Origin of the sequence: Amycolatopsis bullii, from assembly GCF_014654205.1 — a bacterium.
GTDB lineage: Bacteria > Actinomycetota > Actinomycetes > Mycobacteriales > Pseudonocardiaceae > Amycolatopsis > Amycolatopsis plumensis.
This window is the reverse complement of record NZ_BNAW01000019.1, coordinates 57,672-114,875: the sequence shown is the minus strand read 5'-3', so window position 1 is coordinate 114,875 and position 57,204 is coordinate 57,672. Positions and strand designations below refer to the sequence as shown.

Sequence of the window (57,204 nt, the reverse complement as noted above, 5' to 3'; positions counted from 1 at the left end):
CGTAGACGCCGGTCCGGCTGCCGCGCAACGACTCGGGCGGCAGGCCGGCGCGTTCCATGGCCTCCCAGGTGAGTTCGAGCAGCAGCCGTTGCTGGGGGTCGGTCGCCAGCGCTTCCCGCGGGGACATGCCGAAGAACTCCGCGTCGAAGTCGCCGCTGTCGTGCAGGAACCCGCCGGTCCGGGTGTAGCTGGTGCCGGGCCGGTCCGGGTCCGGGTCGTAGACGCCCGCGTTCCAGCCGCGGTCGGCGGGCAGGCCGGACATCACGTCCCCGCCGCGGGCGAGCAGTTCCCAGAGCTGTTCGGGCGAGCCGATCCCGCCGGGCAGCCGGCAGCTCGCCGCGACGATCGCGATCTCGTCCCCGGCCACCGGGGCGGCCGTGGTGCCCGCGCGCGGCCCGGCGCCGGGCTCGGCGCCGCGCGCCAGCGCGAGCAGGTGGTCCGCCAGCGAGGACGGCGTGGGGTGGTCGAAGACCAGCGTGGCGGGCAGCGGGAGGCCGGTCGCCGCACCGAGCCGGTTGCGCAGCTCGACCGACGTCAGCGAGTCGAAGCCGAGGTCCTTGAACGCCTTGCCGAGTTCCAACGCGGACGGGTCGTCGTGGCCGAGTGCCCGTGCGGTGTGGGCCCGCACCAGCTCGGTGACCACCCGCTCCGCTTCCTCCGGGCGCAGGTGCGCCAGCCGGCGCACCAGCGAGGGCTCCTCGGCACCGGACGGCTCGGCCTGCGCCGCCTCGTCGTCCGCACCGCCCAGCCGGGCCAGCAACGGGCTCGGGCGCACCGAGGCGAACGTCGACACGAACCGCGCGCGGTCGAGCTCCGCGATCGCGACCACGGTGTCCCGCCGGTCCAGCGCCTGCCGCAGGCCGGCCAGCGCGGGCTCCGGGTCGAGGACCGGCACCCCGCGGCGCCGCAGCACGTCCTGCTGGTGCTCGGCGATCATGCCGCCGCCCGCCCACGGTCCCCACGCGACGGAAAGCACCGGCAGGCCTTCGGCACGGCGCTGCTCGGCGAACGCGTCGAGGAAAGCGTTGGCCGCGGCGTACGCGGCGTGCTCACCGACGCCCCACGTCGCGGAGATCGACGAGAACAGCACGAGGGTGTCGAGCTCGCGGTCGCCGAGCAGCGCGTCGAGATTCCGCACGCCCGCGACCTTGGCTTCGGCGACTTCGGCGACCTCGGCGACGGTGAGCTCGCCGATCGGCGTCAGCGGCGCGATTCCCGCGGCATGCACGACCGTGCGCACGGGTTCGCCGTCGGCGGCAAGGCCGTCCAGCAACGCCTCGAGCGCTCCGGCGTCGGTCACGTCGCAGGCCGCGATGGTGATCCGCGCGCCCTGGGCGGTGAGCTCGTCGCGCAGTTCGGCCGCGCCGGGGGTGTCGAGGCCGCGACGGCCGGTGAGCACGACGTGGTCCGCGCCCGCGGCGGCGAACCAGCGGGCGAGGTGCCCGCCGAGCCCGCCCGTGCCGCCCGTCACCAGCACCGTCCCGCCGGGACGCCACGGCGTGGCCGGCGCGGTGTCGCCGACCGGGGCGGGCACCAGCCGCCGGGCGAACAACCCGGAGGAACGCAGGGCCAGCTGGTCCTCGCCGTCGAAGCCGGCCAGCGCGGCGCGCAGCCGGGCCGCGGCCCGGCCGTCCAGCACCGGCGGCAGGTCCAGCAGGCCACCCCACCGGCGCGGGAACTCCAACGCCGCGGTCCGGCCGAACCCCCACACCGCCGCCTGGTCCGGGCTGCCGAGCCGGTCGTTCCGGCCGGTGGTCACGGCCGCGCGGGTCAGCACCCACAGCGGCCCGGCCGCCGGGAGGTCGCGCAACGCGGCGGTCAGCTCCACCGTCGCCGCCAGGCCGGCCGTGAGCACGCCGAACCGGGCGTGCGGCCGCTCGTCCATCGCGAGCAACGAAACCAAGCCCGCCGCGGAAGCGCTGTCACACAGGGATTCCGCGAACCACGAGCGGTCGGCCGTGTCCGGCACGCGCACGACGGGCGCCCGCGCGCCCCCTGCTTCGAGCGCGGCCACGACGTCGTCGAGCACGTCGGCACCCTCGGCGGGAGCGAGGACGACCCAGTCGCCGGACAGCCCGGCGCCGCCGGGCCGGACCGGTTCCCATTCGATCCGGTAGCGCAGCGCATCGGCGACGGTCTCGGCGTTGCGGCGGCTGCGCCACGCCGACAGCGCGGGCACCAGCGGACGCACTTCGTCCTCGCCCACCGCCAGGGTCTTCGCCAGCTCCCCGACGTCGGAGCGTTCGACGGCGGTCCAGAACCGCCGCTCCACCGGGTCGGCGCCGGCCGTCGAAGGCTGCTCCGGCGAAAGCCAGAAACGCCGGCGCTGGAACGCGTACGTCGGCAGGTCCACCCGGCGCGGCCGGTGCCCGCCGAACACCGCGGACCAGTCCGGCGTCACACCGCGCACGTACAGCTCGGCCAGCGACGTGTAGAACCGGCGGAGCCCGCCCTCGTTGCGCCGCAACGTTCCCACGACGACCGTGGGACCCGCGCCGAGCTCGTCGACCGTCTCCTGCACCGCCATGCCGAGCACCGGGTGCGGGCTGCTCTCGACGAAGACGCGGAAACCCTGCGCCGCGAGAGCTTTGGTCGCGGCCTCGAACCGCACCGGACGCCGCAGGTTTTCGTACCAGTACCCCGCGTCCAGCGTGGCCGTGTCCGTCCACTCCCCGGTCACCGTCGACAGGAACGGCACCCGCGCCGCGACCGGCTCGATGAACGCGAGCTCGTCGAGCAGCCGCTGCCGGAGACTTTCGACGTACCCGCTGTGCGAGGCGTAGTCCACCGGAACCCGGCGGGCCCTGATCCCGTCGGCCGCGCAGCGGGCCAGCAGCTCGTCCAGCGCGGCGGGCTCCCCGGCCACGACCGTGGCCGTCGGACCGTTGAACACCGCGATGCCGATCCGGCCCGCCCAGACTTCGATCAGCCGCTCGGTGTCGGACGCGGACAGCGAAACCGACACCATGCCACCGTGTCCGGCCAGCTCGTCGTGGATCGCCTTGCTCCGCAGGACGACCACCGCCGCGGCGTCACGCAGCGACAGCGCTCCCGATACGCACGCGGCCGCGATCTCACCCTGCGAGTGGCCGACCACCGCGTCCGGCTCGATCCCGGTGGCCTGCCACAGCGCCGCCAGCGAGACCATCACCGCGAACGAGACCGGCTGGACGACGTCGACCCGCGCCAGCATCGTCTCGTCGCGGAGCGCGTCGGGCAGCGCCCAGTCGGTGAACTCGCTCAGCGCGGCCGCGCATTCGGCCATCCGCGCGGCGAAGACCGGAGCGGTGTCCAGCAGTTCGAGCGCCATCCCGGCCCACTGCGCGCCCTGGCCGGGGAACACGAAGACCGTGCGGCCGGTCACGTTCGCGGTTCCTTCGACGAGCCCGGCCGGCACCACGCCCTCGGCGAACTCCCGCAGCGCGGCCAGGGGTTCCGCACACCCGGCGCCGATCGCGACGGCCCGGTGTTCGGCCGCGAATCGCGTGGTCGCCAGCGAGTGGGCCAGATCGGCCGCCCGCGGCTCGCGCATCGAGGCCACCCGCGAGACCAGGCGTCCGGCCTGGGCGCGCAGCGCGTCCGCGCCGCGTCCGGAAAGGACCCACGGCAGCACCGGTTCGCTCCCGGTGTCCCGAGGCGGCTCCTCGGCCGGCTCCTCGGCGTGTTCGAGCACGACGTGCGCGTTGGTCCCGCTGATCCCGAACGAGGACACCGCCGCGCGCCGGGGCCGGTCGGCGGCCGGCCACGCGCGCGCTTCGCTGAGCAGCCGGACCGTTCCCGCGCTCCAGTCGATCCGGCTCGACGGCTCGTCGGCGTGCAGGGTGCGCGGAAGCGTCGCGTTGCGCATGGCCTGCACCATCTTGATCACGCCGCCGACACCGGCCGCGGCCTGCGCGTGCCCGATGTTCGACTTCAGCGACCCGAGCCACAGCGGCCGGTCGGCGGGCCGGTGCCTGCCGTACGTGGCCAGGAGGGCCTCCGCCTCGATCGGGTCGCCGAGCGTCGTCCCGGTGCCGTGTGCCTCCACGGTGTCGACGTCCTCGGGTTCGAGGCCCGCGTCCGCGAGCGCGGCGCGGATGACGCTCTGCTGCGCCGGGCCGCTCGGCGCGGTGAGCCCGTTGGAGGCGCCGTCGGAGTTGACCGCGGAGCCCCGCACGACGGCGAGCACCGGGTGCCCGGCCCGCCGCGCGTCGGCGAGCCGTTCCAGCAGCAGCACGCCGGCCCCCTCGGCCCAGCCGGTGCCGCCGGCGCCTTCGGCGAAGGCCCGGCACCGGCCGTCCGCCGCCAGGCCCTGCTGCCTGCTGAACTCGACGAAGATGCCGGGCGAAGAAAGCACGGTGGCCCCGCCGGCGAGCGCGAGCCCGCACTCGCCCGCGCGCAGGGAACGCACGGCCGAGTGCAGCGCCACCAGCGACGACGAGCACGCGGTGTCCACGGTGAGGGCCGGACCGTGCAGCCCGAGGGTGTAGGCCAGTCTGCCGGACGCGACGCTCGCGGTGTTGCCGGTGAGCAGGTGGCCCTCGTACCCCTCGGCGCCTTCGGCCAGCCGCGGGCCGTATTCCTGGGACATGATCCCGACGAACACCCCGGTGTCACTGCCGCGCAGCGCCGACGGATCGATGCCCGCGCGCTCGACCGCCTCCCACGAGGTTTCCAGCAGCAGGCGCTGCTGCGGGTCCATGGCCGTGGCCTCGCGCGGCGAGATGCCGAAGAAGTCCGCGTCGAACTCGGCCGCGTCGTAGAGGAAACCACCCTGGTCGGTGGCCGAGCTGCCCCGGCGGCCGTCCGCGGCGCGCAGCGTGCGCAGGTCCCAGCCGCGGTCCTCGGGGAACGCGCCGATCGCGTCCACCTCGTCCGCCACCAGGCGCCACAGCTGCTCGGGCGAGCGCACGTCGCCGGGGAACCGGCAGGCCATGCCGACGATGGCGATCGGCTCGTCCGGCGCCGGCTTCGTCCGCGTGCCGTTCCCGGCCCCGCGTGCCCCGGCCGGCTCGCCCGCGAGCCGCTCGGCCAGGTGCTCGGCCACGGCGTGCGGCGTCGGCCGGTCGAAGAGCAGACCCGCGGGCAGCGCGAGCCCGGTGGCCGCGCTGAGGCGGTTGCGCAGCTCCACCGACATCACGGAGTCGAACCCGGCTTCCTTGAACGTCATCGTCCGGCCGATCGCGTCCGGATCGCCGTGTCCCAGCACCGCGGCGGCGTGCGCGCGGACGACGTCGAGCGGGTCGAGCGACGGCGTGACCGGGACGTCGTCCTCGACGGCGTCGCCGGGCCAGTACCGCTTGCGCTGGAAGGCATACGTCGGCAGGTCGACCCGCCGGGGTGCGCTTCCGGAGAAGACCGCGGCCCAGTCGGGTTCGACCCCGCGCACGTGCAGCTCCGCCAGCGAAGTGAGGAAGCGCGCGATACCGCCCTCGTCGCGTCGCAGCGTGCCGGCGACCACCGACGGGCCCGCGCCGACGTCGTCGAGCGTCTCCTGCATGCCCGCCAGCAGCACCGGGTGCGAGCTCACCTCGACGAACGCCGCGTGCCCGGCGGCGGCGAGCGTGCGGATGGCCGCCTCGAACCGCACCGGCTGCCGCAGGTTCGTGTACCAGTACCGAGCGTCCACAGTGGCCGTTTCGATCCACTCGCCGGTCACCGTCGACAGCCACGGCACCCGCGGGACCCGCGGTTCGAGCGCGCCCAGCTCGCTCGTGAGGCTTTCCTCGATCTTCGCCACGTGCACCGAATGCGAGGCGTAGTCCACCGGAACCCGCTTCGCGCGCACGCCGTCGGCCTCGAAGCTCGCGACCAGTTCGTCCAGCGCCGCCGGTTCGCCCGCGACGACGACCGACGACGGGCCGTTGACCGCCGCCACCGTGACCGGCGACCCGGCGATCCGCGCCGTCACCTCGCGTTCGGACAGGCCGATCGAAGCCATGCCGCCGCTGCCGGCCAGCTGTTCGCGGATCACCCGGCTGCGCAGCACCACGACCCTCGCCGCGTCCCGCAGCGACAACGCGCCCGCCACGCAGGCCGCGGCGATCTCGCCCTGCGAGTGCCCGACCACCGCGGCCGGGTGGATCCCGTACGACTCCCACAGCGCGGCCAGCGACACCATCACCGCGAACGACACCGGCTGCACCACGTCGACCCGCTCCAGCAACGCGGGATCGGCGAGCGCGTCCGTCAGCGACCAGTCGACGAGCTCGGCGAACGCGTCCGCGCACTCCGCCATCCGGGCCGCGAACACCGGCGCGGAGCCGAGCAGGCCGACGGCCATCCCGGCCCACTGCGCGCCCTGGCCGGGGAACACGAACACCGTCGGGCCCGACACGTCCGCGACGCCGCGGATCCCGGCCGCACCGCCCTGCCCGACGGCGCGCACGGCGGCGGCCAGCTCGGCGCGGCCGGCTCCCACGACGGCGGCGCGGTGCTCGAACGCCGAGCGGGTGACCGCGAGCGAGAAGCCGATGTCGGCCGCACTGACCTCAGTGGATTCCGCGTATTCGCCCAGCCGGGCCGCCTGCTCCCGCAGCGCGGCCGCGGAGCGGCCCGACACCACCCACGGCACGACCGCGGAGGAGTCGTCCCCGGTGGCGGTGGCGGGGGCCGGCTCGCCGGATTCGGCCAGCACGACGTGGCAGTTCGCCCCGCCGACGCCGAACGAACTGACGCCGGCGACGAGCGGGCGCCGCTCGCGCGGCCACGGCTCGGTACCGCGCTGCACCTCGATGTTCGCGGTGTCCCACGGGATTTCCGGGTTGGGCGTCTCGAAGTGCAGGCTCGGCACCAGCTTCCGGTGGTGCACGCACAGCACGGTCTTGAGCAGCCCGGCGATCCCGGCCGCCCCCTCCAGGTGCCCGATGTTCGTCTTCACCGAACCGACCCGTACCGGGGCGTCCCCGTGCTCGCCGAGCGCGGCGCCCAGCGCGGCCGCTTCGATCGGGTCGCCGGTCCGCGTGCCGGTCCCGTGCAGCTCGACGTACTGCAGGGCAGCGGGTTCGACGGCCGCGCGGCGGACGGCGGCCCGGATCACCCGTTCCTGCGCCGCCGCGCTCGGGACCACGAGGTCCGCGTCGTCGCCGTCGTGGTTCATCGCGCTGCCGCGCAGCACGCAGTAGATCCGGTCGCCGTCCCGGCGCGCCCGGCGCAGCGTCTTCAGCACGACAAAGCCGCCGCCTTCGCCGCGGACGAAACCGTTCGCGCGCGCGTCGAACGTGTGGCACCGGCCGTCCGGCGACAGCCCGCCGAACCGTTCGAGCGTCAGCGCGCTCTCCCAGGTCAGGTTCAGGTGCACGCCCCCGGCAAGAGCCACTTCCGACTCGCCGCGGCGCAGGCTCTCCGCGGCGAGGTGCACCGCCACCAGCGACGACGACTGTGCCGTGTCGACGGTCAAGCTGGGCCCGGTCGCGCCGAGCGCGTGGGAGAGCCGGTTGGCGATCAGCCCGCGGTGCAGCCCGGCCAGGCTGTGGTGGGTGAGCGCGTCCGGGCCGTGCTGCCGGGTCACGGCCGCGTAGTCGTCGGCGATGGCACCGACGAACACGCCCGCGGCGGTGCCGCGCACGGCGGCGGGCACGATGTGCGCGTCCTCCAGCGCTTCCCAGCCCAGTTCGAGCGTGAGCCGCTGCCGCGGGTCCATCGCGACGGCCTCGCGCGCGGAGATGCCGAAGAACCCGGCGTCGAACCGGTCGGCGTCCTCGATGAACCCACCGGCCCGCAGCGGGGCGCCGGCAACGTCGTCCGGCGGCGCATCGGGGCCCCACCGCCACGGCGGCACCGTGCCCACCGCATCGACCCCGCCGGTGAGCAGCCGCCAGAACGCCGCGGGGCCGTCCGCACCGGGGAGGCGGCAGGACAAGCCGACCACGGCGAGGAAATCCTCGTCCCGGCCGTCACCGGGAAAGCCGTCAGACACGGTGGTACCCATGGCGGCGAGTATCCGGCAGCCGCACCGGCCGCCCGGGCCCTCGGGAACGAGGACTAAGTGAACTCCTACAGCGCTTGCGGCGTGCGCGCCGGCCCGGCCACCCGCGCGCAGAGCACGTCGAGGTACTTGTCCAGCAGCCGCGGCAGGTAGTCCTCGCCGAAGCCCAGCCCGGCCCACTCCGGGACCAGCCGGCGCAGCCGGTCGGTGTTCGTGGGCATGCTCACCACCGGCACGTCCACAGTGGTCCGTTCCGCCACCACGCCGAGCCGGTCCTCGATGCTGTCGACGATCCGCTCGATCGGCTCCAGCACCCCGGAGGCCACGTTGATCACCTCTTGCCGGACGCCGCTCGCGAGCACCCGGTCCAGCGCCAGCAGCAGGTGTTCCACGTCGAGCAGGTCGCGGTGGGCGTTGCGGTGCACGGTCACCGAACCGCCGAGGATCTGCCGCCCGAGCGACGGGATCAGCTGGTGGGGCCGCTGTCCCTCGCCGACGATGTGGCTGAGCCGGAACGCGAGGTAGTCCACGCCGGACCGGGCGAGGATCTCCTCCAGCCCGAGTTTGTGCCTGCCGTAGGCGGAAACCGGGTAGACCGGACCTTCCACCAGCCCCGGGCAGTCGTGCGTGCCGTACATCGAGTCCGATGCGGTGGAAAAGAACACGACCGTGCGGCCGGCCCGCCGTGCGCGGCGCACGACGTCGTAGACCAGCGCCGCTTCCCGGTCGAAGTCCGCCAGCGTCGCGGACGTGGTCTTGGTGACGCCCGCCGCGATGGCCGTGACGTCCGCATGGCGGTCGGCGAACGAGCGGGCGAGGTGCCGCGAGAGGAAGCCGTCTCCGATGATCTCCACAGGCCATTCCGTTTCGTCGGTGGCCCCGACGCGGTGGCGGGGCGGGCGGGTGACTCCGCCGACACCCGGGTTCTCGCGGAAGCGGCACGAAACCGCTTCGCGGCAACGTGGTCCCGACATCGGCGGCAGGCGTCACGACCGGCGGCGACGAGCCCGTGCCGGACCGGCATCCGCGATGCCCGCGCCACGCCACGGCCGCATCGTTCGATCGGTGACCCGACCGAGTCTCACGGGGCTTCGCGCTGCGTGTCAAAGAGACCTACGAGAATGACTAGACGATCGGAATCCGCGCGGCCGCCCGGAAACGGGCGGGCGACCGGCGAGGCGGCGCAGCACGAGGAGGGACCACCGGATCGGCGGTCCCTCCTCGTGTTCCACGCCGGGCAACCACCGGCGAAGTGGCCCGCCGGCGGCATGGCGGAAGGTGCCCGGCACGTCCTTGGCGGTTACCGGCCGGTTTGGGGCGAGTTCGCGGCGCTGAGCCAGTCGGTCAGCAACCGGAACCACCGCTGGTTGTCGGTGCGCTCGCTGAACCAGCGGTGGTTGAGCAGCAGGTACGCCTCCTCGCCGCTGGTGCGGCGGATGATCACCGGAGCGCCGGCCTTCTTCAGGCCACCGCCGAGGAACCGGCCGTACAGTTCGGTGAACTCGTTCGTGATCGCACTGACCTCGCGTGGATACAGCGTGACGTCGCCGTTGTCGTCCCAGCTGCCGAGGACGAGCCGGTCGGAGTAGAGCATCGCCGTACCCCGGTGGGGGAAGATCGCACGCTGGTTGATCGCGGCCTTGGCCTTGTCCGCCAAGCCCATGGCTTGCAGGTCGGCCGCGGTCGCGCCGTAGTACTCATCCTTCGCGAGCAGGCTGTTCGGGTTGCCTTCGGTCATGGCCCCAGTCTTGATCGGCTACGTCCGCTCGTACAGGCCACGATCGGCTAGCACCACCTGCCGAAGGTCTAGGGGTGCGCGGGCCGGTTACGACTTTGGTCGGTGTTGCCCGGCGTCGTGCGCGAGCAACGCGATCTGCACCCGGTTGTTCAGCCCGAGTTTGCCGAGCAGCCGCGTGACGTGCGCCTTCACCGTCGGCAGGCTCATGTAGAGCTCCTTGGCGATCTCCGCGTTGGTTTTCCCTTCGCCGATGGCGTTCGCGACCTGCCGTTCGCGGTGGGACAGTCCGGCCAGTGCCGTCGCCGCGGCCCGCTGCCGGGCGGATTCCGCCGACTCGGTGTCGTCGGTGACGTGGTTGATGAGCTGCCGGATGACGCTCGGCGAGAGGATCGGGTCGCCGGCCGCGACCCGCCGGATGGCGTCCACGATCTCCGCCGGCGGGGTGCGCTTGAGCAGGAAGCCGCCGGCCCCCGCCCGCAACGCGCGCAGCACGTGGTCGTCGCTGTCGAGGGTGGTCAGCACGATGACCTCGATCCCGGGATCCTCCTTGCGGAGGCGCTCGGTGGCGACGAGACCGTTCGTCCCGGGCATGCGGATGTCCATCAGGACCACGTGGGGCGCGGTTTTCTCGACGGCGGTGGGCACTTCGCCGCCGTCGGCGGCCTCGCCGACGATCTCCAGGTCGGCGACGCCGCCGAGCATCGTCCGCAACCCGCTGCGGACCAACGGGTCGTCGTCGACGATCAGCACCCGGACCGGTGGGCTCTGCGGCTGGCTCATGACGGCCAGGGTAGCCAAGCCCGGATGCGGAACTCCCCGGCCATGGTGCGGCCGTGCTCGAAGCGCCCGCCGGCGAGGCTGGTCCGTTCGCGCAGCCCGGTCAGCCCCACCCCGGAGCCCGGCAGCGGCGCCGCGCCCTTCGGACGGGCGCCGGACCCGGCCAGCGCGTTGCGCATGGAGATCTCCACCCCGTCCTCCGGCGACCCGTGGATCGCCAGGTGCACGACGGCCTCCGGCGCGTGCTTGCGCGCGTTCGTCAGGCCCTCCTGCACGATCCGGTAGGTGGTCCGGCCCAGCAGCGCCGGAACGCCCTCGAGGCCGGTGATCGCGTCGTCGAACTCGATCTCGGTGCCGACCGCGCGCGCCTCCTCGACCAGCGACGGCACGTCGGCCATGGTCGGCTGCGGGCCCTCCTCTTCCGGTTCCGTCTCCCGCAGCACGTGGATGACGCCCTGGAGGTCGACCAGCGCCTGGTACGCGCTGGCCCGGATGACCCCGGCCGCCTGGCTGATCTCCTCCGGCGGGGCGTCCGGCCGGAACTCCAGCGCGCCCGCGTGCATGCTCAGCAGCGAGAGCCGGTGCGCCAGCACGTCGTGCATCTCCCGGGCGATGCGCTCCCGCTCGCGCAGCCTGCCCTGGCTGACGCGCAGTTCCTGCTCGGCCTCGGCCCGCTCGGCCCGTTCCGCCAGCGACACCACGAGCTGCCGCCGCGCCCGCACGCCCATCCCCCACACCACGGCGAGCACGCTGAGCGCCGCGGCGATGCCGACCGCCATCCAGTACACCAGCGGCGTGTCCGGCTCCAGGCGGTAGATCCGGAACTGCACGAGCGGCGAGAGCACGCCCAGCACGAGCAACGGGACCACGGTGGCCGTCTTGCGGTGTACGGCGACGGTGAACAGCGCGATCGCGCTCGCCCCCGACGCGTGCGGGAACCAGACCGACAGCACCATGAGCACGAACGCCAGCTGCACCGGCCACCGCCGCCGGAACCACAGCGAGAGGCAGGCGGCGGCCGAGACCGTCAGGCTGAGCGTCACCGAGATCGAGGGGGCCGCGTCCGGGTCCCGCACCCACAGCGACACCACGCCCATCACGAAGGCGAACAGCACGCACAGGCCGTCGGTCAGCCAGTCGCGCAGCGAGCGGCGCGCACGGCCGCCGCCGGGATGGGCGGTGGCCTCGAGGGTCGCCGGCAGCATCGCCGGGTACTCGGGTCCGCGCGTGGCGGGCCGGTCCGCGCTCATCGGGCCTCCGGCTCGGGTTCGGGGGCCTGCTCACCGACCACAAAGGGCGCCAGCAGCCCGGGGACGGCCTCGCCGGCGAACGCCAGGCCGTCCGGGAACCCGACGTCACGCACGTGGTACGCGCCGCCCTTGCCCGCCGCGGTCACGGCGCTGACGGTGACCAGCCCGGCCAGGCGCTGGCCCGGCGAGCGGGAGATCCGCCACCCGATCACGCCGTCCCGGCGCAGTGCCACGGTGTGCCGCCGCAGCGTCCCGTACCGGGTGACCAGGTAGTCGCCGGAGACTTCGTGGCCGAGGGCCCGGTAGGCGTCGACGCCGAGCAGCACCGCGATCAGCACGCCGGCCACCGCGACGATCCCGGCGGCGGGCAGCACGTCGGGTGCGACGGTCCAGCCGAGCACCGCCAGCGCGACCGCGGGCACGAGCGCGGCCGCCACCGAGCGGAGCAGCCGACATCGCAGCGCGGCACGCGGGTGCGAACGCAGCGGCGTGGTCGCCGTCGGCGACGGCGACTGTTCGGCGATCGCCCCCGCGATCCGGTCGGCTTCCCCGCGCGGCACGGCCGGGGTGACCACCTGCATGCCCGTGTAGTCGTCGTCCGAGCTGCCGAGGCCGGTCGCGATCACCTCCACCCGGCCGGCCCCGAACAGCCGCAGCGGCAACGGTTGCGTCACCTCGACCCCGCGGATGCGCCGCCGGTCGATCGCGATCCGGCGGGTCGTGACCAGACCGCGGCGGACCCGGTAGGTGTAGCGCCCCTCGACCTCGAACCGGTAGCGCCACCACTGCTCGCAGAACAGCAGCAGGCTGCTCAGCGCGCTGAGGACGGCGAAGACGCCGCCGAACGAAAGGATCACCTGCGCGGGTGAAGCCTCCCGGAAGAACCGGGCCAGCCAATCGAAAACACCGTCGAGGGTCAGGCCGAACCAGTCCGCCACCCGGGTCGCGAGCGCGACGATCCCGACGATCGCCAGCCCGCCCCACATGGTGAGCGGCGCGTAGCGGATCCACGACCACCGCAGTGCGGCGATCGTGCCGTCCTCGGCCGTGCCGCGCGCGGAGTTCTCCGCCGACGCGTCGGCGCCCGCGAGCAGCTCCGCCTGCAGGGCGAGCGCGTCTCGCTTCGCCAGCGCGGAGAGCTTCACTTCGTGGTCTTTGCCGTGCGACCCGCTGCCCGTACCGACGCGCACGACGACGAGCGCGAACAGCTGCTGCGCCGGCCCGGCGGTCAGGTCGACCCGGCGCACGCGTTCGCGCCGGATCGACCGGTGCCTGCGCAGCACCAGCCCCTTGCGCAGCTCGAACACCTCGCCGGTCAGCCGGAAGCGGGTGGTGAGCAGCTGGACCATCTCGTACCCGGTGACCGCGACGAAGGCGACGCTGACCATCGCGAGCTTGTACAGCGACGCGACCTGGAGGTCACCGCCGGTCCACAACGCGTACGCCCCCAGCGAGGCGGCGGGCGGCACGAGCCATTTCAGGTGCACGCCGAGCATCCGGAGGTTCAGCCGCCGCCAGCCGTCGCCCGGCCCGGCATCGGCCGGACCGGAGTTTCCGGCCGGCTCCACCGCGGTTTCCCCGGCCCGGGTCCCGGTTTGTCCCTGCCCTTCCGGCATGCCGCCCACCCCCCAGTGATCACTGGGCACGACGATAGCAAACCGGACGATCTCGCTGTAACCGCCGGAACACGCGCCGGAGTCGCCCGCTGAGCAGATCTCCCGCCGAGCGCAAAAGACTAGGGTTTTCGCCCGCGGTCCGGGCCCGGGGTTGCCGGTGCGCCCGGCCGCGCAGGAAGGTCGGGACATTCCCCCGTACCCCAACGCAGGAGAGTGACTTCCGTGGCGGACAACGCGGAGGCGCAGCCGTGGATCCGGCGCTACCACCCGATCCCCGACGTGCCGGTCAACCTGGTCTGCCTGCCCCACGCCGGCGGCTCGGCGAGCTACTTCTTCCCGGTTTCCCGTGCGCTCGCGCCGCGGGTCGGCGTGCTCGCCGTGCAGTACCCCGGGCGCCAGGACCGCAGGCACGAGCCCGGCGTGCCGAGCATCGGTGCGCTCGCCGACGCGGTGACCGAAGCCCTGCGGCCCCACACCGGAACCCCGCTGGCGATCTTCGGCCACAGCATGGGCGCGACGCTGGGGTTCGAGGTCGCGCTCCGGCTGGAGAGCGCGGGCGTCACCCCGCTGGCCCTGTTCGCCTCGGGACGCCGGGCGCCGTCCTGCCACCGGGACGAGCGGTACCACCTGCTCGGCGACCGCGAGTTCGTCGCCGAGATCAAGTCGCTCAGCGGCGCGAACACGCACCTGCTCGACGACGAGGAACTGCTGGCGACGGCGCTGCCCGCGCTGCGCAGCGACTACCGGGCCGCCGAAACCTACCGCTACGAGCCGGGTCCCCCGCTGCACTGCCCGATCCACGCGCTGGTCGGCGAATCGGACCGGAAGGCGACCGTGGCGGAGGCCCAGGCGTGGGCCGGCCACACGACGGCGGAATTCACCCTGCACACCTACCCCGGCGGCCACTTCTACCTCGACGAGCAGGCCCCGCGCGTCCTGGACGTGATCACGCAGGCGCTGACCGCACGCCACCTTTCGAACACCGGGAAATAGCCACAAGTCGCATTGACGGCGAGAACGCGGAACCATCGGCGGCCTCGTTCGAGACCGTTGCCCCTAGGCACGGACCGGGTACCGGGGCTTCAATGAACGGGACGCACCGAGCACGGGAGTACGGCCCGGAATTCGGAGCGCTGTGCCATCCCTTAGGGATACCAGCGCTGGCGCGGCAAAACAGGAGACCCCCAGCTGTATTGTCGCGTCAGCGCGCCCGGCCCCCACGCGCCCCCAGCCCTCGCGCGCTCTGAAAGCGTTTTCAGTACAGACGACCCGCTTGGCCCACTCGGGCCGCCGCCACCCGGTGCTACCGTCGCCTCACCGAAGGCCCGCTCCGACTGGGAGCGCTCTCAGGCCTTCGGTGTCCGGCACTTTCCCGCCCGCAAGGAGGCGTGCAATGGGTTCGTACGGAAGCATTGCCCACAAGAAAGCGCTTGCTGTGAGCGCCGCGCTGGTCACGATCGCCGCGCTGGCCCCGCCGTCCGCCGCCGCCGCGGCCACCACCCTCTACGTGGCGCCCAACGGCAAGGACTCCGCCGCCGGCACCCAGGCGGACCCGACCACCCTGCCCGCGGCGCTCACCCGGATCGATTCCGGTGGCACCATCTCGCTCCGGGGCGGCACCTATTCCTACAGCCAGACCGTCACCATCGCGCCGGGCAACAACGGCACCTCCAGCGCGCGCAAGACGCTGTCCGCCTACCCCGGCGAGCAGCCGGTGCTGAACTTCTCGGCCATGAAGGAAGACCCGGCCAACCGCGGTCTCGCCGTCAACGGCTCGTACTGGCGCATCGCCGGCATCGTCGTCGAACGGGCCGGGGACAACGGGATCTTCGTCGGCGGGAGCAACAACGTCATCGAACGCGTCGTCACCCGGTTCAACCGCGATTCCGGGCTGCAGATCTCCCGGATCGCCTCGAGCACGCCGAAGGACCAGTGGCCGTCGAACAACCTCGTCGTCAGCTCCGAATCGCACGACAACGCCGACTCCGACGGCGAGGACGCCGACGGGTTCGCCGCGAAGCTCACCGCGGGCCCCGGCAACGTCTTCCGGTACGACGTCTCCCACCACAACATCGACGACGGCTGGGACCTCTACACCAAGACCGACACCGGCCCGATCGGCCCGGTGACCATCGAGGACTCCCTCGCCTACGCCAACGGCACCCTCAGCAACGGCACGGTGAACAAGAACGGCGACCGCAACGGCTACAAGCTCGGCGGCGACAAGATCGCGGTCAACCACATCGTCCGGCGCGACATCGCCTACCGCAACGGTCACCACGGGTTCACCTACAACAGCAATCCCGGGTCGATGACCGTTTCGGACAACGTCGGCATCGACAACGCCGAACGCAACTTCTCCTTCGACACCGGCACTTCGGTGTTCCGCAACGACACTTCGTGCCGCTTCGCCAGTGGCGGCTCGAACGACAAGACGGTCGGCAACGTCGACAGCTCGGACCAGTTCTGGACCGGCAAGAACGGGTCACGGTGCTCGTCCTACGCCGGCACGATGAAGTGGTCCTTCGCCTCCGACGGCCGGCTGGTGGTCACCTTCGGCTGACCCGGCCGCGTGGTGGGCCGGCCGGACCGCCGGCCCACCACGCACGGTGACCGGCGTCACCCGATCCTGTCGAAAAGCTGTGAACCGGACAGACCCGGCACTCCCGGCGCGGCCCACGCGTTCTTCCAGGTGAAGGAACGGAGGGACCATGGGTGCGCTGGGAACACTGCTCGGCTTCTTGCTGAGCCTGTACCTGCTGGTGCTGGTCGCGCGGATGGTGCTGGACTGGGTCGCGGTGGTGGCGAACACCCCGCCGTGGGCGCGGCGCGCCCGCGGACTGGCCTACGCCGCGACCGAGCCGGTGATCGGGCCGGTGCGGCGGGTCGTGCGGCCGGTGCGGATCGGCGGGCTCTCGCTCGATCTGGCCTTCACGCTGGTCTTCGTCGGCGTGATCGTGCTGCGGGGAATCGTGTACGCGCTTTAAAGCGCGCCGCGGAACCCCGCGGACAGCCGGTCGACGCTGCGCTCGAGCTCGGCGCGCAGCCCCCGCAGGTCGACGCCGTCGGGGTCGATCAGGGCCTGCATCGAGATCCCGCGCAGCTGGGCCAGCAGCGCCGAAGCGTACGAATCGGGGTCGCGGACACCGGAGATCGACCCGTCCGCGACCCCGCTGGCCACGGTCTGCGCGATGGCGAACCGGAACCGGCGGTCGGCTTCGGTCAGCGCGCCGCGCAGGGCCGAGTACTCCGCCGCCGCGTCGCCCCACAGGGCCAGGAACGCCTGGTTGAGCGTCGGCATCGTGCGGATCAGCTCGAAGATGATGTCCAGCAGCGCGCGCAGCATGTCCATCGGGGTCGCGGTCGCCGCCCCGGTCCGGGCCGCGACGGCCTCGCTGTATACCTCGGTGAACTCCTCGACGGCGTGCTCGACGAGCCGTCGCCCGAGCCCGTCCTTGTCGCCGAAGTGCTGGAAGATCACCGACCGCGCGTAGCCGGAGCGGGCGCAGACACCGCCGATCTTCAGCCTGCCGAAGCCCTCTTCGGCGATCAGGTGAGCAGCGGCATCCAGGATGCGTGCCTCGACGACGCCGTCGCCGTCCTCCTGGATCCGGCCTTCGGCGGCGCGGTCCACCCGGGCCATGTTAGCGACTGCAACCGCGCGCCACCGGGTGAGCCGTCAGCGGACCGTGCGCGGACCGTCAGCGGCCGCCCGCACTCTCGGTCCCGGCATCCACCGACCCGAGAGGAACCTCCGATGACCGCCAAGACCGTGCTCGTCTCCGGGGCCGGCATCGCCGGCCCGTCCGCGGCCCACTGGCTGCACCGCGCCGGCCACCGCGTGACCGTCGTCGAGTCCGCACCGGCCCCGCGGCCCGGTGGCCAGGCCGTCGACTTCCGCGGCGAGCAGGTGAAACTGCTGGCCGCGATGGGCGTGCTCGACGAAATCCGCCGGTACGAGACGGCGATGGGCGACCAGACCGTGCTCGGTCCCGACGGCCGTCCGGCACTGACCGTGCCCGGCGCCGCCTGGAGCGGCGAGGTCGAGATCCTGCGCGGCGACCTCGCGCGGATCCTGTACCGGCACACCGCGGACCACACCGAATACGTCTTCGGCGACCGCGTCACGAGCCTCACCGAGACCGCCGACGGCGTCGAAGTCACCTTCCGCCGCGGCGCGCCGAGGAAGTTCGACCTGGTCGTCGGGGCCGACGGCGTGCACTCCGGCGTCCGGGCCGCCGCCTTCGGGCCGGAGGAGGACTTCCGGCGCGACCTCGGTTTCGGCATCGCCGGGTTCACCGCGCCCAACCACCTCGGGCTCGACCACACCAGCATCATGTACAACGAGCCCGGCCGCGGCCTGGTGGTGGGCAGCCACCGGCTGCCGGACCGGCTGCACGTCGGCCTGGTCTTCGCGGCCGACGGCATCGAGTTCCACCGCCGTACGCCCGGCGAGCAGGCGGCCCTGCTCGCGCAGCTGTTCGCCGACACCGGCTGGGAGACGCCGAAGCTGCTCGAAGCGCTCCCCGCGGCCGACGACCTGTACGTCGATTCGATCAGCCAGATCCACCTCGACCGCTGGTCGGCGGGCCGGGTGGTGCTGCTCGGCGACGCCGCCTGGTGCGCCGGGCCGGGCGGCTCGGGGACGGGACTGGCGATGATGGGCGCCCAGGTGCTGGCCGGCGAGCTCGCGGCGGCCGGCGGCGACCACGTGACGGCGTTCGCGAAGTACGAGCAGCGGCTGCGGAAGCCGGCCACGATCGGGCAGAAGAACGGCAAGGGCTCCGGCAACTTCCTCGCGCCGCGCACGGCCGCGAAGATCCGCAGCCGCAACCGCGGCTACCGGATGCTCAGCACGCGGCTGTTCGGCAGCATCTTCACCTGGATGACCGACCGGGCGGCCAACGCGCTCGAATACCGGGCCTACCCGCAGCTCGATTCCTCTCATCGGGCGATCCGGCTGGCGGCCGGGCGTGAGCCGGGTCACTCTTGACGCCATGTCAGCCCCGGTCAGGACCGCCCTCGCCGGCCTGGCCGTGCTGGCCCTGGGTGTGGTCACGGCGCTGAACGTCCGTTCCCTGCCGGTCATCGGCGACGGGACGACGTACGCGGCGGAGTTCGCCGAAGCGGCCGGGCTGGGGGTGGGCAACGACGTCCGCATCGCCGGCGTCGAGGTCGGCCGGGTGTCGGACGTCCGGCTGCGCGGCGACCACGTGCTGGTTTCCTTCCGGGCGAAGGGAGCCTGGCTGGGCGACGCGACGACCGCGGCGATCCGGCTGAAGACGGTGCTGGGCCAGAAGTACCTCGCCCTCGACCCACAGGGCGAGGCCACGCTCGACCCAGGCGCGCCCATTCCGCGGTCGCGCACGACGGTGCCCTACGACATCCTCACGGCGTTCGGCGACCTCTCGTCCACAGTGGACCGCATCGACACCACCCGGCTGGCCCGGAGCTTCGACACACTTTCGGCGACACTGGCGAACACGCCGCAGAGCGTCCGCGCGGCGCTGACCGGGCTCTCGCGGCTGTCGGATTCACTGGCGTCCCGGGACCGGCAGCTCGGGTCACTGCTGGGCAACACGCGGGTGGTGTCGCAGACGCTCGTCGACCGCGACGCGGCCGTCCGCCGCCTCCTCGACGACGGCAACGAGCTCCTGGCGGAGGTGATCAACCGCGAGACGGCGATCACCACCCTGCTCGACGGCTCCCGGCGGTTGTCGTCGGAGCTATCCGGGCTGATCGCGGAGTCACGCGTCGGCCCGCTGCTGGCCGACCTGGACCAGCTGACGTCGATGCTGCAGCGCAACCAGGACGCGCTGGCCGAGGGCATCCGGGGCTTCGCGCCGTTCGTCCGGCTGGGGACCAACATCGCGGGGAGCGGCCGCTGGGTCGACGGCTACCTGTGCGGGCTGGTCCTGCCGTCGTTCGGCCCGCTGAACGAAGAAGGGTGCCACGGCTAGGGTTTCGAGCGCGCGCTCCCCTGCGCGGCGGCGCACAGCACCGGCTCGCCGTCGGTGTCCACTGTGTACACATCGCACCGGCAGGTGGCCCGCGACCGCCCGGCCTGCACGACGACGGCGCGGGCCCGCAAGCTGACCCCGACCGCCGGGCGGAGGTAGTCGATCGCGAAGCCGGCCGTGAGCAGCGCCGGGCCGAGCACCGTTCCCGCCGCGAAGGTGAGTGCGTTGTCGGCCGCGTAGGCGAGCACGCCGCCGTGGAGGTAGCCGTTCTGCTGCTGGAGTTCCTCGCGGATGTCCAGTTCGAGCGTGGCCGCGCCGTCGCCGAACTCGGTCAGCCGGGCGCCGAGGAGCCGGCTGAACGGCTGGCTCGCCAGACCGGCGCGCGCTGCTGCGAAATCGAGCATGACCCCTCACTTCACTAGTGAAGTCAGCATGGCGCGGTCCGGCCGGGGCTGTCAAGATCGGGTGTGCCCGAATCCGATCAGCGCCTGTTCTTCCTGCTCCAGCAAGCCGCCCACCGGCTGCGCGTGGCGGCCGACCGCCGCTGCCTCGCCGCGGCCGGCATCACCACGGCCCAGCTGGGCGCCCTCTTCGCCGTGCGCGAAGGCGGCCTGACCCAGCGGGACCTCGCCGCGCGGCTCGGCCAGCGCGAATCCGCGGTGACGGCGATGGTCACCCGGCTCGTCGAGGCACGCCTGGTCGCCAAGCAGCCGCACCCCCGCGAGCACCGGGCGGTCGTCCTGCAGCTGACGGCGGCGGGCGAGGAAGCACTGACCCGCGTCGCGCCGGAGATCGAGGAGTTCAACGCGCAGCTGCGCGCGGTTCTGGGCGAGGCCGGCTTCCGGCAGACCGCCGAAGCCGTCGGCAAGCTGGCCCGCGAGGAGTGGTGAGCGCTAGGCCACGATCAGCCGGAACCCCGCGTCCCACTCCGGCAGCTCCAGCAGCTCCGCGTGCTCCCGCTGCCACCGCCCGGACTCCAGGTCCGCCCGCAGCCGGTCGATTCCCCGGGACACCGCCTCCGGCGCGGTCTGGGCCAGCGCCGAGCAGGACCGGCGCACCGCCGGGTCCAGGTAGGCCTCCGGCCGTCGCCAGTACGCCGGGAAGACGCCGTCCGTGAAGTCCCACGGCACCGGCAACGGCCGCACCGAAGACGCGCCGAGGAAGTCGGCGATCTCCGGCGCCGAAGGACGTGAGTCCTCGAGCGCGGCCACCTCCGGCACGTACTCCCGCACGAACCAGAAGTCGTTGTGCCGGGCCGTGTCGTACGCGAGGACGACCTGCCGGGACGCGACCCGCCGCAGCTCGGTGAGCCCGGCGCGCCAGTCGGGCCAGTGGTGCACCGTCAGCACCGCCAGCGCGGCGTCGAACGAGCCCGAGGCGAACGGAAGCGCTTCCGCGACCGCCCGCACGACCGGCGCGGCCTCCGGGGACCGCTGCCGGATCATCTCCGCCGACGGCTCGACCGCGACGACGTCCCGCGCGGGCGGCTCGTAGGACCCCGTTCCGGAGCCGACGTCCAGCACCGAAGCCGCGGAGCCCAGCGCGGACACCACCGGCTCGAGCCAGCGCGGGTCGGTCCGCCGTCCCAGCGCGTAGCCGACGCCGATCTCGTCGTAGCGGGCCGTCACCGCTCGGTCCCGTCGCCACCGTTCTGCTCGGCCAGGAACCGCTCGAACTGGGAGCCGAGCTCCTCCGCCGTCGGCATGTGCTCGACCGACTCCGCGAGCAGGCTGCCGCGGTCGGACGCCTCGACGAACGTGTCGTACTGCCGCTCCAGGGCGCGGACGACGTCGGCGATCTCGTCGGACTCCGCGACCTGGCGGTTGATCTCGGCGTCGGCCAGGTCCGCGGCCGCCCGCAGCTCGCCCTCGGGCAGGCTCAGCCCGGTCGCCCGGCTCAGCGCGTCGAGCACGATCAGCGAGGCCGCCGGGTACGTCGACTGGGCGAGGTAGTGCGGCACGTGCGCGGCGAAGCCCATGGCGTCGTGACCCCACTCGCCGAGCCGGTACTCCAGCAGCGCGGCGAGGCTGCCCGGCACCTGCAGCCGGTTCGGCAGCGGCTGGTTGTCGCCGACCAGGTCCTTGCGGGTGGCGTGCGCGGTGACGCCGAGCGGGCGGGTGTGCGGCGCGCCCATCGGGATGCCGTGGAACCCGGCGGTCAGCCGGACGCCCCAGCGCTCGACCAGGTTCCGGACCGCCGCGCTGAACCGCTCCCAGTCGTGGTCCGGCTCCGGGCCGGTCAGCAGCAGGAACGGCGTGCCGTCGGTGTCGTGCAGCAGGTGCACCACCAGCTCGGGCGCGTCGTAGTCCTCCCAGTGGTCGACCGCGTAGGTCATCGTCGGCCGCCGCGAGCGGTAGTCGATGAGCCGGTCGACGTCGAAGCGGGCGATCACCCGGTGCTCGCCGCCCAGCAGGTGCTCGGCCAGCAGACGGCCCGCCGAGCCGGCGTCCATGAACCCCTCGAAGTGGTGCAGCAGCACCGCGCCGGTCAGGTCGGGGACGTCCGAGTCCACCTCGTACAGGTCGTCGGGATCGAGTCCCACCGGGTCCTCCTGCTCTCCGCTATACCAATCCGTCAAGCACAACACACCCGGAGAGCGATTCCATTCCTCCGGCGGTGTCGCCGATCGTAACGCCACGCGATCGAGGCCCGACCGGATCGCCATCGTGACAACCGTCGTGGGCACGCAAGGCCCCGATCGGGCACGCTTGAGCGGTGAGCGAACACACCACGAGCACGGCGCCCCGGCTGCGGCCGCCGGCGCACCGGGTCAGCCGCCGGGCCATCGGCTACTGGACGGTCACCGCCTCGATCCTCTGGATCGTCCTGCTCGGCATCCAGACCCTCATCGTGGTGACCAGCGACGACGCGCCGTCGTTCCTGACCGTGACGCTGGTGCTCTCCTGCGTGCTCGGCCCGCTTCACCTGCTCGTGATGCCCCAGTGGCGCTACCGCGTGCACCGCTGGGAGGTCACCGGCGAGGCCGTCTACACGCAGTCCGGCTGGCTGAAGCAGGAGTGGCGGATCGCGCCGGTCTCGCGGATCCAGACCGTCGACATCGAGCGCGACCCCTTCGAGCAGCTGTTCGGGCTGGCGAAGATCACCGTGACCACGGCGTCCGCGGCGGGCCCGCTGCGGATCTCGGGGCTGGCGCACGACCGCGCGCTGGCCTTGGCCGACGAGCTCACGAAGACGACCCAGGCGGTGCGCGGGGACGCCACGTGAGCCCCGGCGACGCACTCTTTCCCGCGGAGGCGGCCGAAAGCACCGAAGCGATCACCCCACCCGCCGAGGGCACGCAGGAGGCGCCGTGGCACCACCTCGACCGGCGCATGCTGCTCATCCGGCCGGTGCTCGATCTGGTGAAGTCGCTGCCGGTGCTGCTGGGCGCGCTGTTGTTCGGCCACGGCGAACCGTGGCAGTGGGTCGGCCTCGTGTTCACCGCGATCGCCGTGTTCACCGGGGTTTCCCACGTGCTGACTTCGCGCTACCGGATCACCGAGTCGCAGGTCGAGTGGCGTACCGGGCTGCTGCAGCGCAAGCACCGGGCCGTCCCGCGCGACCGGATCCGCACGGTCGACGTCACCTCCGAGCCGAAGCACCGGCTGTTCTCGCTGGCCGCCGCGCGGATCGGCACCGGACGGCACTCGCACGGGAAGGGGCCGGGCAAGGACGAGCTCGTCCTCGATGCCGTCACCATCGCCGAGGCCCAGCGGCTGCGGACGCTCCTGCTGCACCGCAAGGCCGAGGCCGTCTCCGACCCGGACGCCGTAGCCGCCACGGCGCCGCCGGAGCAGCTCATCGCCGCGGTCGACAAGCGGTGGCTGCGGTACGCGCCCTTCACGCTGTCGGGGCTGGCGGTGGTGGGTGCGGCCGTCGGCACCGTCTACCACTTCGCACACGAGCTGCACTTCGACCCGATCCAGTTCTCGCTGGTCCAGGCCGTCGTCGGGCACTTCGCCGACACTCCCGTGTGGCTGAGCCTGGTGCTCGCCGCGGCCGGGCTGCTGGTGCTCGTCTCGCTGCTGTCGATCGGCGGGTACGTGCTGTCGTTCTGGAACTTCCGGCTCACCCGCGAACCCGGCGGCACCCTGCACGTCCGCCGGGGGCTGGTCACCACGCGGTCGGTGTCGATCGAAGAGGACCGCCTGCGCGGCGCCGAAATCCGCGAACCGCTGCCGCTGCGGCTGGCCGGCGGCGCCCGCTGCGTCGCCATCGCCGCCGGCCTGCGGGAAGGCAAGAGCGCGGACAAGGGCGGCAGCCTGTTGCTGCCCCCGGCGCCGCTGGCCCGCGCGCACGAAGTCGTCGCCGAGGTGCTGGGCGAGGACCCGGCCGCGACCCCGCTGGTGCGCCACCCGCGCCGGGCGCTGTACCGGCGGCTGTCCCGGGCCGTCCTCGGCGTGCTGCTGCTCGCCGCGGCGCTCTACGGCCTGGCCCGGCTCGGCGCGCTGCCGGACTGGCCGTGGCAGGTCGCGCTGGTGCTGGTGCCGTTCGCGGCCCTGGTCGGCTGGGACCGCTACCGCGGCCTCGGGCACGCGCTCACCGGCCGGTACCTGGTGACGCGGTCGGGCTCGCTGGACCGCGGCACGGCAGCGGTCCGCTGCGACGGGCTGACCGGGATCGTCGTCGAGCGCTCGTACTTCCAGCGCCGGGCCGGGCTGGTCACGCTGATCGCGCCGGTCGCCGCGGGCAAGGGCAAGTACCAGGTGCTCGACGTCGGCGAGGCCGACGGGCTGGCGCTCGCCGACCGGGCGCTGCCCGGCCTGCTCACGCCGTTCCTCACCGGTCACCGGGACCGTGGTTGACGCCCGGCCCGCGCCGCTCCTAACGTGAAATCCGCCGTCCGAACCCTCGATCCGCGTTCGACGAGAGGACGGCAAGATGTTTCGGAAACTCTTCGGTGTGCTGGCCGCGGGGATCGTCGCGGCCTCGGTCCCGGCACCGGCCGCGGCGGCCGAAAACCCTTACGGTGACCCGAATCTGGTTTCGATGTTCGACGGCACCGACCTGAGCGCGTGGACGTCGTCGAAAACCGGGCTCTGGTCGGCGGAAAACGGGGTCGTCCACGGCAACGGCACCGCGCGCGGCTGGTTGTACTACAACAAACAGCAGGTCGGCACGTTTCGGTGGATATTCAATGTCCGGCAGGTCAAGGGCAACCACAAACCGACCGTGCTGATCTGGGGCACCACCGACCCGATCCGCGATGCGCTGAGCGCCATCCAGTTCCAGCCGCCGAACGGGGGACACTGGGACTACCGGCCGGGGCACAACGACGGGGGCGGGAAACTGTTCCGGCAGCTGTCGCACCCGACCATCGACATCAAGAAGTGGGCGCAGTGCGAGCTGATCGGCGACGCCGCCACGGGTGTCGCGCGGATGGCGTGCTGCCCGCTCACCAGCACGACGATCACCTGCAAGGGCGTGGAAGTGCTGCGGTTCGCCGACAAGACGGCCGGGCGCGTCGGCCCGCTCGCGCTGCAGGTGCACAACTCGGGGATCCAGGACGAGTACCGCGGGCTCTACGTCGAGTCACCCGTGGTGACGAAACCGGGCGAATTTCTCACCATGTGACCTCGGCGCGACGGCAAACGCCCTTTTCCTGGCCCATTGCTGGCCTTCCTTTCACACTACGTGCTAATTTATTCACCCCGTGTGATAGCGAAGGTAGTTTTTGTCTCACCGAGAGGGTCACGATGACGCCTGCCGTCAGTACCGTCGACGGTTCCGCCACCACTTCCCCGCGCCGCACCCCGGGGGCCAGCAGTTCCCGCAAGGTCCTCCAGCTGCTGCTGGCCTTTTCGGAGCGCCGGTGGGAGGCGAGCGTCGCCGAGCTGGCCGCGACGATCGGGACCCCGGTGGCGACGACCTACCGGTACGTGGCCCTCCTCAAGGAGCTGCAGCTGCTCGAGGAGGGCCGGGCCGGGCACTACCACCTGACCAGCCAGGTGATGCCGCTGGCGCGGGCCGCGCAGCTGGCCAACGACATGGTTCGGCTGGCGCGGCCCGCGATGGAGGAGGCCGCGCGGGAGCTCGGCGAGACGGTGATGCTGTTCCAGCGGTTCGGCGACGCCGCCGTGTGCGCGGACCGCGTCGAGTGCGACCGCGCCATGCGGTTCACGTTCGAGCCGGGGCATTCGCTGCCGCTCGGCGTCGGCGCGTCCGGCAAGATGCTGCTCGCGCTGCTGCCGGAGATCGAACGCGACCGGCGGTGGGCGTCGATCGTCGAGCAGCGCGGGACGGCGGTGCGCGACGAGCTGAAGCAGGCGCTGGAGAACCGGTACGCGGTCAGCTCCGGCGAGCTCGACGAGGGCGTCTGGGCGTGTTCGGTGCCGGTGCAGACGATCGGCAGGCGGCCCACCGTGCTGAGCATGGCCGGCCCGGCCGCCCGCATCACCGAAGAGGCCCGGCAGACGGCGATCGCCGCGCTGCAGGAGTACGCGATCCGCATCCAGCGGGCGATCACGTCTTATTCGCTGTGAGAATTCCGCCCGGGCGCGTAGAACTGCCCGGGTGATCCGGCTCGCGCGCCCCGACGACCTGCCCGCGCTCATCAACGTCGAGCGCGAGGCGGGTGCGCTGTTCCGCGACGTCGGCATGGCCGCGATCGCCGACGACGACCCGGGTTCGGTGGCGGAGCTGACGGTGTTCCAGGCGGCGGGCCGCGCGTGGGTCAGCGTCGACGCAGCCGACCGGCCGGTGGCCTACCTGCTCGCGGAGGTCGTCGACGGGCACGCCCACATCGAGCAGGTCTCGGTCCGGCCGCCGCACGCGCGGCGGGGAATCGGCAGCGCGCTGATCGAGACGCTCGCGGAGTGGGCGGCGGCGCGCGGGCTGACGGCGCTGACGCTGACGACGTTCGAAAACGTGCCGTGGAACGCGCCGTACTACGAGCGGCTGGCGTTCCGGGTCGTCCCGGCCGCGGAAATCGGCGACGGCCTGCGCTCGATCCGCCGTGCCGAAGCGGCCCGCGGCCTCGACGCCTGGCCGCGTGTCGCCATGATCCGACCGCTCTGACCTGCGGTTTTGATTGATTGTCCCCTACTTGGGGGAGAGAGTGGCGCCGTCGGTCGAACATGTGTTCTACTGTGCCCTGCCGGTCCCGGAGGGGGAAGCTCCGCGGGCCGGCCCACATACTCGGGAGGTAGTCGTGGCGGTCAAGATCACCCACCTGACGAACGGCCAGCAGGTGCGCTTCGCCAACGCCGACGGTGCACGCCGGTACGCCGAAATCATGGGTGGCGGCGTGGACAAGTGGCGCTTCACGGTCGTCCCCGAGGACCCGATGCTCCGGAAAATGTCGGACTCGGTGGTTAATGTGCCGGTATGGCGCATGACTTCCAGGTAGTGGTGGATTCGGCCGACCCGCACGTCCTCGCCGACTGGTGGGCCGAGACGCTCGGCTGGACCGTGGAACCGACGGACGAGGACTTCATCCGCGAGATGATCGCGAAGGGGTACGCGGCGGAGGCGGAGACCCGGACCCACCGGGGTTCGCTGGTGTGGAAAGCGGGAGCGGGGATCCGGCACCCGGACTCGCCACCGGAGGGGCCGCCGAAGCGGATCCTGTTCCAGGAAGTACCGGAGGCCAAGACGGTGAAGAACCGGGTCCACCTGGATGTGTGGGTGGGCGCGGACAACGTCGAGGCAACCCTGGAGAAACTCAAGTCGCGCGGCGCGGAGTTCCTGTGGCGAGGGCGGCAGGGCCCGCACAGCTGGGTGACCATGGCCGACCCGGAAGGCAACGAGTTCTGCATTTCGTGAGGTGCCCGGGCCGGGTCGGCGGCGAGCTGGGGGCGCCGCCGGCTTGGTGAGGGCGCTTTCCTGCCGTCGGAGGACAGGAAAGCGCCCTCCCCTCACACCTGCGCCGCCAAGCGGTCCAGCGCCTTCGGCAGGGCCGCCGCCAGCAGGTCCAGCTCCGGTTCCGCCGCCACCAGCGGCGGCGACACGGCCACCCCGCGGCCCAGGTTCCGCACGATCACACCCTCGTCGCGGCACGCCCGCTGCAGCTTCACCGGCGCGCCCGGGTCCGCGTCCACGACCTCCGCCGTCAGCTCCACCGCCGCCAGGAAGCCCAGGCCCGCGCGGATCTCCTTCACCAGCGGGTGTCCGCTGACCGAGGACACCGCGTCCGCCAACGGCTTCTCCAGCTCGCGACCGCGCGGGATCAGCCCGTCGCGCTCGTAGATGTCCAACGTCGCCAGCCCCGCCGCGCACGCCACCGGATGACCCGCGTACGTCGGGCCGTGGCGGAAGATCGGGGCGCCCGGCTTCCCGGTGAAGAACGGCTCGGCCACCCGCGGAGCCACCACCAGCGCACCCAGCGGGATCGTGCCGCCCGTGATGCCCTTCGCCGTCGTGATCAGGTCCGGCCGCACCGGCCAGCGGTCGATCCCGAACCACGTGCCCAGCCTGCCCCAGGCCGCGATCACGCAGTCCGCCACGAACAGCACCTCGTGACGGCGGCAGATCGCCGCCACCTCCTCGAGGTAGCCCTCCGGCGGCAGCAGCACGCCGCCCGCGCCGATCACCGGCTCGCAGAAGAACGCCGCCACGCGGGACGCACCGACCCGCTGGATCTCCGCCTCCAGCACTGCCGCGTCGTCGTACGCAACGTGGGAAAACGAAGGCGGCTGCGGGCCGACGCCCGCCGCGTTCGCCGGGATCCCGCCGACCGCCGTGCCGAACCCGTGCGTTCCGTGGTAGCCCTGCGCCCGGCCGATCACGTGGACCTTCTCCGGCCGGCCCGTCTGCGCGAAGTACGCCCGCGCGAGCTTCACCGCCGTGTCGATGACGTCGCCGCCGCCCGAGCCGAAGAACACCTTCGACCCCGGCTCCGGGGCCAGGGCCGCGACGCGGTCCGCCAGCTCGATCGCCGGCCGGTTCGCGTTGTAGCCGAACAGGTTCCACGAGTCCAGCTCCCCCAGCTGGCGGGAGACCGCTTCGGTGATCTCGGGACGGCCGTGGCCGAAGTTCGCGTACCAGAGCGACGCCGTCGCGTCGAAGTACCGGCGGCCGGCGTCGTCCCAGACGTACGACCCCTCACCGCGGGTGATGACCATCCGGTCGCCGTCGACCGCGCCCATGTCGGCGAACGGGTGCCACAGGGCGTGCTGTGCTGACATCGGTCCTCCTTGTTCCTGTCCCATCCCTACCATCAGTCCAGGAACTCCGCGATCTCCTCGGCCGAATACCCCAGCTCGGCCAGCACCTCCGCGGTGTGCTGCCCCAGGGTCGGCGGGGCGGACGTCGGCCGCGCCGGGGTGTCCGACGCCTTCACCGGGAAGCCTGTGCCCACGTACGTCCCCACCGTCGGGTGCGGCAACCGGACCACCTGCTCGCGCGCGGCCGCCCACGGGTCCGCGTAGACGTCGTCGATCTCGTTGATCGGGGCCGCCGGGATGCCCGCCGCGTCGAACGCCTTCATCCACTCCGCCGCCGGGCGCGTCAGGAGCACCGGCTCCAGCAGCGCGTTCAGCTCGTCACGGTGGGCGGCGCGAAGAGCGTTCGAGGAGAACCGTGGGTCGGCAGCGATGTCCAGGCCGAGCACGCCGCAGAACGCGTGCCACAGCTTCTCGCTGCCGACCGCGATGATCAGCCAGCCGTCGGCGACGTGGTAGCCCTGGTACGGCACGATGCTCGGGTGCGCCGAGCCCATCCGGCGCGGGCGCGGCGCGTCGTAGAACACCGCGCCCGCCGCGTACACGTGCCAGGCCAGCTGACTGTCCAGAAGGGACACGTCGAGGTACTGGCCGCGGCCGGTCGTGTGCCGGGCCTGCAACGCCATCAGCACGCCGATGATCGCCCACGTCCCCGCGTTCAGGTCGGCCACCGGCAGCCCGACCTTCGCCGGCGCGCCGTCCGGCTCGCCGGTCAGCGACATGACGCCGCCGAGGGCCTGCGCCACCAGGTCGTAGCCCGCGCGGTCGCGGTACGGCCCGGTCTGCCCGAACCCGGTGATCGACACGTGGATCAGCCGCGGGTTCAGCGCGGACAGCTCGGCGTACCCGATGCCCCACTTCTCGAGCGTGCCCGGCCGGAAGTTCTCGACCAGGACGTCGGCGTCCGCGACCAGCCGCCGCAGCGCCTCCCGCCCGCGGTCGCTCTTGAGGTCGAGCACGATCCCGCGCTTGTTCCGGTTCGCCGCCAGGTAGTAGACGGCCTCGTCGCCGACGAACGGCGGCCCCCAGCCGCGGGTGTCGTCGCCGTGGCCCGGCGGCTCGACCTTGACGACGTCCGCGCCCATTTCGCCGAGGTATTGGGTGCAGTAGGGCCCGGCGAGGATGCGGGAGAGGTCGACGACCTCGATCCCGTCCAGCGGGCGGACAGCAGGGGGCATCGACGGCTCCTCGTCAGGCTCGGCATCAGCCCCCTTTCTACCCGCCGGGCTCGGGAATTCACGCACCACGCGCCCGCCCCGGCCACCCACCCGGAGGCGGCATTTCTCCCCTCATGCCCGGTTCGCCCCCACGTCACCCTGGAGATCTTGTCCGCGGTCCCGGGGAGGGAACCATGCGCCGGTTCGGGGTCCTGCTGCTCGCGCTCCTCACCTTCGGCACGGCGCTCGCCGCACCGGCGGCCGCCGACGAGCCGGTCGTCGCCGCGAAGCCACCCATGGGCATCTCGTGGTCCCGCGGCTGGAACCAGTGCCCGCGGATCGACGACACGAAGGTCCGCGCGGCGGTCGACATGCTGGTCACCAGCGGCCTGAAGGAGGCCGGCTACACCTACGTCAACATCGCGGGGTGCTGGGCGGCCAAGACGCGCGCGGCGGACGGGAAGCTGCAGCCGGACCCGGCCAAGTACCCGGACCTGCCGGGACTCATCGCGTACGTGCACGCCAACGGCCTGAAGTTCGGGCTGCACAGCGGCACCGGCACGCTCGTCTGCGGCAGCGCGATGCCCGGCTCCCGCGACCACGAGGAACTGGACGCGCGGACGTTCGCGGCCTGGGGCGTCGACTACCTCGAATACGACACGTGCGGCGGCGAGAACGGTGTCGCGGCGGCCGCCGAGAAGATGGGTGACGCGCTCAAGGCGACCGGGCGGCCGATCCTGTTCGCCATGATCGACACCTTCTCGGCGAACTACCGCCAGTGGGAGTGGGCCCCCGGCGCCGGCGCGCACACGTGGCAGCTCACCAGCGACCTCCCGGACAACTTCCCGTCCGCGATGCTGGCCGTGGACCAGCAGATCCCGCTCGCCGGGCACACCGGCCCCGGCGGCTGGAGCGACCCCGGCTACCTCAACTTCAGCATCCTCGACCCGTGGGTGCGGCGCGCGCAGTTCTCGTTGTGGGCGCTGATGAACGCGCCGCTCATGCCGAACGAAGCGTTCCCCCTGGACACGCTCGGCAACCGGGACGTGATCGCGGTCGACCAGGACTGGTCCGGGACGCCCGGCCGCAAGATCCGCGACCTCGGCGACGCCGAGATCTGGGCGAAGCCGATGTCCGACGGCTCGGTCGCCGTGCTCCTGCTGAACCGCGGCTGGACCGCCCGGACGATCGCGGTCGACCTCGCGGAATCCGGGGTCGCGGCGGCGCCGGTCTACCGGGTCCGCGACCTGTGGACCGGCGCCGAGCTGACCAGCACCGGCACGCTCCGCACGTCCGCGGGCGCGAATTCCGGGACGTTCCTGCGCGTGTGGCCCGGTCAGCCCGCCCCCGCCGAGCCGCTGGTGACCCTGGGCGTGGAGCTGCCGGAGGGCTTCCTGGCCGGCCAGGCGGTGCCCGGCACGGTGACGCTGACCAACGACGGCGACACCCCGATCACCGACGCGCGCTACACGATCACCGTGCCGTCCGGGTGGACGCTGGACGGCCCCGCGCAGGTCGACGTCCCCCGGGTTTCGCCGGGCAGCACGGTGACGCGCGAAATCACGCTGCGGCCGACGGCGGCCCCGGCGGCGAAGGTGCTGGTCGGGGCGAGCGGCGGGTACACGAGCGAGTTCGGCCCGCGCACCGCGGCGGGCTCCGCCGAGACACCGCTGGTGACCGCCCCGGGCACCGGGACGACGTACCTGAGCACCCGGCCGTGGCTGTACTCGGAGAACGGCCTCGGCCCGGTGGAACGCGGCAGCGTGGCCAACGGGCGGGCGATGGCCATCGGCGGCGTGGGCTACCAGCCGAACAGCGGGATCGGCGTGCACGCGCCGTCGGTGATCCGCCTGTACCTGGGCGGGGCGTGCAAGTCGTTCACCACCCAGTACGGCGTCGACGACGCATCGGGCCCGCGGGCGACGGTGGCGTTCCGCGTGCTGGGCGACGGCCGGGAGCTGTTCGCGACGGGGATCGTCCGGCGCGGCACGCAGCCGCAGAAGCTGACCATCCCGGTCACCGGGGTCCAGCAGCTGGCCATCGCGGTCGACGACGGCGGCGACGGGTCGGCGGACGAGTACGCCGACTGGATCGCCCCGAACGTCAGCTGTTGACGCCTCCTTCGAGGAGGGCGACGGCCTGGGCGGTCCGCCGATAGAGCACGTACCGCCCATCCCGCACCTTGCTCACCAGACCCGCCCGGTGCAACGCGCTCAAGTGATACGACACGGTCCCCGGGCTGTACCCCGTCCGGGCGGCGAGCTCCGCGGTCGACCGCGCGAGGTCGAGCTCGGTCAGCAGCGCCGCCCGGGCCGCCCCGACGACCGGCGCGATCCGGCCCGGCCGGTGGCCGGCGCCGGTGCCGACGCCGTGCGCGGGGTAGCAGAGGACGACCTGGCCGGGCACGTCGATCTGGATGCTGATGACCGGCCAGCTGAGCACCCCCGGCGCGAGGACCAGCTCCCGGCCGGAGACGTCGGCCTCGCCGTCGAACGGCTTCACCACCGTGATCGCGTCGCCGGCCCAGCCGATCGTGTGATGCAGGCTGCCGAGCACCCCGCCGACGCCGTGACGGGCGATCGCCTGCGCGCGGTGGGTGATGTCCCGGTCGAGGACCGCCTGCAGGCCGGCCCAGTCCTCGGCCAGCGCGTCCCGCCAGAACCGGGCGAGGCCGTTGGCCAGGCGCCGGGGCATCGACCCGGACTCGACGCTGCGCCGGGCGGTCACCGGCAGCGGTCTGGTCCAGTGGACCTGCGTGTGGGCCAGCACCTGTGTCTCGACCTCGTCCTGCGGAGTCGCCTCGATCCGCGCGATCTGCTCGTCGAGCAGGTCACGCGGCCGGGTGGCCGTGCCGGGCTGCGGGGTGAGCAGGTCCGGCGTGTAGACCTCGCCGGGGCGCGGCAGCAGGTCGAGGAGCAGGGCGACGTCGGGGTGGGCGAGCGCGCCGCGGGCGAGCGGGCCGGGGTCGCCGAACACCGGGTGCCGTCCCGCGTCGGCGGCGAGCTTCAGCCAGGCGAGGGACTCCGCCGCGAGGGACGGGGAAAACCGTGTCCTGGCCACCGTCTCCGCGTCGACCCGCAGCTTGAACACCCGACCGACGGTAGCAGCGGAGACGGCGGATTTGAACCGGCTCGAATCCTTTCCGGTCGGCGGTTGTCCCGGGGTTGAGTGGGGTGGTGTGCTTCCGACGTGCGCGAACCGCCGCCGCCGTGGCCGCCGTGCTGCTCACCTCGGCACCGGCCGCCACGGCCGCCCCGGCCACCGCCGGCTACGGCACGTGTTCCGTCGTCCGCACGATCGCCTTGCGCAGCTGGGTGGCCGGCCCCGATGGGCGGTACCACCCGGTCACGGTCCGCAAGCCGTACGCGATCAGCGTGGCGTTCCCGGTGATCCGCTTCCGGCCGCCGGCGTACTGAGTTCGAGCAGCCGGGCTTCGGCGTCACGCAGGTAGCGGTCCAGCGCGGCCTCCGCGGCGTCGAACCGCCCGCGGCGCAGGTCGCGCAGGATCTGCTCGTGGCAGTCGAGGAACGGCTCGTAGAACTCGCGCGTGTTCTCGTTGAGCACGAAGAACAGCCGCGTCTCGGCGAGCACCTGGCGCATCGTCGCGGACAGGCGTTCGCTGCCGGCCAGGTCGGCGAGGGCCTGGTGGAAGTGGATGCTGGCGGTGCCGACCGACGGCCAGTCCTCGGCCGCCGCGGCCACCCGGCCGTCGCGCAGTGCCGCTTCCACCTGCGAAAGGTCCACTGCGGACAACTCCGCCGCGCGGCGCAGGGCCCCGCATTCGGTGGCCCGGCGGACGACGTAGAGGTCCTCGATGTCCTCTGTGGTCAGTTCACGCACGAACACCCCGCGGTTCAGCTCGTGCACGGCCAGCCGCTCGTGGGCGAGCAGCTGGAACGACTCGCGCAGCGTGTTGCGCGAGACGCCGAGCGCCGAGCTGATCACCGGCTCGGACAGCCGTTCACCGGGGGCGAAGACGCCGTCGGTGATGTACTGGCGCAGGATCGCCGCGACCCGCTCGGCCGTACCGCTGCGCTCCAGCAGGGGCCGCGCGCTCTCCAGTCCCGAGGCATCGACGGTCACGGCACTACCTGACGCCGAGTTCGAAATCGAGGCTGTACCGGTTCCCCGGCATCGCCCCCGCGGCCTTCGCGCCGTCGATCGGCAGCACGACGCCGTTGACGAACCGGGACTCGTCGCTCGCCAGGAACACCACGGCCTTCGCGACCTCCCAGGCCTCGCCGACGCGCGCCGCGGGCGTGCTGGCGACCAGCTGGTGCTGCTTGGTCTCGAACTCCTCCGGGGAGTTCAGCGTGCTGCGCAGCATGTCGGTGTCGATCGCGCCCGGGTTCACCGTGTTGGCCCGGATGCCCTGGTGCGCGTGCGCGACGGCGATGGACTTCGTCAGCCCGACCAGCGCGTGCTTGGTGGCGTTGTACACCGGGTCGCCGGGACGGCCCATCACGCCGCCGTTCGACGACGTCGTGATGATGCTGCCCGCCTTCTGCGCGATCATGTGCGGCAGCACGGCGCGGGTGCCGAGGAAGGCGGCCCGGACGTTGAGCGCGAAGATGTGGTCGAACTCGGCGAGCGTGGTGTCCACCAGGGACTTGCCGAGGTGGATGCCGACGTTGTTGAACAGCACGTCGATGCGGCCGGCCTCGGCCAGCACGCCGTCGACGAACGCCGCCACGGCGTTCTCGTCGGTGGCGTCCACTATGGAATGGCGGTAGCCGTCGAGTGCTTCCGCGGGCTCGCGGATGTCGGACGCGAAGACCGTCGCCCCCTCGGCGAGGAACTCCTTCACGGTGGCGAGGCCGATGCCCCGCGCGCCGCCGAAGACCACCGCGACCTTGCCGGCCAACCGACCCATGTTCACTGCCCCGCTCTCAGTCGTGCTGTCTGCTCTTCGTCCACCGCGTAGTCCTCGGGCAGCCGGACGAGCGCGTCCGGAGCCCCGAGGTACCGCACCTCGACGCCGTACACCTCGCGCGCCGCGGCCACCGAGACGTACCCCTCGACGACGTCGGCGAGCACCGCCGCCACCGGTCGTCCGGCCGGTGGCCCGTACCCCCCGCCGCCGGGCAGCGTGACGTCCACAACGGACCCGGCCGCCAGCGGCACCCGGCTCTTCGCGGGCAGGTCCGCCCCGCCGCGCAGGCCGAAGCGACCCGGCGCACCGGGCTGTCCGCCGTCCACACCGGACGCGGCGGCGCGGACCCGGTCCACGTTCCCGTTGACGCTCCAGGACGGCACGCCGAGTGCACCCATCGTGGTCACCTGTCCGAGTCCGCCGCGGAACCGGCCCGCGCCGCCGGAGTCCACGCGCAGTTCCCGCGTGTGCTGGACCAGCGGCGCCATGGTTTCGATCACCTCGGTCGGCGTCGACCGCAAACCGCTCGGGAACCCGGTGGTGGACAGGCCGTCCTTGTCCGCCCGCGCGCCCATCCCGCCGGTCTGGAAGACGTTCAGCATGAACCCGGGCCCGCGCCAGATGGTCATCCACAGCGCGTCCGCGCCCGGCGCGATCGCCGCGGCGGGCAGCGCGCCGATCAGCAGCGACGGCAGGAAGTGGCCGATCAGGTGCCGGGAGGCGACCGGTGCCGGCGGCAGGCAGTTCAGCACCGAGCCTTCGGGGGCGGTGACGTGCACCGGCCGGAACGAGCCGGCGTTGTGCGGCACCTCCGGCGAGATCGCCGCCTTGACCGCGAACGACGCATACGCGCGCGTGTAGTTGAGCACCACGTTGATCCCGCGACGGCTCTGCGGCGAGGAGCCCGCGAAGTCGAGGTGGATCTCGTCACCGTCCACAGTGGCCGTGATCCGCAGGACGATCTCTTCGTCGTCGAAGCCGTCGGTGACGACTTCGTTGGTGTACGTGCCGTCGGGCAGTTCCCGCAGCGCGTCGCGCAGCGCCCGCTCCGAGCGGTCCATGATCTCGGCGGCGACTTCGTCGAGGCTGTCCAGGCCGAGCTCGTCCAGCAGCCGCAGCAGGCTCGCCGCGCCGACCTCGTTGCCGGTGACCTGCGCGTACAGGTCGCCGATGGTCTCCTCCGGGGTCCGGACGTTCGCCCGGATCAGCCGTTCCAGGCCGGCGTCGACCTCGCCCGCGCGCAGGAACTTGAGGATCGGCAGGCGCAGGCCTTCCTCGAAGACCTCGTGGGCTTCGGCGGACACCAGCCGCCCGCCGATGTCCGGGGCGTGGCAGCAGGACGCGAACCAGGCGACCAGCCGGCCGTCCAGGAACACCGGGGTGGCCACCGTGATGTCGTTGATCTGCCCCGCGGTCTGCCACGGGTCGTTGGTGAGCAGCACGTCCCCGGGTTCGAGGGTCTCCGGCGGGTGTTCGGCGACGAAGTGGTGCATGCCGGTCGCCATCGCGTTGATGTGCCCCGGCGTGCCGCCGACGGACTGGCCGATCATCTCGCCGCGCGCGTCGAACACCGCGCAGGCCAGGTCGAGCGACTCGCGCACGACCGCGGAGAAGGCCGTGTTGACGAGGGCGTTCTGCTGTTCGGCGAGGATCGAGTGCAGGCGGTTGCCGAACAGCCCGACGACGATGGGGTCGACGCTCACACCGTCACCTCCAGCGCGCCGTCCTCCCGGACGACGCAGTGCGCGCCGGGCGGGACGACCAGAGTGGACTCGCGTTCCTCCACGATGGCCGGTCCGTCGACCCGCGCGCCGGGTTCGAGCCGGTACCGGTCGAACACAGCCGTGTCGACAAATCCACCAGTCGACGGGAAGCAGGCCCGCCGGGTGCCCTTGCGCGCGTTCCCGGTGAGCTGCCCGGGAAGCCGCAGCACCACGGCCGGTTTCGGCCCGCTCGACACGACCCGCCAGTTCAGCACCTCGACACCGACCTCGGGTCCGGTGCGCCGGTAGAGCGCGCGGTAGGTGCGCGTGAACTCGTCGATCAACGTTCCGGGCCAGGGACCGTCGTGGACCGGGACGCGGATTTCGTAGCCCTGCCCGGCATAGCGCATCTCGGCGACGCGGTGGTGCGTCACGTCGTCCACTCCGGACTTCGCGAGCAGCGCCGCACCTTCGGCTTCCATCTCGGCGAACAGCGCGTCGACCTGCGCCCACGCCAGGCCGTGGACGGCCGCGCGCGCCGACCGCACGAAGTCGAACGCCAGCGGCGCGGTGAGGAACCCGGCCGCGCTCAGCACCCCGGCGGCGGGCGGCGCGACGACCGACGGCGCCCCGAGCGCCCGCGCGACCCCGGCGCCGTGCACCGGACCCGCCCCGCCGAAGGTGTACATCGGCAGTTTCGCCGGGTCTTGCCCGCGCTCGACGGCGTGCACGCGGGCGGCGTTGGCCATGTCCTCGTTGACGCTCGTGTGGATGCCCCAGGCGGCCTCTTCGACACTCACCCCGAGCGGATCGGCGATCTTCTCGCGGAGCACTGCTCTCGCCGCTTCGGCGTCCAGGCGCATCTCGCCGCCCAGGAAGTAACCGGGGTCGAGGTAGCCGAGCACGAGGTCGGCGTCGGTGACCGTGGGCTCGGTGCCGCCGCGACCGTAGCAGACCGGGCCGGGCTCGGACCCGGCCGAATCGGGGCCGACGGTCAGCAGCCCCAGCGCGTCGATGCGGGCGATCGAGCCGCCGCCGACGCCGATTTCGATCATGTCGGTGACCGGCACCCGCACCGGCAGCCCGGAGCCGGGCCGCAGCCGGTACTTGCGGTCCACTTCGAACTCGTGGGTCACCAGCGGCGCGCCGCCCGCGATCAGGCACAGCTTCGCCGTCGTGCCGCCCATGTCGAAGGCCAGCAGGTCCGGCGGCCCCAGCTCCGCGGCCGCCAGCGCGCCACCGGCCGGGCCGGACTCCAGGATGCGGATCGGGTACCGGGCCGCGGTGTCCACAGTGGCCAGTCCGCCGTTGGACAGCATGATGTGCGGCGCGCGGCGGATCCCCAGCCGGTGCAGCCGCCGTTCGAGGTCGCGCAGGTAGCGCTCGGTGAGGTGCTGGACATAGACGTTGGCGACCGTGGTCGACGTCCGCTCGAACTCGCGGATCTCGGGGACGACGTCGGAGGACAGCGCCACCCGCAGGCCGGGTGCGACCTCGGCGAGGATCTCGCCCGCCCGGCGTTCGTGCGCGGGGTTGGTGAACGCGTGCAGGAAGCAGACCGCGACGGCCTCGATCCCCCTCTCGGCCAGCTCGCGGCCGAGCCGCGCCACAACGGACTCGTCCAGTCCGGTGTGGACGGACCCGTCGGCGAGGATCCGCTCCGGGACGTCGAACCGCAGGTGCCGCGGCACGAGCGGCGCGGGCAGTTCCAGGTGCAGGTCGTAGAGCTCGTACCGGTGCTCGCGGCGCATCTCCAGGACGTCCCGGAAGCCCGCGGTGGCCAGCAGGGCGGTCCGCGAGCCCGTGCGCTCGATCAGGGCGTTCGTGACCAGCGTCGTCCCGTGCACCACCTGCTCCACGGCCGAGAGGTCCGGGAGCAGGGCCGCCAAGCCCTCCTCGACCGCCCGGGCCGGCTCGTCGTGCGTGGTCAGGACCTTGCCGACGGCGACGATCCCGGTCTCGTCCACCGCGCAGAGGTCGGTGAACGTGCCGCCGATGTCGACGCCGACCCTCATGTCCGGTACCACCGCGGCGAGGTGTTCAGCGGCGGCTTGAGCTTGGCCTTGACGACCAGCACGTTCGGCTCGTCCGACTCGACGAACTCGCCGAGCAGCCGCCGGAACGCCCGCCCGAAGCCGGAGACGCGGTCGGCGTGCACCCCGAACGACCGGGCCAGGCCGACGAAGTCCGGGCTGTCCCAGTCGACCCCGCGGTGCGGCAGGCCCTCGCGGTCCTGGTCGTAGCGCAGCATCCCGTACCCGCCGTCGTCGACGAGGACGACAGTGACCGGCAGCTGCTCCTGCGCCAGTGTGGCCAGATCGCCGCAGCCGTAGAGGAAACCGCCGTCGCCGGTGATGCAGATGGCCCGCCCGGTGCCGGCCGCGGCCGCGCCGAGCGACGCCGGGAAGCCGTAGCCGAGGGTGCCCCAGCCCATCGGGTAGGCGAGCTTGCGCGGCGCCCGCACCCGGTGGAAGCCGCCGACCCAGTACCCGGCGACGCACATGTCCGAGACGAGCACGGCGTCCGTCGGCAGCACCTCGTCCAAAGTGGACAGGAAGTCGTAGGCCTGCGGTTCCTCGTCGCGAATCCGCTGGCGCACGCGCCGGCCGATCCCGGCCAGCCGCAGCGTGACGTCGTCGAGGCCGTCCCGCTGCTTCGGCAGCAGCCGCTCGACGATCGAGCGCGCGTCGCCGACCAGCGTGAGGTCGGGCCGGTAGTTCTTCGCGGCGTCGTCGGCGTCGACGTTGACCGCGATCAGCCGGGGCGGCTGCGGCATCCGCCAGTTCTGCGTCATCAGGCCGTCGAAGTCGGTGCCGATGGCCAGCACGACGTCGGCTTCGTCCCACAGCTCGCCGACCTCCGGCGTGTGCACCGGGTTCGGCGCCAGGCACGGGTGGTCGAGCGGCAGCAGCCCGCGGGCGGCGAACGTGGTGATCACCGGCGCGGCGAGCTTCTCGGCGAGGGCCCCAATCGCCTCGCCCGCGCCCGAGCGCAGCGCGCCGCCGCCGGCCCAGATCAGCGGTTGGTCCGCGTCGGACAGCATCGCCTCGGCCCGCGCGAGGTCGGGGACGTCGACGTCGGGCTTGCGGTGCGGGGCGGGCGGACGCCGGTGCGGCACCTGTTCGCGCAGGTAGTCGGTCGGCACGCCGAGGTAGACCGGGCCGCTCTGCGGCAGCTGGGCGAGCCGGGCGGCGCGGTGGACGGTGGTGCCGATCTGGTCCGGGGCCCGCACGGTGAAGCCGCCCTTGGTCACCGGCGCGAACATCGCCTGCTGGTCGGACGTCTCGTGCAGCACACCGCGGACGACGCCGGGCCGCCGCAGCGTCGACGGGATGTCGGTCGCGATGACCAGTACCGGAGCCGCCGACGCCATGGCTTCGCCGACCGCGCCGAGGGTGTTGGCCGCGCCGGGGCCGGTGGTGACCAGCGCGACGCCGAGCTTGCCGGTGGCGCGGGCGTAGCCGTCGGCGGCGTACCCGGCGGTCTGTTCGTGGCGAACGCCGACCAGCTTGATGCGGGTTTCACCGAGCGCTTCCCACAGTGGCAGGTTGTGCACCCCCGGAAGGCCGAAGACGATCTCCGTTCCGAGCGCTTCCAGCGCGTCCACCAGCTCCCGAGCACCACTCACAGCCACGGCGCGGATACTGCCAGATCGTTCAACGATCTGGCAATCGGCCCCTCGACGAGGGTTGGCTCACGCCAGCCCCGCCGCCGATCACCCGCGTTCGGCCATCGGTGGCACGGACGTTTCCCCTGCGCCGCGGGCGGTCATCCGAGGCGGAGTAGAACGTGATCCACCGGCGGCCGCCGAGCGCGTAGAGTCGGCGTGCCGAGCTCGAGAGGTGATGTCCCATGGCGATGATGCCCGTGACCGATTCGATGTTCCTCCTCGTCGAAACGCGCGAGCATCCGATGCACGTGGGCGGTCTCCAGCTGTTCAAGAAACCCGAGGGCGCGGGCGACGAGTACCTGCGCGATGTCCGGAACAGCCTCCTCGAATCGGACAACATGCGCTCGGTGTTCCGGCGCCGCCCGGCCCGGCCGGTGAACACGATGGGCCACGTGGCCTGGGCGACCGACGACAACCTCGAACTCGACTACCACTTCCGGCATTCGGCGCTGCCGCGGCCGGGCCGCGTCCGCGAGCTGCTCGAGCTGACCGGCCGCTGGCACAGCACCCTGCTCGACCGGCACCGGCCGCTCTGGGAGACCCACCTCATCGAGGGCCTCGACGACGGCCGGTTCGCCGTCTACACCAAGGTCCACCACGCGCTGATGGACGGCGTTTCGGCGTTGCGCCAGCTGCAGGGCACCCTCTCGGACGACCCGGCGGACAGGGACTGCCCGCCGTGGTGGGGCACCCGGCGCGAGCCCGGCGGCGAGCGCGAAAAGCGCCCGCGGTCGCTGCTCGGGACCGCGCGCAAGACCGCCAACCAGCTCGCGAGCCTGGCGCCGGCCGCGATGAAGGTGGCGCGGGAGGCGTTCGGTGAACACACCCTGACCCTGCCGGGGCAGGCGCCGAAGACGATGCTGAACGTGCCGATCGGCGGCGCGCGGCGGTTCGCGGCGCAGAAGTGGCCGCTGGACCGCGTCCGGCAGGTGGCCACCGCGGCCGGGGTGTCGCGCAACGACGTCGTGCTCGCGATGTGCTCGGGTGCGCTGCGGGACTACCTGATCGAACAGCGCGCCCTGCCGGACGCGCCGCTCATCGCGATGGTGCCGGTGTCGCTGCGCCGCCAGAACGACCCGGGCGAGGCGGCCGGCAACAACATCGGCGCGCTGCTGTGCAACCTGGCCACCGACCTGCCGGACGCGGGCAAGCGGCTCGTCACCATCCACCAGTCGATGCGCAACGGCAAGCGGCTGTTCTCGGAGCTGACGCCGGTGCAGACGCTGCTGCTGTCCGCGGTGAACGTCGCGCAGCTCGGCATCTCGCCGATCCCCGGCATCGTGAAGAACACGCGGCCGCCGTTCAACCTGGTGATCTCGAACGTGCCCGGCCCGCGCAAGCAGATGTACTGGAACGGCGCCCAGCTCGACGGCATCTACCCGGCCTCGGTGCTGCTCGACGGCCAGGCCGTGAACATCACGCTGACCAGCAACGGCGACCACCTCGACTTCGGCATCACCGGCTGCCGCCGCAGCGTTCCGCACCTGCAGCGAATCCTGACACACCTCGACACAGCCTTGGTGGAACTCGAAGCTGCAGTAAGGTAGCCCGCTCATCGGCACGTTTGCTCCCCCATCGGAAGGAAACTTTCCGAAAGCGGGGCGAAAATGCTGGTCAGGCGGCTCTTCCCGCTCCTAGGGTGGCGACGATCAGCCCCCGGAGAAGAGGAGCAGGCCATGACCGAGGAGTGGACCACCCCGGACTTCGTCGAGTACGAAACCCCGATGGAGGTCACCGCCTACGCGGCCCGCATGGCGGACTGACCGATGCCGGTCGAGCCACTTCCGGAAAGCGCATTCATCGACGCCCTGCGCGGTCTTTCCGGCCGGTACTGGGGAACGCACCCGTTCCACCGCCGGCTGCACGCGGGCGAGCTCGACGAGCGCGCGCTGCGGGTCTGGGCGGCGAACCGCTGGTACTACCAGTGCGTGCTGCCGCAGAAGGACGCGGCGATCATCAGCAACTGCCCACTGCCGGAGATCCGCCGGCAGTGGCTCGACCGGATCGTCTACCACGACGGCGTGAGCGCCGGCACCGGCGGGATCGAGCGCTGGCTGCGGCTGTGCACGGCCGTCGGGTTGTCCCGCGACGAGGTTCTCGATGAGCGGCACGTCGCTCCCGGGGTCCGGTTCGCCGTGGACGCGTACGTGACTTTCGCCCGGACGAAACCGTGGTGGGAGGCCGTCGCCTCGGGACTGACCGAGATGTTCGCCGGGCACCTGATGCAGCAGCGGGTCGCGGACATGCTCGCGCACTACGCGTGGATCTCCCCCGAGGACCTCGCCTACTTCACCAACCGCATCGACAAGGTTTCCGGCGAAGGCAAGGACACGCTCGACATCGTGGTCCGCCACTGCGTCACGCGCGAACAGCAGGACCGCGCGATCGCCGCGCTGTCGTTCAAGTGCGACGTCCTGTGGTCGATGCTCGACGCGATCGAACGGGCGGCCGCGTGATCACCGCCGAGTCCGTTCCCCGGTTGCGCCGCGGCGTGCGGCTGTCCTTCGACCACGTCCGGGAGACGCACGTGCTGCTGTTCCCCGAGGGTGTCCTGGTCCCGAACGCCACGGCGGCCGCGGTGCTCGAACTGTGCGACGGCGCCCGATCCGTCACCGAGATCACGACGGCGCTTTCCCTGCGCTACACCGGTGTCGTCGCGCAGGACGTCCTCGCGGTGCTGTCCCGGCTGGGTGAACGGCGGGTCGTCGCATGGACGTGAGCCCGCCGCTGGGCCTGCTGGCCGAGCTGACCCACCGCTGTCCGCTGCACTGTCCTTATTGCTCCAACCCGGTCGAACTGACCACCCGGGACGTCGAGCTGTCCACTGAGGAATGGCTGTCGGTGCTGTCCCAGGCGCGGGAACTGGGTGTGCTCCAAGTGCACATGTCCGGCGGTGAGCCGTTGCTCCGGCCGGACCTGCCCGCGCTGGTCTCCCACGCGCACGAGCTCGGCTGTTACGTCAACCTGGTCACCTCGGGACTCGGCCTGACGGCCGCGCGGCTCGACGACCTCGTTTCGCGCGGGCTGGCGCACGTCCAGCTGTCGGCGCAGGGTGCGACGCGGGAGCGAGCCGACCTGCTGGCCGGGGCCAAGGCGCACGACCGCAAGCTGGTGGCGGCCGCGCTGGTGAAGGAAGCCGGGCTGCCGCTGTCGCTGAACGTCGTGCTGCACCGGCAGAACCACGACCAGCTGCCCGGGATCATCGAGCTGGCCGAGCGGATGGGCGCGGACCGGCTGGAACTGGCGAACACGCAGTACTACGGCTGGGCGCTGCGCAACCGGGACGCGCTGATGCCGACCGCTGCCCAGCTGGCCGCGGCCGAGCCGGTGGTCCGCGCGGCGGTTTCCCGGTTGCGGGGGACGATGGAGATCGTCTACGTCGTCGCCGACTACCACGAGCCGTACCCGAAGCCGTGCATGTACGGCTGGGGTGCGCGGCAGCTGACGGTGGCGCCGGACGGGACCGTGCTGCCGTGCCCGGCGGCGTCGGCGATCTCGACGCTTGCGCTGTCCTCGGTACGGGATACTCCGTTGTCGGAGATCTGGTACGAGTCGCCGTCGTTCAACGCCTACCGCGGCGAGGAGTGGATGGCCGAGCCGTGCCGCACGTGCGACCGCCGCGGGCTCGACTTCGGCGGCTGCCGCTGCCAGGCGTTCCTGCTCACCGGCGACGCCGCGGCCACCGACCCGGTGTGCTCGCGGTCGCCGCAGCGCGCGCTGGTCGATCTGGTCTTGTCCCGCCCCGGTGTCTCCGACCTGGTCATGCGCCGGTGAAGGTGATCCTGCTCGGCACCGCGGCGGGCGGCGGGTGTCCACAGTGGAACTGTGCGTGCGTTCTGTGCACAGCGGGGCTGCCGCCGCGCACGCAGGACTGCGCCGCGATCAGCGCGGGCGACGGCTGGTACCTGCTGAACTGCTCCCCGGACATCCGGGCGCAGATCCTCGGGACGCCGGAGCTGCGGGCCGGGCCCGGGCCGCGCGAGATCCCGCTGCGCGGGGTGCTGCTCACGGACGCCGAACTCGACCACACGCTGGGCCTGCTGATGTTGCGCGAGTCGGGCGGCCTGCCGGTGTGGGCGCCACCGGCGGTGCTGACCGCGTTGTCGCCGTTTTCTTCTGTCGTGGACAGCTACGGCGGCTGGACGTGGTCGTCCGTTGTGGACCTTCCGGGCCTGCGGGTCGAGGTGCTGCCGGTGAGCGACAAGCGGCCGAAGTACGCCTCGGCTTCCGATGGCCCCTGGGTGGTCGCGTACCGCATCTCGGACCCGGCGACCGGTGGCGTGCTGGTGTACGCGCCGTGCCTGCGCAGCTGGCCCGCGGGGTTCGACGAGTTCGTCGCCGACGCTTCGCTGGTGCTGCTGGACGGGACGTTCTACGCGCCGGACGAGATGGCCGGGGTGGGCGGCCCGGACCAGCTCGCGATGGGCCACCTGCCGATCACGGCCGGCCTGCCCCGGGTGGCCGGGCGGCGGTGGGCGTTCACGCACGTCAACAACACGAACCCGGTCCTCGACCCGGCGTCCCCCGAGCACGCGGCGGTCCTGGCCGCGGGTGCAACGCTCCCACCGGACGGCTCTCGGTTCACCCTCTGACCCCCAAATGACTGTTTGACAGTCGTGGTTCACTGGTGCCATGCCCCACGACCACCTCCGGGTGCTGGCCCACCCGCTCCGCTTGCGCATCCTGTCGCTGTTGACGGGCACAGCGCTGAGCGCGGCGGAGGCGGCCCGCGAGCTCGGCGAGACGCAGGCGAACGTGAGCTACCACGTCCGCAGGCTGCACGACGCGGGCCTGCTGGAGGTGGCGGAGGAAGTCCACATCCGCGGCGGGCGGGCCAAGCGCTACCGCCACCAGCCGGACTCGGGGAGGCGTCTGACCAGCCGATCGCCGGGCGAGGAGAAGCTCCTGACGAAGGCGATCGCGAACGAACTGCTGAGACGAGCTTCCGCGCGGGCGGCGGACCGCCGGGCATCGTTGACGGACGCGGAGCTGTGGGTGGACCCGGAGCTGTGGGCGCGGTTGCTGGAGAAGGCCACGGCGCTGAGCGAGGAGCTGCACGCGGCGGCTCAGCCGCCGAGGACGCCGGGAACGGTGCGGGTCAGCGCGAGCGTGGCGCTGTTCGAGCTGGAGAGCCCGGATTCGGACGCGGTCTCGTGAGCGCGCGCACCCCATGCCCAACCCGCGTCGCCGCGCCCTCGGAGCGGCTGTCGTGACCACTCCACTGCTCGCCCCGCTGCGGGAAGCCCGGTTCCGTGCGCTCGTCACCGGCCGGAGCCTGGCCGACTTCGGGAATGCCGTTGCCCCCTTCGCGCTCGCCTTCGCCGTCGTCGACCTCACCGGGTCCGCTGTCGATCTCGGGATCGTCGTCGGCGCCCGGTCGATCGCCAACGTTCTCCTGCTCCTCTTCGGCGGGATGCTGGCCGACCGGCTGCCCCGGTCGGTCATCCTGCAGGGCACCGAAACCGCCGCCGCGCTCACGCAGGGCGCCATCGCCGCGAGTGTCCTCTGTGGATTCGCCTCCGTCCCGCTGCTGGCCGGGCTCGGGCTGGTCAACGGGGCCGTCTCGGCCATTTCGCTGCCCGCGGCCGCCTCGCTCACGCCGTTGACCGTGCCCGCCCACCTGCTCGCCCCGGCGAACGCCCTGGTCCGGCTGCTCTCCAACGCCGGCCGCATCGCCGGGGCCGGGCTGGCCGGCGTGCTCGTCGCCTTCGCCGGCTCCGGGTGGGCGCTCGCCGGGAACTGCCTGCTCTTCCTCGCGGCCGCGGTGGCGTACCGGCGGATCCGGCTGCCGCGCGGCGACCGCGGTCCCGGCCGCCGTCCGCTGGCCGAGCTCGCCGAAGGGTGGCGGGAGTTCCGTTCCCGGTCGTGGGTGTGGCTCGTGGTGCTGCAGTTCATGATCGTCAACGCCGTGAACGCCGGCGCGCTGCTGGTGGTCGGCCCGCTCGTCGCCGACGACACCTTCGGCCGCACCGGCTGGGGCCTCGCGCTGGCCGTGCAGACCGCCGGGTCGCTGCTCGGCGGCATCCTCGCCGCCCACTGGCAACCGCGGCGGATGCTGCTCGCCGGCGTCGCGCTGATCATGATCGACGCGCTGCCGATGCTGGCTCTCGGCCAGACGCCGTATCTGCTTCCGCTGCTGGCCGCGATGTTCCTCTCGGGCGTCGCGATCGAGCAGTTCGCCGTCGCCTGGGACGTGTCGCTGCAGGAGAACATCCCGCCGGACAAGCTCGCCCGCGTCTACTCCTACGACATGCTCGGCTCGTTCATCGCGATGCCGGTCGGCCAGATCAGCGCAGGCCCGCTGGCCGAACACGCCGGCCGATCGGCGACGCTGCTGGGCGGCGCGGCCCTGATCGTCGCCGCGACGGCGCTCGTGCTGTGCAGTTCGCAGGTGCGCGGGCTCGTCCGCCGGGCGCCGGTCGGCCCGGGCTGACCTACCGGCCCACGCGGGGTCCGGACGTCAGGTCGCGGTGGCCGTCGAGACGCCACCAGCTCTCCAGCGTCTCGCGCAGCGCCTTCAGCAGCTCCCCGCCGGTCTCCAGCGGGACCAGCGCCGCCTTGCCGTCGTCCACCCGCAACGCGGCGGCCAGCCGGTCGCCCTGCTCGACCAGGCCGACCACCAGCCGCGTCGGCTCGCCGGCGACGTCGACGGTCGGGATGGCTCGTTCGTACCGCCAGCCTTGAGCGTTCACCCGGCCGACAGTGGCACAGCTTTCCCCGCTCCGGTCCGGGTTTCACCCTCAAGTGTGGTCACGCCCAGGGCCGCACTTCCTCGAGCAGCTTCGCCACCGCCAGCACGAGATCGTCCGAGTGCCGCGGCCCGACGATCTGCAGGCCGACCGGCAGCCCCGCCGACGTGCGCCCGGCCGGCACGCTGATCGCGGGCTGCTGGGTCATGTTGAACGGGTAGGTGAACGGCGTCCACTCCGGCCACTCGCTCAGCCCGCTGCCCGGCGGCACGTCGTGCCCGGCCTCGAACGCCGCGATCGGGAGGGTCGGCGTGATCAGCACGTCGTAGCGCGTGTGGAACTCGCCCATCCGGATGCCCAGCGCGGCGCGCTCGGCGGTCGCGTCGAGGTAGTCGCTCGCCGTCCACTTCGCGCCGAGTTCCCAGACCCGGCGCAGGCCGGGGTCGGTCCGGTCCGCCGAGCCGGGCGGGAACGAGTCCAGCAGCTTCGCCGCCCCCGAAGACCAGAGGACGTCGAACGCCGGCTTCGGGTCGGCGAACCCGGGATCGGTCTCCTCGACGTGCAGGCCGGCCTCCCCCAGCGCGCGGACCGCGTCCGCGACGATCGCGGCCACCTCCGGGTCGACGTCGACGTACCCGAGCGTGGGCGAGGACGCGGCGATCAACCCGCGCACGTCCCGCCGGACGGCCTCCCGGAACGACGCCGCCGGCGGCGCCAGCGCGGCCGGGTCTCGGTGGTCGGGCAGCGAAAGGACGTCCAGCAGCAGCGCGGTGTCGTCCACCGAGCGCGCCATCGGGCCCGCGTGCGAGAGCGGCCCGAAGGGGCTCGCGGGGTAGAGCGGGATCCGGCCGTGGGTGGGCTTCAGCCCGACGATGCCGCAGAACGACGCCGGGATCCGCACCGAGCCGCCGCCGTCCGTGCCGACCGACAGCTCCCCCATCCCGGCCGCGACGGCCGCGGCGCTGCCGCCGCTCGACCCGCCCGACGTCTTCGCCGGGTCGGCCGGGTTGCGCGTGATGCCGCACAGCGGGCTGTCGGTGACGCCCTTCCAGCCGATCTCGGGCGTGGTCGTCTTGCCCAGCAGCACCAGGCCGGCCTCGCGCATCCGCGCGGCGACCGGGCTGTCGACGTCCCACGGCTGGTCCGGGTCGATGCTCTTCGAACCCCGGACGGTCGGCCAGCCCTGGGTGAGGAACATGTCCTTGATCGAGGACGGCACGCCGTCGAGCCACCCGATCGGGTTGCCGTCCCGCCAGCGGACCTCGGACGCTTTGGCCTGCTCCAGCGCGCGGTCGGCGTCGACGAGGCAGAAGGCGTTGCACTCGCCGTCCCGTGCTTCGATGGCCTGCAGCGCGTTCTGCGTCGCCTCGACCGGCGAAAGCTCGCCGGTCGCGTAGGCGGCGACGAGCTCGCTGGCGGTCAGCATCCTGTCGTTCATCCGGCTCCCTGGTTCCCCGACGGCACGTAGCCGAGTGTCTTGTCGACGACATTGCGCAGCGGCTCCCCGGCGCGCCAGCGGCGGAAGTTCTCGGCGAACACCTCGACCAGCGCGTTCCGCCAGCCGACGAAGTCCCCGGACATGTGCGGCGAGATCAGCACGTCCGGCAGGGTCCACAGCGGGTGTTCGGCCGGCAGCGGCTCGGTGTCGAAGACGTCGAGCGCGGCGCCGGCGATGGACTTCGTGGTCAGCGCTTCGACCAGATCCGACGTCACGACGAGCTCGCCCCGCCCCACGTTGACGAACCGCGCCGACGGCTTCATCGCGGCGAACGCGCGCGCGTCGAACATGCCCTTCGTGTGCTCGGTCAGCGGCGCGACCGCGACGACGTAATCGGCGTGCGGCAGGACCTCCGTCAGCCGCGCGGACTCGTGCACGACGCCGAAGTCCGGGTCGCCGATGCGCTCGCGGCGGCCGGCGCCGCTCACCCGCATCCCGGCCGCGCGCAGCAGCCGCGCGATGGCCCGCCCGATCGGCCCGGTGCCGACGACCAGCACCTCGCGCCCGGCGATCCGTTCGGTTTCGCGGTGCCGCCACCGGGCTTCGCGCTGCAGGTCGTGCGAGCGCGCGAAGTCCTTGGCGAAGGCCAGCACGACGCCCAGCACGTACTCCGCGATGGCGTCGTCGAAGACGCCGCGCGAGTTCGTCAGGACCACGTCGCTCTCGCGCAGCCCGGGGAACAGCACGGGGTCGACCCCCGCGCTGGCGATGTGCAGCCAGCGCAGCCGGTCGGCCGCGTGCCACGCGCCCGGCACCGCCGTGGAGAGGAAGTCGTAGACGAAGAGGGCGTCCGCTCCGGACAACGCTTCGGCCAGGCCCGCCGCGTCCGTGTAACGCACGACCGCCCCGGATTCGACAGCACGCATGTCCGGTGGGCGGGACTCGCCGCAGAGCACGGCCAGGACGGGGAGTTCCCGGTGTTCCGAGGCGATCACGTTGACACGGTAAAAGTCACTCGTATGATTGTCAACAATCCGAGGAACGACCCCCGGAGCACCGGACGTGTCAAGTACGGACGTATTCCGGAGGCTGAGCCTTGGATTTCGACTTCCTGGCGTTCGACGGCCCGCTGGCGCAACGCGGCATCGGCGTCATCGCTCCCTTCGACCTCGCGCTGGAGCGCGAGCTCTGGCGCTGGGTGCCGATGGAGGTGTCCCTCCACCTCGCCCGCACGCCGTACGAGCCCGTGCCGGTCAGCATGGAGATGGCCCGCCTGGTCAGCGACAGCCACCACCTGGCCAGTGCCACCCGCGACGTGCTGCACGTCGAGCCCGAGGTCGTCGCCTACCTCTGCACGTCGGGCAGCTTCGTCAACGGCGTCGACTACGAGCGCTCGCTGACCAAGGCGATCTGCGACGCCGGCGCACCGGACGCCGTCACCACCTCGGGCGCGCTGGCCGAAGTGCTGCACCAGCTCGACCTCCACCGCGTCTCGGTGCTCACGCCGTACGACGCCGACCTGACCCGCGCCCTGCACGACTTCCTCGCCGAGCTGGACGTCACCACCGTCGCCAGCGACCACCTCGGCCTGGGCGGCGGCATCTGGAAGGTCAGCTACCGGACCATCGCCGAGCGCATCCTCGCCGCCGACCACGGCGACGCCGAAGCGATCTTCGTCAGCTGCACCAACCTCCCCACCTACGACCTGATCGAACCCCTGGAAACCGCGCTCGGCAAGCCGGTGCTCACCGCCAACCAGCTGACCATGTGGGCGTGCCTGCGCCGGATGGACCTGCCCATCGTCGGACCCGGACGGTGGCTCCGTGACGTGTCGTGAAGGTTTTCCTTGACCTCCCCTCTAGGATTGTCGACAATTTGCGTCCCCTCCGGAGGTTCCGTGACCACCATCGGTTTCATCTACCCCGACCACGCGGCCGAAGACGACTACCCGCTGGCCGAACAGCTCCTCGGCGGCATGGCCGTCGACGAGGGCGACATCCGGCTGGCGGTCGAGCACATCTACGGCACCGACAAGCACGCGGTGGCCGAGCTGCTCGACCTCGGCAGCGAGGCCCGCCTCGCCGACGGCGCCGCCCTCCTCGCCAAGCACGAGCCCGCCGCGGTGATCTGGGCCTGCACCAGCGGCAGCTTCGTCTACGGCTGGGAGGGCGCCCGCGACCAGGCCGACCGCCTCGCCGCCGTCGCCGGTGTCCCGGCCTCCAGCACCTCCTTCGCGTTCGTGCACGCCGCGCGTGCGCTGGGCGTCAAGCGGGTCGCCGTCGCCGCCAGCTACCCGGACGACATCGCCCGGCTGTTCGTGGACTTCCTCCGGGCCGGCGGCATCGAGGTCGTCTCGATGGCCAGCGCGGACATCGTCACGGCCGCCGAGGTGGGCGCGATGAGCCCGGAGGCCGTCGTCGAGCTCGCCGTGAGCCACGACCACCCGGACGCCCAGGCGGTGCTCGTGCCGGACACCGCCATGCGCACCCTCGGCGAGATCAACGCCGTGGAGGCCGCGCTCGGCAAGCCCGTGCTGACCGCCAACCAGGTCACGGTCTGGGAGGGCCTGCGCCTGACCGGGCAGCACCGGCTCGTCCGCTCGCTCGGCGCGCTCTTCCGGCACCTGCCGGACGGGAGCGCCTGAGATGGCCCTGCCGCCGGGCATGCTGCCCGAGATCGAACCGGTGAGCCGCGAGTCGACGGCCGCCGTCATCGCGCGCCAGCTGCGCGACGCGATCATGACGGGCGCCCTCCCGCCCGGGACCCAGCTCGGCGAGACCGAGCTGGCCGCGCGGTTCCAGGTGTCACGGGGGCCGCTCCGGGAAGCCATGCAGCACCTGGTGTCCGAAGGGCTGCTGCGGAGCGAGAGGCACCGCGGGCTGTTCGTGATCGACCTCGAGCCGGGCGACGTCTACGACATCTACGCGGCCAGATCCGCGATCGAGCGGGCGGCCATGCTGCGCGCCCTGCGCGGCGGCGACCGCGACCGGATCGCGGACGTCCTCGAACAGACCGTCACCGAGATGGCGACCGCGGCGAGCGAGGACGACCCCACCGCGCTCTCCACGGCGGACCTCAAGTTCCACGAGGCCCTCATCAACGCCTCCGGCAGCAAGCGGCTGGTGCGGATGGCCCGGACGCTGCTGATCGAGACGCGGATGTGCCTGACGGCGTTGCAGAGCACGTACCAGCGGGTCGAAGAGCGCGTGGAGGAGCACACGAAGCTCATCCAGGCCCTGCGCGACGGCGACGAGGAGACGGCGCTGACGCTGCTCGAGGCCCACATGGAGGACGCGGTGCAGCGGCTGGCGCCGGGCACGAGCCTTAAGGACGGGGAAGCACCGCCAGTACCGGGAAACGCGTGACCGGAGGGCCGACTCGCGTACCCGGCGAGTCGGTCGGCGTACCTGGAGGGTCGACTTGCGTACCTGGAGGGTCGACTTGCGTACCTGGAGGGTCGGTTCGCGTACCTGGATGGTCGACTTGCGTACCTGGGGGGTCGGTTCGCGCACCCCGACGGAGGACACGCCGGACCGCAGCCCGAACTCGCGTGATCGGAGCCCGAACTCGCGTGACTGGGCGGGCATCTCGCGTGACTGGGCGGGCATCTCGCGTGACTGGGCGGGCATCTCGCGTGACTGGCGGGGCATCGCGGGGTCAGTGGGCATGGCGGGGTCCTAGGACGGGCTGGCCGGCTCGGCCGTCGCGGTAGTCGGGGGACCAGGGGAAGCGGCCGCGGGTGTCCGCGTGGACCAGTTGCAGCGCCCGGATTTCCGGCCCGTACAGCGCGACCGCGAACACCAGGTGGACCGACGGCTCGGTGAGCTCGACGACCTCGAGCAGCGGGCCGTCGCGCAACCGGGTGTGGTCGCCCGCCGCGAGGGGCGGGCCGTGCCGGACCCGGGAAGCCAGGGAGTTCAACAGGTTTCCGGCCGCGAGCATCGGCAGGCCCGTCACGACCAGCTCGGGCAAGCCGTACCCGCTCAGGCCGATCGTGTAGGCCCACGGCGGGTACGGCCCCGCTCCCTCGACTCCCTGCACCAGCCAGCCCCGCTCGGCCACGCCGTCGCGAAGCCGGTCCAGGTAACCGGATCTGTCCTGGTTCTCGCACTCGAAGCACATCGGTGTCTCCTCCCCCTCGGTGGGCTCGTGGTCCACCGTGCCGGAGGGCACCGACAAAAACTCAGCCCAGCGCTTCGGCCACCGCCGTGCCGAGCCGTTCTGTGGTATCCGTGCCGCCGAGGTCCGGCGTGCGCACGCGGCCCTCGTCGAGCACCCGGTCCACCGCGGCGCGGATCGCTTGTGCGGCAACGGTTTCGCCCAGGTGTTCGACCAGCATCGCCGCCGCCAGGATCTGCGCCACGGGGTTGGCGATGCCCTGCCCCGCGATGTCCGGTGCGCTCCCGTGGACCGCCTCGAACATCGACGGGAATTCACCCGATGGGTTGATGTTGCCGGACGGCGCCATCCCGAGCCCGCCGGTGATCGCGGCCGCGAGATCGCTCAGGATGTCGCCGAAGAGGTTCGACGCCACCACGATGTCGAGCCGGTCCGGCGCCTGCACCATCCGCGCGGCCAGCGCGTCCACGTGCATCTGTTCACTGCGGACATCCGGGAACTCCGCCGCCACCTCGGCGAAGATCTCGTCCCAGAACGGCATCGAGTGGATCAGCCCGTTGGACTTCGTCGCCGAGCAGACGCGGGAAGACCGCGTCCGGGCCAGTTCGAACGCGTACCGGATGATCCGCGTGACGCCGACCCGCGTGAAAACCGACTCCTGCAGCACGAATTCGTCGGGCCGGCCGGCGTTGTGCCGCCCGCCGATCGCCGAATACTCCCCTTCGGAGTTCTCCCGGACGATGACCAGCTCCAGCTCCTCGGCCTTCCGCCCGGCCAGCACGGACGTCGTCCCCGGCAGCAGCCGCACCGGCCGCAGGTTGACGTACTGCTGGAACGCCCGCCGCAGCGGGATCAGCAGGCCCCACAGCGAGACGTGGTCCGGGACGCCGGGGAAGCCGACCGCACCGAGCAGGATCCCGTCGAACGCCGACAGCTGCGAAACCCCGTCGTCCGGCATCATCGACCCGAGCCGCGCGTACCGCTCGCAGCTCCAATCGAACTCCGTCCACGCCAGCGAAAACCCGAACAGCTCGGCGGAACGGTCGAGGACCTTGCGGGCCTCGACCGTGACGTCCACCCCGATCCCGTCGCCGGGGATGCTCGCCAGGCGGTAGGCCGTCACAGGGCCACCGCGATGTACTTGGTCTCCAGGAACTCGTCGATGCCGACCGAGCCGCCCTCGCGGCCGAGCCCGGACTGCTTGATCCCGCCGAACGGCGCCGCCGGGTTCGAGACGATGCCCTGGTTGAGCCCGATCATGCCGGCTTCCAGGGCTTCCGAGACCCGCAGCGCACGCTTGAGATCGCTGGTGAAGACGTAGGAAACGAGCCCGAACTCGGTGTCGTTCGCCTTCGCCACCGCCTCTTCCTCGGTGTCGAACGGCGTGATCGGGGCGACCGGCCCGAAGATCTCCTCGTGCGTCAGGCGCGCTTCCTGCGGCACGTCGGTGAGCACCGTGGCCTGGTAGAAGTGACCCGGCCCGTCGACGCCCGAACCGCCGGTGAGGACGCGGGCACCGCGGTCGGTGGCGTCCTTGACCAGCTCCGTCACCTTCTCGACGGCCTTGTCGTCGATCAGCGGGCCGACCACGACGTCCTTCTCGGTACCGCGGCCCATCGGCAGCGCCTGCATGCGCTCGGTCAGCCGCCGCGCGAATTCGTCGACGACGCCGCGCTGCACGTAGAACCGGTTCGCCGCGGTGCACGCCTCGCCGATGTTGCGCATCTTCGCCTGCATCGCGCCGTCGATGGCGGCGTCCATGTCCGCGTCGTCGAAGACCAGGAACGGCGCGTTGCCGCCCAGCTCCATCGACGTCCGCAGGATCTTGTCGGCGCACTGCTCCAGCAGCTTGCGGCCGACCCCGGTGGAGCCGGTGAAGGAAAGCTTGCGGGCACGCCCGTCGCGGATCAGCGGCTCCATCACGCCGCCGGAGTCGCTGGTCGTGACGACGTTGAGCACGCCTTCGGGCAGGCCCGCCTCGGCGAGGATGCCGGCCAGCGCGAGCATCGACAACGGCGTCTGCGCGGCGGGCTTGATCACCGACGTGCAGCCCGCGGCGATCGCCGGGCCGATCTTGCGCGTGCCCATCGCCATCGGGAAGTTCCACGGCGTGATCAGCAGCGTCGGCCCGACCGGCTGCTTGGTGATGAGGAACCGGCCCGCGCCGTTCGGAGCGGTCGCGTAGCCGCCGTCGATGCGGACGGCCTCCTCGGCGAACCAGCGGAAGAACTCGGCGGCGTAGGCGATCTCGCCCTTCGACTCGGCGAGCGGCTTGCCCATCTCCAGGGTCATCAGCAACGCCAGCTCGTCCTGGCGCTGCATCAGCAGTTCGTAGGCGCGGCGCAGGATCTCGCCGCGCTCGCGGGGCGCCATCTTCGCGAAGTCCGCCTGCGCCGCCACGGCCGCGTCCAGCGCCGCCACGCCGTCCGACGGCGAGGCGTCGGCGACGTGGCAGAGTTCCTTGCCGGTGGCCGGGTCGACCACCGGGAACGTCTTCCCGTCCTGGGCGGCCACCCACTTGCCGCCGATGAACAGTTCCTTGCCGACCGCCTCGACGACGCCGGACTCGGTGCTCGCGCTCATCCCGACTTGCTCCTCACGTGTTGTCCCGAGGGCCATGCTATGGATATTGTCAACAATCGACAACCCGCTCGAACCGATCGAGGAGCACGCTGTGGCCCAGCTCTCTCCGCTGCTCAAGCAGGCAACGCCCGTCGTGGTCGACCACGGTGAAGGGGTTTACCTCTACGACGTCGAGGGCAAACGCCACCTCGACTTCACCGCCGGCATCGGCGTCACGAGCACCGGGCACTGCCACCCCCACGTGGTGCGGGCCGCGCAGGAGCAGATCGGCAAGCTCGTCCACGGCCAGTACACGACGGTCATGCACAAGCCGCTCCTCGAGCTGACCGAACGCCTCGGCGGCGTGCTGCCGAGCGGGCTCGACTCGCTCTTCTACGCGAACTCGGGCAGCGAAGCGGTCGAAGCGGCGTTGCGGCTTTCGCGACAGGCGACCCAACGCCCGAACGTCATCGTCTTCCAGGGCGGCTTCCACGGCCGGACGGTCGCCGCCGCGTCCATGACGACGTCCGGGACGCGGTTCAGCGCGGGTATCGGCCCGCTGATGGCCGGCGTGCACGTGGCCCCGTTCCCGTACGCCTACCACTACGGCTGGGACGAGCGGACGGCGACGAAGTTCGCGCTGCGCGAGCTCGACTACCTCTTCCAGACGGTCAGCGCGCCGAACGAGACCGCCGCGATGTTCGTCGAGCCCGTACTGGGCGAAGGCGGGTACGTCCCGGCGAACAGCGAGTTCATGGCCGGGCTGCGCGAGCGTGCGGACCGGCACGGCATCCTGCTGGTCGTCGACGAGATCCAGACCGGCTTCGGCCGCACCGGGAAGTTCTGGGGCCACGACCACTTCGACGTCTCCCCCGACATCGTCCTCATCGCGAAGGGCCTGGCGAGCGGCTTCCCGCTGTCCGGCATCGCCGCTTCGCAGGAGCTGATGGCGAAGGCGTTCCCGGGCTCGCAGGGCGGGACGTACGGCGGGAACGCCGTTTCGTGCGCCGCGGCGATCGCGACACTGGAGGTCATCCAGCAGGAGAACCTGGTCGAGAACGCCGCCGAGCGCGGCCGCCAGCTGCTCGAAGGCGCCCGGGTGATCGCGGACAAGACGCCGTCGATCGGCGAGGTGCGCGGGCTCGGACTGCTGGTCGGCTCGGAGTTCACCACCGCCGACGGCGAGCCGGACACGGCCACCGCGCAGGCCGCGCAGCAGGCCGCGTCGAAGAACGGGCTGCTGCTGCTCACCTGCGGGCCGTACATGAACGTCGTCCGGATGGTGCCGCCGCTGGTCGTCACCGCCGAGCAGGTCGACGACGCGCTGCGGATCTGGGGCGACGTCGTCGCTTCGGTCACGGGGAGCTGAACATGGCGCGGTACATCACGATCACCCTCGACAAGCGCGGGGTCTCCTGCCGCGCCCGGCTGCTCGACGACGAGGCGCCGCGGACCTGCAAGGCGGTCTGGGACGCGTTGCCGCAGAGCGGATCCGCCTACCACGCGAAGTACGCGCGCAACGAGGTCTACACGCTCGTGCCACCGTTCGCGGAACCCAAGCCGGGCCGGGAGAACCCGACGATCACGCCGATCCCCGGCGACGTCGTGTACTTCGGCTTCGAGGCCTGGGAAATCGGCAACCCGGCGTACGGCTACGACGAAGGCAGCGAGGCGCACAGCGACCAGGGCGCCACCGACCTGGCGATCTTCTACGGCCGCAACAACCTGCTGATCAACGGCGACGCGGGCTGGGTGCCCGGCAACGTGTTCGCCACCATCGAGGAGGGCCTGGCCGAGATGGCGGCGGCCGCGCAGGACCTGTGGCTGCGGGGTGTCGAGGGCGAGACGCTTTCGTTCGCACGCGCCTGAAGCGCCGGCTCACCCGAGCGCGTTCAACCGCTCGAAATCGGCATCGGAGAGCACAATTTCCGCAGCGGCGCAGTTTTCCTCCAGGTGCGCGATCGACGACGTCCCCGGAATCGGGATGACGACCGGCGACCGGCGCAGCAGCCAGGCGAGGGACACCTGAGCCGGGGTCGCGCCGACGCCGGCCGCGACCTCGGCGAGCACGCCGCCCGCCGTCGTGTGGCGACCGTTGGCGATCGGGAGCCAGGGGACGAACGCGATCCCCTCGCGCTCGCAGTGGCCGAGCACGTCGTCGGACGCGCGATCGGTCAGGTGGTAGCGGTTCTGGACGCTCGCGATCGGCGCGATGGCCCGCGCCTCGGCCAGCTGCGCAACGGTCACTTCGGACAGTCCGATCCGCGCGACCTTGCCCTCGTCGCGCAGCCGGGCGAGCGCGCCGATCTGGTCGGCGAGCGGCACCTGCGGGTCGATCCGGTGCAGCTGCAGCAGCTCGAGGCGGTCGACACGCAGGCGCCGCAGCGAAAGTTCCGCCTGCTGCCGCAGGTATTCGGGACGGCCCAGCGGGACCCACTCGCCGCGGCTCGGGCGCGCGTGCCCGCACTTCGTCGCGACGAGCAGGCCGGGGTACGGGTGGAGTGCGTCGGCGAGCAGCTCCTCGTTCAGGCCCAGGTCGTAGGCGTCGGCGGTGTCGAAGGACGTCACGCCGAGCTCGGTGGCGC

At 72.4% G+C, this 57,204-nt stretch carries 53 protein-coding genes (2 of these 53 running past the window's edge); 28 read left to right on the top strand and 25 right to left on the bottom strand.

Going from position 1 to position 57,204, the window contains the following annotated elements; all coding sequences use genetic code 11:
* The 6 genes from IE317_RS22140 to IE317_RS22115 form a co-directional block, all read right to left on the bottom strand.
* Positions 1-7,909: the 5' portion of a type I polyketide synthase gene (locus tag IE317_RS22140; RefSeq protein WP_191312986.1), read on the bottom strand. The gene continues 4,238 nt to the left of window position 1, outside the view; only the first 7,909 of its 12,147 coding nucleotides appear in the window; it begins with the start codon at positions 7,907-7,909; its stop codon lies off the left edge, out of view.
* Positions 7,910-7,974: 65 nt separating this feature from the next.
* Positions 7,975-8,760, bottom strand: a complete 786-nt coding sequence (locus tag IE317_RS22135; RefSeq protein WP_191312984.1) for an NAD-dependent epimerase/dehydratase family protein — start codon at positions 8,758-8,760, stop codon at positions 7,975-7,977.
* Positions 8,761-9,206: 446 nt separating this feature from the next.
* The gene (locus IE317_RS22130; protein WP_191312982.1) at positions 9,207-9,644 is read right to left on the bottom strand and encodes a hypothetical protein; all 438 of its coding nucleotides are present in this window, start codon (positions 9,642-9,644) and stop codon (positions 9,207-9,209) included.
* A gap of 87 nt (positions 9,645-9,731) precedes the next feature.
* Entirely contained in the window at positions 9,732-10,424 is a 693-nt protein-coding gene (locus IE317_RS22125) for a response regulator transcription factor (protein WP_191312980.1), read from the bottom strand.
* Positions 10,421-11,671, bottom strand: a complete 1,251-nt coding sequence (locus tag IE317_RS22120) for a sensor histidine kinase (RefSeq protein ID WP_229902842.1) — start codon at positions 11,669-11,671, stop codon at positions 10,421-10,423. Before IE317_RS22120 ends, IE317_RS22125 begins: the two co-directional genes overlap by 4 nt.
* Positions 11,668-13,287, bottom strand: coding sequence for a PH domain-containing protein (locus IE317_RS22115; protein ID WP_191312978.1), 1,620 nt, complete (start codon positions 13,285-13,287; stop codon positions 11,668-11,670). The genes IE317_RS22120 and IE317_RS22115 overlap by 4 nt, the downstream gene beginning before the upstream one ends.
* 222 nt (positions 13,288-13,509) lie before the next feature.
* On the opposite strand from IE317_RS22115, the gene IE317_RS22110 reads away from it, so the two are divergent.
* The 3 genes from IE317_RS22110 to IE317_RS22100 all read left to right on the top strand — a co-directional run bounded on the left by IE317_RS22110 (position 13,510) and on the right by IE317_RS22100 (position 16,274).
* On the top strand, positions 13,510-14,280 hold the full coding sequence (locus tag IE317_RS22110; RefSeq protein WP_191312977.1) for a thioesterase II family protein: 771 nt from the start codon (positions 13,510-13,512) through the stop codon (positions 14,278-14,280).
* A gap of 400 nt (positions 14,281-14,680) precedes the next feature.
* Positions 14,681-15,850, top strand: a complete 1,170-nt coding sequence (locus IE317_RS22105) for a right-handed parallel beta-helix repeat-containing protein (RefSeq protein WP_191312974.1) — start codon at positions 14,681-14,683, stop codon at positions 15,848-15,850.
* A 148-nt stretch (positions 15,851-15,998) separates the two neighbouring features.
* Complete coding sequence (locus IE317_RS22100; RefSeq protein WP_043776952.1) at positions 15,999-16,274, top strand: YggT family protein; 276 nt, start codon at positions 15,999-16,001, stop codon at positions 16,272-16,274.
* Here the strand turns inward: IE317_RS22100 and IE317_RS22095 are convergent.
* Complete coding sequence (locus tag IE317_RS22095; protein ID WP_191312972.1) at positions 16,271-16,930, bottom strand: TetR/AcrR family transcriptional regulator; 660 nt, start codon at positions 16,928-16,930, stop codon at positions 16,271-16,273. The two genes, IE317_RS22100 and IE317_RS22095, sit on opposite strands and share 4 nt — an antisense overlap.
* A gap of 114 nt (positions 16,931-17,044) precedes the next feature.
* On the opposite strand from IE317_RS22095, the gene IE317_RS22090 reads away from it, so the two are divergent.
* Both IE317_RS22090 and IE317_RS22085 read left to right on the top strand, forming a co-directional pair.
* Positions 17,045-18,280 carry an FAD-dependent monooxygenase gene (locus IE317_RS22090; RefSeq protein WP_191312970.1) on the top strand — a complete coding sequence of 412 codons (1,236 nt, stop codon included), beginning with the start codon at positions 17,045-17,047 and terminating at the stop codon, positions 18,278-18,280.
* A 4-nt stretch (positions 18,281-18,284) separates the two neighbouring features.
* Entirely contained in the window at positions 18,285-19,247 is a 963-nt protein-coding gene (locus tag IE317_RS22085) for an MCE family protein (protein WP_191312968.1), read from the top strand.
* Here IE317_RS22085 and IE317_RS22080 read toward each other — a convergent pair.
* Positions 19,244-19,651 carry a PaaI family thioesterase gene (locus IE317_RS22080; protein WP_191312966.1) on the bottom strand — a complete coding sequence of 136 codons (408 nt, stop codon included), beginning with the start codon at positions 19,649-19,651 and terminating at the stop codon, positions 19,244-19,246. The genes IE317_RS22085 and IE317_RS22080 overlap by 4 nt on opposite strands.
* A gap of 63 nt (positions 19,652-19,714) precedes the next feature.
* On the opposite strand from IE317_RS22080, the gene IE317_RS22075 reads away from it, so the two are divergent.
* Complete coding sequence (locus IE317_RS22075) at positions 19,715-20,137, top strand: MarR family winged helix-turn-helix transcriptional regulator (protein WP_191312965.1); 423 nt, start codon at positions 19,715-19,717, stop codon at positions 20,135-20,137.
* A gap of 3 nt (positions 20,138-20,140) precedes the next feature.
* Here IE317_RS22075 and IE317_RS22070 read toward each other — a convergent pair whose 3' ends face one another.
* Positions 20,141-20,875: a class I SAM-dependent methyltransferase gene (locus tag IE317_RS22070; protein ID WP_191312963.1), complete on the bottom strand. Its 735-nt coding sequence runs from the start codon at positions 20,873-20,875 to the stop codon at positions 20,141-20,143.
* Entirely contained in the window at positions 20,872-21,789 is a 918-nt protein-coding gene (locus IE317_RS22065) for a proteasome assembly chaperone family protein (protein ID WP_191312961.1), read from the bottom strand. Before IE317_RS22065 ends, IE317_RS22070 begins: the two co-directional genes overlap by 4 nt.
* A 173-nt stretch (positions 21,790-21,962) precedes the next feature.
* Here IE317_RS22065 and IE317_RS22060 point away from each other — a divergent pair, with 173 nt between their 5' ends.
* From IE317_RS22060 to IE317_RS22030, 7 genes are all read left to right on the top strand, one after another.
* Entirely contained in the window at positions 21,963-22,472 is a 510-nt protein-coding gene (locus tag IE317_RS22060; RefSeq protein ID WP_191312959.1) for a PH domain-containing protein, read from the top strand.
* A gap of 107 nt (positions 22,473-22,579) precedes the next feature.
* A complete protein-coding gene (locus IE317_RS22055; protein WP_229902846.1) occupies positions 22,580-24,052 on the top strand; it encodes a PH domain-containing protein in 1,473 nt (490 codons plus the stop codon).
* A gap of 76 nt (positions 24,053-24,128) precedes the next feature.
* Positions 24,129-24,821: a family 16 glycoside hydrolase gene (locus IE317_RS22050; RefSeq protein WP_191312957.1), complete on the top strand. Its 693-nt coding sequence runs from the start codon at positions 24,129-24,131 to the stop codon at positions 24,819-24,821.
* Positions 24,822-24,943: 122 nt separating this feature from the next.
* Entirely contained in the window at positions 24,944-25,729 is a 786-nt protein-coding gene (locus IE317_RS22045; RefSeq protein ID WP_191312956.1) for an IclR family transcriptional regulator, read from the top strand.
* 31 nt (positions 25,730-25,760) lie between these two features.
* A complete protein-coding gene (locus tag IE317_RS22040; RefSeq protein ID WP_229902841.1) occupies positions 25,761-26,264 on the top strand; it encodes a GNAT family N-acetyltransferase in 504 nt (167 codons plus the stop codon).
* A gap of 133 nt (positions 26,265-26,397) precedes the next feature.
* Positions 26,398-26,595 (top strand): hypothetical protein, encoded by a 198-nt coding sequence (locus IE317_RS22035; RefSeq protein ID WP_004561810.1) that lies wholly within the window; start codon positions 26,398-26,400, stop codon positions 26,593-26,595.
* Positions 26,595-27,011: a VOC family protein gene (locus tag IE317_RS22030; RefSeq protein WP_308443405.1), complete on the top strand. Its 417-nt coding sequence runs from the start codon at positions 26,595-26,597 to the stop codon at positions 27,009-27,011. Before IE317_RS22035 ends, IE317_RS22030 begins: the two co-directional genes overlap by 1 nt.
* A 92-nt stretch (positions 27,012-27,103) precedes the next feature.
* On the opposite strand, the gene IE317_RS22025 is transcribed toward IE317_RS22030, so the two are convergent.
* Positions 27,104-28,372 (bottom strand): aminotransferase family protein, encoded by a 1,269-nt coding sequence (locus IE317_RS22025; protein WP_191312952.1) that lies wholly within the window; start codon positions 28,370-28,372, stop codon positions 27,104-27,106.
* A gap of 32 nt (positions 28,373-28,404) precedes the next feature.
* Positions 28,405-29,586 carry a CaiB/BaiF CoA transferase family protein gene (locus tag IE317_RS22020; RefSeq protein ID WP_191312950.1) on the bottom strand — a complete coding sequence of 394 codons (1,182 nt, stop codon included), beginning with the start codon at positions 29,584-29,586 and terminating at the stop codon, positions 28,405-28,407.
* A 173-nt stretch (positions 29,587-29,759) separates the two neighbouring features.
* Here IE317_RS22020 and IE317_RS22015 point away from each other — a divergent pair, with 173 nt between their 5' ends.
* Positions 29,760-31,679 carry an NPCBM/NEW2 domain-containing protein gene (locus tag IE317_RS22015; RefSeq protein WP_191312948.1) on the top strand — a complete coding sequence of 640 codons (1,920 nt, stop codon included), beginning with the start codon at positions 29,760-29,762 and terminating at the stop codon, positions 31,677-31,679.
* Here IE317_RS22015 and IE317_RS22010 read toward each other — a convergent pair.
* On the bottom strand, positions 31,669-32,655 hold the full coding sequence (locus tag IE317_RS22010; protein ID WP_191312946.1) for an ArsR/SmtB family transcription factor: 987 nt from the start codon (positions 32,653-32,655) through the stop codon (positions 31,669-31,671). The two genes, IE317_RS22015 and IE317_RS22010, sit on opposite strands and share 11 nt — an antisense overlap.
* A gap of 86 nt (positions 32,656-32,741) precedes the next feature.
* Here IE317_RS22010 and IE317_RS22005 point away from each other — a divergent pair, with 86 nt between their 5' ends.
* The gene (locus IE317_RS22005) at positions 32,742-32,981 is read left to right on the top strand and encodes a hypothetical protein (protein WP_229902840.1); all 240 of its coding nucleotides are present in this window, start codon (positions 32,742-32,744) and stop codon (positions 32,979-32,981) included.
* Here the strand turns inward: IE317_RS22005 and IE317_RS22000 are convergent.
* Genes IE317_RS22000 through IE317_RS21980 form a run of 5 tightly spaced genes read right to left on the bottom strand, consistent with a single transcriptional unit; the run spans position 32,935 to position 39,775 of the window.
* Entirely contained in the window at positions 32,935-33,648 is a 714-nt protein-coding gene (locus IE317_RS22000) for a GntR family transcriptional regulator (RefSeq protein WP_191312944.1), read from the bottom strand. The genes IE317_RS22005 and IE317_RS22000 overlap by 47 nt on opposite strands.
* A gap of 4 nt (positions 33,649-33,652) precedes the next feature.
* The gene (locus IE317_RS21995; RefSeq protein WP_191312943.1) at positions 33,653-34,438 is read right to left on the bottom strand and encodes an SDR family NAD(P)-dependent oxidoreductase; all 786 of its coding nucleotides are present in this window, start codon (positions 34,436-34,438) and stop codon (positions 33,653-33,655) included.
* 2 nt (positions 34,439-34,440) lie between these two features.
* Positions 34,441-36,141, bottom strand: coding sequence for a hydantoinase B/oxoprolinase family protein (locus IE317_RS21990; RefSeq protein ID WP_191312941.1), 1,701 nt, complete (start codon positions 36,139-36,141; stop codon positions 34,441-34,443).
* Positions 36,138-38,156 carry a hydantoinase/oxoprolinase family protein gene (locus tag IE317_RS21985; RefSeq protein WP_191312939.1) on the bottom strand — a complete coding sequence of 673 codons (2,019 nt, stop codon included), beginning with the start codon at positions 38,154-38,156 and terminating at the stop codon, positions 36,138-36,140. The genes IE317_RS21990 and IE317_RS21985 overlap by 4 nt, the downstream gene beginning before the upstream one ends.
* A complete protein-coding gene (locus tag IE317_RS21980) occupies positions 38,153-39,775 on the bottom strand; it encodes a thiamine pyrophosphate-binding protein (protein WP_268246896.1) in 1,623 nt (540 codons plus the stop codon). The genes IE317_RS21985 and IE317_RS21980 overlap by 4 nt, the downstream gene beginning before the upstream one ends.
* Positions 39,776-39,993: 218 nt before the next feature.
* Between IE317_RS21980 and IE317_RS21975 the strand changes: the two genes are divergently transcribed.
* Genes IE317_RS21975 through IE317_RS21940 form a run of 8 tightly spaced genes read left to right on the top strand, consistent with a single transcriptional unit; the run spans position 39,994 to position 46,244 of the window.
* Positions 39,994-41,358 carry a WS/DGAT/MGAT family O-acyltransferase gene (locus IE317_RS21975; protein WP_191312937.1) on the top strand — a complete coding sequence of 455 codons (1,365 nt, stop codon included), beginning with the start codon at positions 39,994-39,996 and terminating at the stop codon, positions 41,356-41,358.
* A 60-nt stretch (positions 41,359-41,418) separates the two neighbouring features.
* Positions 41,419-41,574, top strand: a complete 156-nt coding sequence (gene pqqA / locus IE317_RS45490) for a pyrroloquinoline quinone precursor peptide PqqA (protein ID WP_373309090.1) — start codon at positions 41,419-41,421, stop codon at positions 41,572-41,574.
* Positions 41,575-41,577: 3 nt separating this feature from the next.
* Entirely contained in the window at positions 41,578-42,267 is a 690-nt protein-coding gene (gene pqqC / locus IE317_RS21965; RefSeq protein WP_191312934.1) for a pyrroloquinoline-quinone synthase PqqC, read from the top strand.
* Positions 42,264-42,530: a pyrroloquinoline quinone biosynthesis peptide chaperone PqqD gene (gene pqqD / locus IE317_RS21960; RefSeq protein ID WP_191312932.1), complete on the top strand. Its 267-nt coding sequence runs from the start codon at positions 42,264-42,266 to the stop codon at positions 42,528-42,530. The genes pqqC and pqqD overlap by 4 nt, the downstream gene beginning before the upstream one ends.
* On the top strand, positions 42,521-43,585 hold the full coding sequence (gene pqqE / locus IE317_RS21955; protein ID WP_191312930.1) for a pyrroloquinoline quinone biosynthesis protein PqqE: 1,065 nt from the start codon (positions 42,521-42,523) through the stop codon (positions 43,583-43,585). The genes pqqD and pqqE overlap by 10 nt, the downstream gene beginning before the upstream one ends.
* The gene (pqqB, locus tag IE317_RS21950) at positions 43,582-44,403 is read left to right on the top strand and encodes a pyrroloquinoline quinone biosynthesis protein PqqB (RefSeq protein WP_191312928.1); all 822 of its coding nucleotides are present in this window, start codon (positions 43,582-43,584) and stop codon (positions 44,401-44,403) included. Before pqqE ends, pqqB begins: the two co-directional genes overlap by 4 nt.
* A 40-nt stretch (positions 44,404-44,443) precedes the next feature.
* Positions 44,444-44,968: an ArsR/SmtB family transcription factor gene (locus IE317_RS21945; protein WP_191312926.1), complete on the top strand. Its 525-nt coding sequence runs from the start codon at positions 44,444-44,446 to the stop codon at positions 44,966-44,968.
* A 52-nt stretch (positions 44,969-45,020) separates the two neighbouring features.
* Positions 45,021-46,244 carry an MFS transporter gene (locus tag IE317_RS21940; RefSeq protein WP_191312924.1) on the top strand — a complete coding sequence of 408 codons (1,224 nt, stop codon included), beginning with the start codon at positions 45,021-45,023 and terminating at the stop codon, positions 46,242-46,244.
* A gap of 1 nt (position 46,245) precedes the next feature.
* On the opposite strand, the gene IE317_RS21935 is transcribed toward IE317_RS21940, so the two are convergent.
* From IE317_RS21935 to IE317_RS21925, 3 genes are read right to left on the bottom strand one after another with little or no spacing between them, the layout of a single operon-like run.
* Positions 46,246-46,503 carry a hypothetical protein gene (locus IE317_RS21935; RefSeq protein WP_191312922.1) on the bottom strand — a complete coding sequence of 86 codons (258 nt, stop codon included), beginning with the start codon at positions 46,501-46,503 and terminating at the stop codon, positions 46,246-46,248.
* Positions 46,504-46,561: 58 nt separating this feature from the next.
* Positions 46,562-47,938, bottom strand: a complete 1,377-nt coding sequence (locus IE317_RS21930; protein ID WP_191312920.1) for an amidase — start codon at positions 47,936-47,938, stop codon at positions 46,562-46,564.
* A complete protein-coding gene (locus tag IE317_RS21925) occupies positions 47,935-48,933 on the bottom strand; it encodes a D-2-hydroxyacid dehydrogenase (RefSeq protein WP_191312918.1) in 999 nt (332 codons plus the stop codon). Before IE317_RS21925 ends, IE317_RS21930 begins: the two co-directional genes overlap by 4 nt.
* Positions 48,934-49,034: 101 nt before the next feature.
* Here IE317_RS21925 and IE317_RS21920 point away from each other — a divergent pair, with 101 nt between their 5' ends.
* The 3 genes from IE317_RS21920 to IE317_RS21910 are packed head-to-tail and all read left to right on the top strand — an operon-like array spanning position 49,035 to position 51,303.
* Complete coding sequence (locus IE317_RS21920; protein ID WP_191312915.1) at positions 49,035-49,775, top strand: maleate cis-trans isomerase family protein; 741 nt, start codon at positions 49,035-49,037, stop codon at positions 49,773-49,775.
* 60 nt (positions 49,776-49,835) lie between these two features.
* Entirely contained in the window at positions 49,836-50,582 is a 747-nt protein-coding gene (locus IE317_RS21915; RefSeq protein WP_191312914.1) for a maleate cis-trans isomerase family protein, read from the top strand.
* A 1-nt stretch (position 50,583) separates the two neighbouring features.
* Complete coding sequence (locus tag IE317_RS21910) at positions 50,584-51,303, top strand: GntR family transcriptional regulator (protein WP_191312912.1); 720 nt, start codon at positions 50,584-50,586, stop codon at positions 51,301-51,303.
* Between the two features lie 292 nt (positions 51,304-51,595).
* On the opposite strand, the gene IE317_RS21905 is transcribed toward IE317_RS21910, so the two are convergent.
* The 3 genes from IE317_RS21905 to IE317_RS21895 form a co-directional block, all read right to left on the bottom strand.
* Positions 51,596-52,060, bottom strand: coding sequence for a DUF4262 domain-containing protein (locus IE317_RS21905; RefSeq protein ID WP_191312910.1), 465 nt, complete (start codon positions 52,058-52,060; stop codon positions 51,596-51,598).
* Positions 52,061-52,121: 61 nt separating this feature from the next.
* Positions 52,122-53,180, bottom strand: coding sequence for a tartrate dehydrogenase (locus IE317_RS21900; protein WP_191312908.1), 1,059 nt, complete (start codon positions 53,178-53,180; stop codon positions 52,122-52,124).
* Entirely contained in the window at positions 53,177-54,640 is a 1,464-nt protein-coding gene (locus tag IE317_RS21895; protein WP_191312906.1) for an NAD-dependent succinate-semialdehyde dehydrogenase, read from the bottom strand. The genes IE317_RS21900 and IE317_RS21895 overlap by 4 nt, the downstream gene beginning before the upstream one ends.
* A 91-nt stretch (positions 54,641-54,731) precedes the next feature.
* On the opposite strand from IE317_RS21895, the gene IE317_RS21890 reads away from it, so the two are divergent.
* Positions 54,732-55,988, top strand: coding sequence for an aspartate aminotransferase family protein (locus IE317_RS21890; RefSeq protein ID WP_191312904.1), 1,257 nt, complete (start codon positions 54,732-54,734; stop codon positions 55,986-55,988).
* Positions 55,989-55,990: 2 nt separating this feature from the next.
* Positions 55,991-56,488: a DUF3830 family protein gene (locus IE317_RS21885; RefSeq protein ID WP_003079597.1), complete on the top strand. Its 498-nt coding sequence runs from the start codon at positions 55,991-55,993 to the stop codon at positions 56,486-56,488.
* Between the two features lie 9 nt (positions 56,489-56,497).
* On the opposite strand, the gene IE317_RS21880 is transcribed toward IE317_RS21885, so the two are convergent.
* Positions 56,498-57,204 carry the 3' portion of an aldo/keto reductase gene (locus IE317_RS21880; RefSeq protein WP_191312902.1) on the bottom strand. 115 nt of this gene lie beyond the right edge of the window, so only the last 707 of its 822 coding nucleotides appear in the window; the start codon falls outside the window, past its right edge — the gene reads right to left on this strand; it ends in the stop codon at positions 56,498-56,500.

Excerpts from the sequence above, each read along its gene's own strand:
- IE317_RS22130 (WP_191312982.1), bottom strand. The coding sequence starts at position 9,644 with ATGACCGAAGGCAACCCGAACAGCCTGCTCGCGAAGGATGAGTACTAC.
- IE317_RS22125 (WP_191312980.1), bottom strand. The coding sequence starts at position 10,424 with ATGAGCCAGCCGCAGAGCCCACCGGTCCGGGTGCTGATCGTCGACGAC.
- IE317_RS22120 (WP_229902842.1), bottom strand. The coding sequence starts at position 11,671 with ATGAGCGCGGACCGGCCCGCCACGCGCGGACCCGAGTACCCGGCGATG.
- IE317_RS22115 (WP_191312978.1), bottom strand. The coding sequence starts at position 13,287 with ATGCCGGAAGGGCAGGGACAAACCGGGACCCGGGCCGGGGAAACCGCG.
- IE317_RS22105 (WP_191312974.1), top strand. The coding sequence starts at position 14,681 with ATGGGTTCGTACGGAAGCATTGCCCACAAGAAAGCGCTTGCTGTGAGC.
- IE317_RS22100 (WP_043776952.1), top strand. The coding sequence starts at position 15,999 with ATGGGTGCGCTGGGAACACTGCTCGGCTTCTTGCTGAGCCTGTACCTG.
- IE317_RS22095 (WP_191312972.1), bottom strand. The coding sequence starts at position 16,930 with ATGGCCCGGGTGGACCGCGCCGCCGAAGGCCGGATCCAGGAGGACGGC.
- IE317_RS22090 (WP_191312970.1), top strand. The coding sequence starts at position 17,045 with ATGACCGCCAAGACCGTGCTCGTCTCCGGGGCCGGCATCGCCGGCCCG.
- IE317_RS22085 (WP_191312968.1), top strand. The coding sequence starts at position 18,285 with ATGTCAGCCCCGGTCAGGACCGCCCTCGCCGGCCTGGCCGTGCTGGCC.
- IE317_RS22080 (WP_191312966.1), bottom strand. The coding sequence starts at position 19,651 with ATGCTCGATTTCGCAGCAGCGCGCGCCGGTCTGGCGAGCCAGCCGTTC.
- IE317_RS22055 (WP_229902846.1), top strand. The coding sequence starts at position 22,580 with ATGCTGCTCATCCGGCCGGTGCTCGATCTGGTGAAGTCGCTGCCGGTG.
- IE317_RS22050 (WP_191312957.1), top strand. The coding sequence starts at position 24,129 with ATGTTTCGGAAACTCTTCGGTGTGCTGGCCGCGGGGATCGTCGCGGCC.
- IE317_RS22045 (WP_191312956.1), top strand. The coding sequence starts at position 24,944 with ATGACGCCTGCCGTCAGTACCGTCGACGGTTCCGCCACCACTTCCCCG.
- IE317_RS22025 (WP_191312952.1), bottom strand. The coding sequence starts at position 28,372 with ATGTCAGCACAGCACGCCCTGTGGCACCCGTTCGCCGACATGGGCGCG.
- IE317_RS22020 (WP_191312950.1), bottom strand. The coding sequence starts at position 29,586 with ATGCCCCCTGCTGTCCGCCCGCTGGACGGGATCGAGGTCGTCGACCTC.
- IE317_RS22015 (WP_191312948.1), top strand. The coding sequence starts at position 29,760 with ATGCGCCGGTTCGGGGTCCTGCTGCTCGCGCTCCTCACCTTCGGCACG.
- IE317_RS21995 (WP_191312943.1), bottom strand. The coding sequence starts at position 34,438 with ATGGGTCGGTTGGCCGGCAAGGTCGCGGTGGTCTTCGGCGGCGCGCGG.
- IE317_RS21985 (WP_191312939.1), bottom strand. The coding sequence starts at position 38,156 with ATGAGGGTCGGCGTCGACATCGGCGGCACGTTCACCGACCTCTGCGCG.
- IE317_RS21975 (WP_191312937.1), top strand. The coding sequence starts at position 39,994 with ATGGCGATGATGCCCGTGACCGATTCGATGTTCCTCCTCGTCGAAACG.
- pqqA (WP_373309090.1), top strand. The coding sequence starts at position 41,419 with ATGCTGGTCAGGCGGCTCTTCCCGCTCCTAGGGTGGCGACGATCAGCC.
- pqqC (WP_191312934.1), top strand. The coding sequence starts at position 41,578 with ATGCCGGTCGAGCCACTTCCGGAAAGCGCATTCATCGACGCCCTGCGC.
- pqqE (WP_191312930.1), top strand. The coding sequence starts at position 42,521 with ATGGACGTGAGCCCGCCGCTGGGCCTGCTGGCCGAGCTGACCCACCGC.
- IE317_RS21945 (WP_191312926.1), top strand. The coding sequence starts at position 44,444 with ATGCCCCACGACCACCTCCGGGTGCTGGCCCACCCGCTCCGCTTGCGC.
- IE317_RS21930 (WP_191312920.1), bottom strand. The coding sequence starts at position 47,938 with ATGAACGACAGGATGCTGACCGCCAGCGAGCTCGTCGCCGCCTACGCG.
- IE317_RS21910 (WP_191312912.1), top strand. The coding sequence starts at position 50,584 with ATGGCCCTGCCGCCGGGCATGCTGCCCGAGATCGAACCGGTGAGCCGC.
- IE317_RS21905 (WP_191312910.1), bottom strand. The coding sequence starts at position 52,060 with ATGTGCTTCGAGTGCGAGAACCAGGACAGATCCGGTTACCTGGACCGG.
- IE317_RS21895 (WP_191312906.1), bottom strand. The coding sequence starts at position 54,640 with ATGAGCGCGAGCACCGAGTCCGGCGTCGTCGAGGCGGTCGGCAAGGAA.
- IE317_RS21885 (WP_003079597.1), top strand. The coding sequence starts at position 55,991 with ATGGCGCGGTACATCACGATCACCCTCGACAAGCGCGGGGTCTCCTGC.